The sequence below is a fragment of the Kitasatospora indigofera genome (assembly GCF_014655955.1).
Lineage (GTDB): Bacteria > Actinomycetota > Actinomycetes > Streptomycetales > Streptomycetaceae > Kitasatospora > Kitasatospora indigofera.
In genome coordinates this window covers 1-57671 of record NZ_BNBO01000053.1, presented here as the reverse complement: position 1 = coordinate 57671, position 57671 = coordinate 1, and the positions used below count along the sequence as shown (strand labels likewise).

At 71.0% G+C, this 57671-nt stretch carries 44 protein-coding genes and 4 pseudogenes (1 of these 48 running past the window's edge); 18 read left to right on the top strand and 30 right to left on the bottom strand.

Annotation, left to right across the window (positions count from 1 at the left end):
• A protein-coding gene (locus IE329_RS31665) for a hypothetical protein (RefSeq protein ID WP_190214461.1) crosses the window boundary here: on the top strand, positions 1–813 show its 3' portion. The gene continues 1017 nt to the left of window position 1, outside the view; 813 of the gene's 1830 nt are visible here — the last part of the coding sequence; its start codon lies beyond the left edge, outside the window; its stop codon occupies positions 811–813.
• 344 nt (positions 814–1157) lie between these two features.
• Positions 1158–1646 (top strand): GNAT family N-acetyltransferase, encoded by a 489-nt coding sequence (locus IE329_RS31660; RefSeq protein WP_229927926.1) that lies wholly within the window; start codon positions 1158–1160, stop codon positions 1644–1646.
• A gap of 179 nt (positions 1647–1825) precedes the next feature.
• Here the strand turns inward: IE329_RS31660 and IE329_RS31655 are convergent, their stop codons facing one another.
• Both IE329_RS31655 and IE329_RS31650 read right to left on the bottom strand, forming a co-directional pair.
• Positions 1826–4831: an AAA family ATPase gene (locus tag IE329_RS31655; protein WP_190214459.1), complete on the bottom strand. Its 3006-nt coding sequence runs from the start codon at positions 4829–4831 to the stop codon at positions 1826–1828.
• Positions 4831–5982, bottom strand: coding sequence for an exonuclease SbcCD subunit D (locus IE329_RS31650; RefSeq protein WP_190214458.1), 1152 nt, complete (start codon positions 5980–5982; stop codon positions 4831–4833). The genes IE329_RS31655 and IE329_RS31650 overlap by 1 nt, the downstream gene beginning before the upstream one ends.
• Before the next feature lie 264 nt (positions 5983–6246).
• On the opposite strand from IE329_RS31650, the gene IE329_RS31645 reads away from it, so the two are divergent.
• Complete coding sequence (locus IE329_RS31645; RefSeq protein ID WP_190214457.1) at positions 6247–8133, top strand: ATP-dependent nuclease; 1887 nt, start codon at positions 6247–6249, stop codon at positions 8131–8133.
• A 397-nt stretch (positions 8134–8530) separates the two neighbouring features.
• Here IE329_RS31645 and tpg read toward each other — a convergent pair whose 3' ends face one another.
• From tpg to IE329_RS41685, 5 genes and pseudogenes are all read right to left on the bottom strand, one after another.
• A complete protein-coding gene (tpg, locus tag IE329_RS31640) occupies positions 8531–9079 on the bottom strand; it encodes a telomere-protecting terminal protein Tpg (protein WP_229927925.1) in 549 nt (182 codons plus the stop codon).
• Positions 9080–9166: 87 nt separating this feature from the next.
• On the bottom strand, positions 9167–11638 hold the full coding sequence (gene tap / locus IE329_RS31635) for a telomere-associated protein Tap (RefSeq protein ID WP_190214456.1): 2472 nt from the start codon (positions 11636–11638) through the stop codon (positions 9167–9169).
• Positions 11639–11859: 221 nt separating this feature from the next.
• Entirely contained in the window at positions 11860–12939 is a 1080-nt protein-coding gene (locus tag IE329_RS41020) for a helicase associated domain-containing protein (RefSeq protein WP_268257357.1), read from the bottom strand.
• Positions 12888–14012: a DEAD/DEAH box helicase family protein gene (locus IE329_RS41690; RefSeq protein WP_268257356.1), complete on the bottom strand. Its 1125-nt coding sequence runs from the start codon at positions 14010–14012 to the stop codon at positions 12888–12890. The genes IE329_RS41020 and IE329_RS41690 overlap by 52 nt, the downstream gene beginning before the upstream one ends.
• A gap of 77 nt (positions 14013–14089) precedes the next feature.
• Positions 14090–14287, bottom strand: a pseudogene (locus tag IE329_RS41685) (hypothetical protein); the annotation flags it as partial.
• Positions 14288–14307: 20 nt separating this feature from the next.
• Between IE329_RS41685 and IE329_RS31625 the strand changes: the two are divergent.
• The 4 genes from IE329_RS31625 to IE329_RS31610 all read left to right on the top strand — a co-directional run bounded on the left by IE329_RS31625 (position 14308) and on the right by IE329_RS31610 (position 19733).
• Complete coding sequence (locus IE329_RS31625; protein ID WP_229927923.1) at positions 14308–15264, top strand: TniQ family protein; 957 nt, start codon at positions 14308–14310, stop codon at positions 15262–15264.
• 307 nt (positions 15265–15571) lie between these two features.
• Positions 15572–16270 carry a TnsA-like heteromeric transposase endonuclease subunit gene (locus tag IE329_RS31620; protein ID WP_190214454.1) on the top strand — a complete coding sequence of 233 codons (699 nt, stop codon included), beginning with the start codon at positions 15572–15574 and terminating at the stop codon, positions 16268–16270.
• 14 nt (positions 16271–16284) lie between these two features.
• Positions 16285–18588, top strand: a complete 2304-nt coding sequence (locus tag IE329_RS31615; RefSeq protein ID WP_190214453.1) for a DDE-type integrase/transposase/recombinase — start codon at positions 16285–16287, stop codon at positions 18586–18588.
• The gene (locus tag IE329_RS31610) at positions 18585–19733 is read left to right on the top strand and encodes an ATP-binding protein (RefSeq protein ID WP_190214452.1); all 1149 of its coding nucleotides are present in this window, start codon (positions 18585–18587) and stop codon (positions 19731–19733) included. Before IE329_RS31615 ends, IE329_RS31610 begins: the two co-directional genes overlap by 4 nt.
• An 18-nt stretch (positions 19734–19751) precedes the next feature.
• On the opposite strand, the gene IE329_RS31605 is transcribed toward IE329_RS31610, so the two are convergent.
• The 5 genes from IE329_RS31605 to IE329_RS31585 form a co-directional block, all read right to left on the bottom strand.
• The gene (locus IE329_RS31605) at positions 19752–20525 is read right to left on the bottom strand and encodes a TatD family hydrolase (protein ID WP_190214451.1); all 774 of its coding nucleotides are present in this window, start codon (positions 20523–20525) and stop codon (positions 19752–19754) included.
• Positions 20522–21808 carry a 7-cyano-7-deazaguanine synthase gene (locus IE329_RS31600; RefSeq protein ID WP_190214450.1) on the bottom strand — a complete coding sequence of 429 codons (1287 nt, stop codon included), beginning with the start codon at positions 21806–21808 and terminating at the stop codon, positions 20522–20524. Before IE329_RS31600 ends, IE329_RS31605 begins: the two co-directional genes overlap by 4 nt.
• Positions 21808–22584 carry a hypothetical protein gene (locus IE329_RS31595; protein WP_190214449.1) on the bottom strand — a complete coding sequence of 259 codons (777 nt, stop codon included), beginning with the start codon at positions 22582–22584 and terminating at the stop codon, positions 21808–21810. The genes IE329_RS31600 and IE329_RS31595 overlap by 1 nt, the downstream gene beginning before the upstream one ends.
• Entirely contained in the window at positions 22584–24431 is a 1848-nt protein-coding gene (locus tag IE329_RS31590; protein ID WP_229927922.1) for a KAP family P-loop NTPase fold protein, read from the bottom strand. Before IE329_RS31590 ends, IE329_RS31595 begins: the two co-directional genes overlap by 1 nt.
• A 922-nt stretch (positions 24432–25353) precedes the next feature.
• Complete coding sequence (locus IE329_RS31585; RefSeq protein ID WP_190214447.1) at positions 25354–26517, bottom strand: ATP-binding protein; 1164 nt, start codon at positions 26515–26517, stop codon at positions 25354–25356.
• A gap of 445 nt (positions 26518–26962) precedes the next feature.
• On the opposite strand from IE329_RS31585, the gene IE329_RS31580 reads away from it, so the two are divergent.
• The 3 genes from IE329_RS31580 to IE329_RS31570 all read left to right on the top strand — a co-directional run bounded on the left by IE329_RS31580 (position 26963) and on the right by IE329_RS31570 (position 29065).
• A complete protein-coding gene (locus IE329_RS31580; protein ID WP_190214446.1) occupies positions 26963–27847 on the top strand; it encodes a hypothetical protein in 885 nt (294 codons plus the stop codon).
• 176 nt (positions 27848–28023) lie between these two features.
• Positions 28024–28224, top strand: coding sequence for a hypothetical protein (locus tag IE329_RS31575; protein WP_190214445.1), 201 nt, complete (start codon positions 28024–28026; stop codon positions 28222–28224).
• Positions 28225–28420: 196 nt separating this feature from the next.
• Complete coding sequence (locus tag IE329_RS31570) at positions 28421–29065, top strand: restriction endonuclease (protein WP_229927927.1); 645 nt, start codon at positions 28421–28423, stop codon at positions 29063–29065.
• Between the two features lie 557 nt (positions 29066–29622).
• Here the strand turns inward: IE329_RS31570 and IE329_RS31565 are convergent.
• Together IE329_RS31565 and IE329_RS31560 are read right to left on the bottom strand one after the other, a co-directional pair.
• Positions 29623–30750 (bottom strand): nucleotide disphospho-sugar-binding domain-containing protein, encoded by a 1128-nt coding sequence (locus IE329_RS31565; protein ID WP_190214443.1) that lies wholly within the window; start codon positions 30748–30750, stop codon positions 29623–29625.
• A gap of 20 nt (positions 30751–30770) precedes the next feature.
• Positions 30771–31664: an NUDIX hydrolase gene (locus IE329_RS31560; protein WP_190214442.1), complete on the bottom strand. Its 894-nt coding sequence runs from the start codon at positions 31662–31664 to the stop codon at positions 30771–30773.
• Positions 31665–31862: 198 nt separating this feature from the next.
• On the opposite strand from IE329_RS31560, the gene IE329_RS31555 reads away from it, so the two are divergent.
• The 4 genes from IE329_RS31555 (at position 31863) to IE329_RS31540 (ending at position 37331) form a co-directional block, all read left to right on the top strand.
• The gene (locus tag IE329_RS31555; RefSeq protein WP_190214441.1) at positions 31863–32534 is read left to right on the top strand and encodes a hypothetical protein; all 672 of its coding nucleotides are present in this window, start codon (positions 31863–31865) and stop codon (positions 32532–32534) included.
• Between the two features lie 895 nt (positions 32535–33429).
• Positions 33430–34512 carry a tetratricopeptide repeat protein gene (locus IE329_RS31550; protein ID WP_190214440.1) on the top strand — a complete coding sequence of 361 codons (1083 nt, stop codon included), beginning with the start codon at positions 33430–33432 and terminating at the stop codon, positions 34510–34512.
• A gap of 17 nt (positions 34513–34529) precedes the next feature.
• Complete coding sequence (locus IE329_RS31545) at positions 34530–35852, top strand: acyl-CoA thioesterase/BAAT N-terminal domain-containing protein (RefSeq protein WP_373311354.1); 1323 nt, start codon at positions 34530–34532, stop codon at positions 35850–35852.
• Between the two features lie 825 nt (positions 35853–36677).
• On the top strand, positions 36678–37331 hold the full coding sequence (locus IE329_RS31540) for a hypothetical protein (protein WP_190214438.1): 654 nt from the start codon (positions 36678–36680) through the stop codon (positions 37329–37331).
• Positions 37332–37906: 575 nt separating this feature from the next.
• Here IE329_RS31540 and IE329_RS31535 read toward each other — a convergent pair.
• Positions 37907–38341 (bottom strand): hypothetical protein, encoded by a 435-nt coding sequence (locus tag IE329_RS31535; protein WP_190214437.1) that lies wholly within the window; start codon positions 38339–38341, stop codon positions 37907–37909.
• A 329-nt stretch (positions 38342–38670) separates the two neighbouring features.
• Between IE329_RS31535 and IE329_RS31530 the strand changes: the two genes are divergently transcribed.
• Positions 38671–39462: a maleylpyruvate isomerase family mycothiol-dependent enzyme gene (locus IE329_RS31530; protein ID WP_190214436.1), complete on the top strand. Its 792-nt coding sequence runs from the start codon at positions 38671–38673 to the stop codon at positions 39460–39462.
• Between the two features lie 19 nt (positions 39463–39481).
• On the opposite strand, the gene IE329_RS41680 is transcribed toward IE329_RS31530, so the two are convergent.
• Positions 39482–39613, bottom strand: coding sequence for a hypothetical protein (locus tag IE329_RS41680; RefSeq protein ID WP_268257355.1), 132 nt, complete (start codon positions 39611–39613; stop codon positions 39482–39484).
• 74 nt (positions 39614–39687) lie between these two features.
• On the opposite strand from IE329_RS41680, the gene IE329_RS31525 reads away from it, so the two are divergent.
• Both IE329_RS31525 and IE329_RS31520 read left to right on the top strand, forming a co-directional pair.
• Positions 39688–39858 carry a hypothetical protein gene (locus IE329_RS31525; protein WP_190214435.1) on the top strand — a complete coding sequence of 57 codons (171 nt, stop codon included), beginning with the start codon at positions 39688–39690 and terminating at the stop codon, positions 39856–39858.
• A 253-nt stretch (positions 39859–40111) separates the two neighbouring features.
• Positions 40112–40630 (top strand): cupin domain-containing protein, encoded by a 519-nt coding sequence (locus tag IE329_RS31520; protein WP_190214434.1) that lies wholly within the window; start codon positions 40112–40114, stop codon positions 40628–40630.
• Positions 40631–41013: 383 nt separating this feature from the next.
• Here IE329_RS31520 and IE329_RS31515 read toward each other — a convergent pair whose 3' ends face one another.
• The 13 genes and pseudogenes from IE329_RS31515 to IE329_RS31460 form a co-directional block, all read right to left on the bottom strand.
• On the bottom strand, positions 41014–41376 hold the full coding sequence (locus IE329_RS31515; protein ID WP_190214433.1) for a hypothetical protein: 363 nt from the start codon (positions 41374–41376) through the stop codon (positions 41014–41016).
• 1294 nt (positions 41377–42670) lie between these two features.
• Positions 42671–43726, bottom strand: a complete 1056-nt coding sequence (locus IE329_RS31510) for a hypothetical protein (protein ID WP_190214432.1) — start codon at positions 43724–43726, stop codon at positions 42671–42673.
• A 334-nt stretch (positions 43727–44060) separates the two neighbouring features.
• Positions 44061–44876, bottom strand: a complete 816-nt coding sequence (locus IE329_RS31505) for a hypothetical protein (RefSeq protein WP_190214431.1) — start codon at positions 44874–44876, stop codon at positions 44061–44063.
• 573 nt (positions 44877–45449) lie between these two features.
• Positions 45450–46655: an LCP family protein gene (locus tag IE329_RS31500; RefSeq protein ID WP_190214430.1), complete on the bottom strand. Its 1206-nt coding sequence runs from the start codon at positions 46653–46655 to the stop codon at positions 45450–45452.
• A gap of 17 nt (positions 46656–46672) precedes the next feature.
• Positions 46673–47212, bottom strand: a complete 540-nt coding sequence (locus IE329_RS31495; RefSeq protein ID WP_190214429.1) for a SigE family RNA polymerase sigma factor — start codon at positions 47210–47212, stop codon at positions 46673–46675.
• Positions 47213–47810: 598 nt separating this feature from the next.
• A complete protein-coding gene (locus IE329_RS31490) occupies positions 47811–48563 on the bottom strand; it encodes a LysM peptidoglycan-binding domain-containing protein (protein WP_190214428.1) in 753 nt (250 codons plus the stop codon).
• A 1319-nt stretch (positions 48564–49882) separates the two neighbouring features.
• Positions 49883–51322 carry a tetratricopeptide repeat protein gene (locus tag IE329_RS31485; protein WP_190214427.1) on the bottom strand — a complete coding sequence of 480 codons (1440 nt, stop codon included), beginning with the start codon at positions 51320–51322 and terminating at the stop codon, positions 49883–49885.
• 213 nt (positions 51323–51535) lie between these two features.
• On the bottom strand, positions 51536–52012 hold the full coding sequence (locus IE329_RS31480; RefSeq protein WP_190214426.1) for a hypothetical protein: 477 nt from the start codon (positions 52010–52012) through the stop codon (positions 51536–51538).
• A gap of 457 nt (positions 52013–52469) precedes the next feature.
• Positions 52470–53432, bottom strand: coding sequence for a WGR domain-containing protein (locus IE329_RS31475; RefSeq protein ID WP_190214425.1), 963 nt, complete (start codon positions 53430–53432; stop codon positions 52470–52472).
• An 89-nt stretch (positions 53433–53521) separates the two neighbouring features.
• Positions 53522–53805 (bottom strand): annotated as a pseudogene (locus IE329_RS31470) (IS630 family transposase); the annotation flags it as partial.
• 96 nt (positions 53806–53901) lie between these two features.
• Positions 53902–55221: pseudogene (gene rho, locus IE329_RS31465) on the bottom strand (transcription termination factor Rho); the annotation flags it as partial.
• 3 nt (positions 55222–55224) lie between these two features.
• Positions 55225–55368 (bottom strand): annotated as a pseudogene (locus IE329_RS42100) (hypothetical protein); the annotation flags it as partial.
• Between the two features lie 630 nt (positions 55369–55998).
• A complete protein-coding gene (locus IE329_RS31460) occupies positions 55999–56337 on the bottom strand; it encodes an RNA polymerase-binding protein RbpA (protein ID WP_190214423.1) in 339 nt (112 codons plus the stop codon).
• A 455-nt stretch (positions 56338–56792) separates the two neighbouring features.
• Here IE329_RS31460 and IE329_RS31455 point away from each other — a divergent pair, with 455 nt between their 5' ends.
• The gene (locus IE329_RS31455; protein WP_190214422.1) at positions 56793–57233 is read left to right on the top strand and encodes an NUDIX domain-containing protein; all 441 of its coding nucleotides are present in this window, start codon (positions 56793–56795) and stop codon (positions 57231–57233) included.
• Positions 57234–57379: 146 nt separating this feature from the next.
• Here IE329_RS31455 and IE329_RS31450 read toward each other — a convergent pair whose 3' ends face one another.
• Positions 57380–57610 carry a hypothetical protein gene (locus tag IE329_RS31450; protein ID WP_229927919.1) on the bottom strand — a complete coding sequence of 77 codons (231 nt, stop codon included), beginning with the start codon at positions 57608–57610 and terminating at the stop codon, positions 57380–57382.
• Positions 57611–57671 lie beyond the last annotated feature (61 nt).

Sequence of the window (57671 nt, the reverse complement as noted above, 5' to 3'; positions counted from 1 at the left end):
CTGCGCAATGCCCAGGCGCACGCGTCCGCGCGGTACGAGGACGACCGGTTGGTGATGGACCTACGGTCTACCTCCCGAGCCATTCCGTGGGACGAGGTCCTCGACGGCACTCTCCAGGCGCAGGAAGCTCTGCTGGCCTGGCAGGTCGCGCTGACGGCGATGCTGGCCGGGCACGGCATCAGCGGCTACGGGACCCTCGATCTGCACCAGCTCTGCGGCTTTGCCGGCCAGCGGCGCATGATCGCAATCCTGCTCGAAGGCATGGGCTGCCGCGACGTTCTGGTGACCCCCGGACCCTCTCACTGGCAGATCGACGCGGGAACGGCGGCCCGGAGCGGACCGATCTTCCTGGGTGGCCTCGTCACGGCCATGCTCCGGTTCCTGCCCGGCACCGCGGACACGCTGAGCCTCACCGTTCGGCTCCCCGACGGCCCCCATAGCCTGGGCGGGCCGCTCGAGCCGTGGCGCGACTTCACCAGCCACCCCAGCGACAGCAACGAGTACGTGACCGGCATGATCCGGGCCTCGCTGATGTGGACCCACAACGGCAAGCCGTACCTGCCCGGGGACGTCCTGCGCCGATGGGCCGCTCAACAGGCCTTGGAGGCCGCCGACCGGCCCCTGCCGGCCCGGGTCCGACGGATGCGCGAGCTGAAAGCCCTCGCCGCGGTAGCCGAGGACGCCCCGCTGCACGGCGCCCTCGCCGCAGCCATCCGTGCCGTCCGCCTCGGCCAGCCGGACAAGGCCGACCAGGTGTTTTTCGACAACTTGAAGACTTGGAGAAACACGCCGGTGCAGCTCGACCTGCGATGAGGCGGCCGCAGAGACGAAGCTGATGGTGGATCAGCTTTTGGTGCCCGGCGTTCTGGCCCGTCCTGCTCGCCGAACGCACGTTCTCCGACCCTGCTGCATCTTCCAGCCAAGAACGGACGGCTTCCAACTGGACCGGGGAAGCGCATTGCCCCAGTCTCGCTCCGGCCGCGACCTCACCGCGCCAACTTCCCCGCCGTCCCCCAGGCCCCTCACCCCCATGCCCGACGGCACCCGCCGGTCGCCGGCGAAACGTCGCCTTCAACGGCCGTCCAGAGGCATACAGCGGACCGCGGAGAGGCGGCGGTGAAGGTGCTCCAGCCGGGCTACGCTGCCGTGTGATCACTGTGCGCACCGCCACCCATCGCGATTACCCGGCGGCAGAGGACATCCTCGCCGAGGAGAAGCTCGGCGACGACGCCGGACTGCCGGTGTTCTGGCAGGCGGCCGTGGCCTGTTGCCCGAACACCGAAGAGGTCATCGGTGTCATCGAGTTCGATCTTGCGTACGACGTTGGTCACGAAGCCCAACGTCCGGACCATCCGGGCATGCATGTGTGGGTGTTCGCTCTGGCCGTCCGCGCGGACCGGCGGGACCAAGGGGTGGGAAGTCAGCTTCTGCGATTCGCGGCCGAAGAAGGCCGCAGGGCGGGACGCACCTTCCTGGCGCTATACGTCCAGGATGGAGGGACCGACGCGAAAAGCCAGGCACGGTCACGGTTCTTCGCCAGACGCGGACTGGTGAGCATCGCCGATAGCATCGGCGACAGCACCTTCGGGGCCGCCCTGGAAGACCTCACTTTCCCCACACCGGTGGGTGACCGTTCGTCACATTGAGCAACCCACATTAATGATCAAGAGGTGGTCGGACAGCATCTCTGCCGACCGTTCGCCTGATCGAGTGATCAAGACCCAGGGCCACAGACACCCCCTCCGCGCTGAAGCGATGACCGTCGTCCGCACTCACATGATCGGTCGGACAACCTCTGGATCCCGACGACCGACGGCATGATCCACTAGGCGTCGGCGAGCACAGGCTGCACGGTCGAGCCGTTGCGTTCCTTGCGGATGTGCAGTTGGGTGGGGATGCGGTCGCTGAGGTCTCCGACGTGGCTGACCACACCTACGGCGCGGTCTCCTGCGCGGAGTTGGTCGAGGACGTCCATGACGTCCGTGAGGCTCTGTTCGTCCAGGCTGCCGAAGCCCTCGTCGACGAACAGCACGCCCAGGGGGCGTCCGCCTGCTTCGCCGGTGACGATGTCGGCCAGGCCGAGTGCGAGGGCGAGGGAGGTGGTGAAGGTCTCTCCTCCGGAGAGGGTGGAGGTCTCGCGTTCCAGTCCGGTCCAGTTGTCGAGGATGCGCAGGCTCAGACCCGCCTTGGTGCGGCCCTTTCCAGGGTCCTTGTCCTGGCTGTAGACCAGCAGGAAGCGTTCGGAGGTCATGTTCAGCAGTCGGGTGTTGGCCGCGGCAGCGATCTCTTTGAGGCGGCTGGCGAGGACGTATGCCTCGAGTTCCATACTGAGGGTGTTGGCGGTGCTGCGGCCGTTGGCGACCTCAGCAAGGCGGTCGGCCAGGGCATGGTCGGTGCGCAGTCGCTCCAACGTCTCCACGGCGGGGGCTAGTTCGTCTGTCAGGCTGCGGAGTTCGGTGGCGCGGGTGTGAGCCTCATAGGTGCTGTTGGTGGCGGTCTTGACGGCTGTCTCCGCCGCTGTCACTGCCGCCTGTGCCGCGGCTGGGTCGGCAGGGGGCAGTTGGGAGGCATCGACGAGCTCCGGAGTGGCCAGGAGGTCGGCGACAGCGGCGTCGTCCTTGTCCCACTGGTCGAGTTCCGTCTGCCATTGCTGGATGATGGGAGCAGGTTGGAGGGCGTCGGTGGCCTCTTCGAGGGTGGGGAACCCGGCCTTGGCGGCGCTGTCGTGGGCTGTCGCGGTGGCGTCGGTGTAGCGGGTGGCCGCCGCCGTGGTGCGCCGGGCGTGCTCGATGACGTCGGCGACACGGTCCCTGTCTTCGGTCAGCGCGGTGATCCGGTGTTCCAGTGTGGGGGCGTCGGCACGGGCTCCGTCGAGTTCGCGAATGATCTGCTGCTGTTCCTGGCGCAGTGTCGCGGCCCGGCTCTGGGATTCGGTGACCTGCTGCTGGGCCCGGGTGCGCTGCTGGTCCTGCCGGTCGTGTTCGGCTTGCAGTTCTTCCAGGTTCTGCTGGGCCTGTACGAATTCGGCGGCCTCCTGCTGGACCGCGGTGTGCGTGGTGTGCGCGTGCTCCAACCGGGCGCGCAACCCGGTGACGGGTTCGGGACCGGCGGCGCCCGTCGCCTGGGCATGCCGGGTGGCGAGATCGGTGCGGGCCTGGTCGGCTGTTTCCTGGAGCTTCCGGGCCTTCTCGTAGGCCTGGGCGGACTTCTCCTCGTCGGTGCGGGTCGGCTGCTGGGCGGAGGGCTGCGCGGGGCGGGGGTGTTCTGGGGAGCCGCACACCGTACACGGCTGACCGTCCTGCAGGTCACCGGCCAGTTCGGCCGCCATGCCGTTCAGCCGTTGCTCACGCAGGTCGAGCCACGTCTTCTGGGCGGCCAGAGCCTGGCCGGAGCGCTTGTCCGCGGCCTTGGTCGCCTTTTCGAGTTCGGCGGCCAGCGCATCGCGGGTCTCTGCCGTCTCCAGCTGCTGCGCGAGTGCCTTCTCCTCTTTCGCCAGCTGGGGTACCCGTTCGGCGGCGCTGCGCAGCGCGGTGACGCGGTCGGTGGCGGTGGCGTGGGAGTGGGGCCAGCTGTCGAGCCACTGCTGGGCGTCGTCCAGTTCCTCCTGGGCGAGTTTCTCCTTCTCTTCCAGGGTTGCGAGTTGGTGGGCGAGTTCGGTGTGGCGCGCTTCGCGGGGACGCAGGGCTTCGAGGTGCCCGAGGGTGGCGTGCAGCTCCTGGTGGGCCTGTTCCAGCTCGGGGGTGGTCGCGTTCGTGCGGGCGTTGTCCAGGAGCCTGCGGCGTTCGCGTTCGGTGTCCTGGGCGGCGCTGAGCTGGTCGGCTCCGGTGCGTACGGCGGCCAGCAGCGGGCTGAGGTGTTCGGCGCCGCGGGCGTATTCCAGACGGGTCCGCAGTTGCTGGTTGTGTGCGCGGCTCTGGTCCAGGGTGGTGCGGCGGGTGGCGGCCTCGCTGTGGCGCTGCTGGCGGCCGGCGAGGCCGGCGGCCGCGGCGAGGGCTGCCTTGGCTGCCTTGTGGGCCTGGTCGGTCGTCGCCTCGGCGGCCCTGGCGGTGTCGTGGGCCGCCGAGGCGCGGATGAGGAGGTCGTGGGCCCAGGGGAGCAGGTCGGGGCCGTTGGGTTCGCGGGGTGGCGGTGCCGTCTCGGAGAGCTGGGGTCCTGCCGCCTGTTCGAGGCGGCCTCCGAGCCGGTCGATGGTTGTCTGTGCCTGTTGGAGGTCGTTCCTGAGGGTGTTCCTCCGGGTGGCCAGCCAGGTCTGCAGGTCCTGGAACCTGTGGGTGGTGAACAGGTGGCTCAGCAGTGCGCGTCGGTCGCCTGCGCTGGCGTGCAGGAACTTGGCGAAGTCACCCTGCGGGAGCAGGACTACCTGGCAGAACTGCTCTTTGGTCAGGCCGAGGAGTGTGGTGATCTGGGTGCTGGCTTCCTGGACGTGGGCGCTGACCGGCTCCCAGCCGGTACTGCCGTCCGGGCGGGTGATTCGTTCGTGCAGCTGTGCGGTGGCTTGGGCGGTGGCGGTGCCGTCCTTGGCGCGGGTGCTGCGGTAGGTCTGCACCGGGGTCCGGGCGATCTTGAAGCGGCGGCCAGAGACGCTGAACTGCATTTCCACGCGGGTTCGCAGGGTGTCAGGGGCGTGGTCGCTGCGCAGTCTGGTGGTGGGCCGGTGGCCGGGGACCGAGCCGTACAGGGCGAAGCACACCGCGTCGAGCACGCTGGTCTTGCCGGCGCCGGTGACGCCTTTGAGGAGGAAGACGCCTGCGCTGAACAGCTGGTTGAAGTCGACGTTTTCGGTGCGGGCGAACGGTCCGAATGCGGTGACGGTCATGGTGTGCAGGCGCATCAGAGTGTCTCCCCCTGGGCGGTGACGCGGACGTGTTCGATGCCGCGGCGCAGCAGGTCCCGTTCGGGTTCGGTGGCGTGGGTGTGGGTGACGTGATGCAGGAAGTCCAGGGCGATCTCGTGGTCGGTGAGGCTTTCCATGCGTTCGCGCGATGGCAGGTCGTCGGCGGAGGGGCCGGTGGCGGCATGGGTGAGCTTGAGGACGTGCGGGAAGCGCTGGCGCAGGCGCTCCATGGCCATGTGGGGGCGGCTGGTGTCGGTCAGGGTGACGTGGAGCCAGGCTTGTTCGAGGTCGGCGTGCTTGTCCTGCGTCAGGAGGTCTTCCAGATCGCCCTGGAGGCGGGCGAGGCGGTAGGGCTCGGGGCAGGGGATGGTGTGGGCGGTCACGGCGCCGTCGCCGTTCAGGTCGACGAGCCACATGCTCTTGGGATGCCCGGCCTCGGTGAACGAGTAGGGCAGCGGCGATCCGCTGTAGCGGATGCGGTCGCTGATCTGCTGGCTGCGGTGCAGGTGGCCGAGGGCCACGTAGTCCACTCCGTCGAACAGGGCTGCGGGGACGTTCGCGACGCCGCCGACGGTGATGTCGCGCTCGCTGGCGCTGGGCTCCGCGCCGGTGACGAAGGCGTGGGCCAGGACGACCGCGCGGGTACCCGGCCGGGTGGCGAGGTCTTCTCGGACCCGGTCCATCGCTGTGCCCAGGACTGCCTGGTGGCTGGTGGCGGGGGCGTCGAGGCTCTCTCGTACCAGGGCGGGCTCGAGGTAGGGCAGACCGTAGAAGGCGACGTGGCCGTACTCGTCCTGGAGCAGTACGGGGCGGGCCACGTCGTGGGGGTCGGTGCGCAGGTGGATGCCGGCGTGTTCGATCAGTCGGGAGTTCACGCCGAGTCGGCGGGGCGAGTCGTGGTTCCCGCTGATCATGACGAGGGGGATCTTCAGCTCGGCAAGTTGCGTGAGGACCCTCTGGAACAGGTCGATGGCCTCCAGCGGAGGGATCGCCCGGTCGTAGATGTCGCCTGCGACGGCTACGACGTCCACGCGTTCGTGTCGTACCACGTCGATCAGGTTCTCGATGAAGAGACGCTGGGCGGCGAGGAGGGGTTCGCGGTGGAAGGAGCGGCCCAGGTGCCAGTCCGAGGTGTGCAGGATCCTCATGGGCTGCGACCGTAGCGCCTACTCACCAGTCACACGAACTGACGTTCATGTCAGAGTAATTCGGTGCAGAAGTTCGATAAAAGGCGTCAACTTCTGTCATTTTCGGGCTGGTTTGGATCATGTGGCATCCGGGGCGGACAATGCGGGTGGGGCGGACGTTCTAGGATGTTGTGCTCTGACACCGCTACCCCTGTGGGCAGTTGGTGGTGTGATGGGTCGCGAGGACCCGCGGTCGGGCGAGCGAAGTGGAGCGGGACGAGCGCAGTGCACCTGGACAGCTTCAGTGTGAGCGGCTTTCGCTCGCTCACCGACGTGGCGGACATTCCCGTGAGCCGGCCGACCATCCTGGCGGGGCACAACGACGGCGGCAAGAGCGCTGTGCTCGACGCGCTCGCGTTCTTGGTGGGCGAGCGCGTTCTCACCGACGACGACCGCACCTACCAGAGCGTCGGCAGCGACGGTGAGCCGGCCTCGCCGCCTGGGCGTTGCGAGAGCACCAGTGTGACCGGCCGTTTCATCCTGGACGACTGGGAGCAGGAGCAGTTCGACCTTCCGGCCCGGGTCGAGGTGCGCAGGCACGCGTCGATCGACCAGTCGGCTCAGCTCGAGATTTGGGGTGCCCAGCCCGACGACGAGCGCCTCCACTCGCTGGAACGGCTCATGGTCCCCGCTCTGAAGACTCTGGTCGGGGAGTTCGGGCTCAGCCCCGCCAGCACGCTGAAGGCAGACCTTCTCACGGTGCTCCGTGCATACGGGCGCGCCCACGCCACGCGGCACGCCTGGCTCCCGGCGCCGGCCGGGCTGTCCAAGCGCATGCCCAGATACCTCCTGTTCGACGGCAAGGCCGCCCGCCCCGACGATGCCGTCAAGGCCGCATTGACGGAGCGCTTTCAGAGCCACGTGGCCGACTCCGACGTCAAGGAGAAGTTGAGCATCGTGGAGGAGGAGGTCAAGGACCGGCTGCGGGTCGACGCGGAATCGCTGTGCAAGCACATCCAGTCTCGCTGCCCCGACCTCTCCGAGGTGACCGTGGCGCCCGAGGTCTCCTTCCAGCACGGTTTCCGCGGGGCGCCGCTGCGCATCTCGCAGGCCGCCGGCGAGGCCGTGGGCCTGGAGCGCTCGGGTCTGGGACGCAACCGCCGCGTGTCGCTGGCCGTGTGGGAGTGGACCAGTAAACTGCTCGCCGATGAGGAGAACACCGCGCCGCAGTCCGCGGACTCCGACGAGCCGGCGCAGCCGGGCCCGGTGCAGACCATCGTCGTGTACGACGAGCCCGACACCCACCTCGACTACGGGCACCAGCGGAAGGTCATGGCCCTGATCCGGGAACAGAGCGCGCTCCCCCACGTCAGCGTCCTGGTCGCCACCCACTCCATGAACCTCATCGACGGCGTCGACATCAGCGACGTCGTCCACCTGAAGCTCGACAATCACCGCACCGTCGTGGAGCGGCTCGGAGCCGGGATAGTCGGTGACGCGATCGACGACTACCTCGGCAAGCTCGCAGCCGCTGTCGGCCTACGCAACTCCGTTCTGCTGCACGAGCGTTGCTTCCTCGCTGTCGAGGGTGACACCGAGCAGCGCGCCTTTCCCCTGCTGTTCCGGCTGTGCGAAGGGCTCACCTTGCAGGCTGCCGGTGTCGCCCTGTGGTCCTGCTCCAACAACGAAGGCGCTCTGCACCTCGCCCAGTACCTGATCACACGGAGCCGCACTGTGATGCTGGTGGTCGACGCCGACAGCCGGAACGTGTCCAAGAGCATCTTCAAGCCCGCCAAGTTGACCCAGTTCTTCGGAGGCAGCGCCTCGAAGCATGTGAAGTTCCTCGGGGAGCCCGCGGACGACGCCCCGGAGGCGGAGAAGTTCAATGAGCTGGAGGAGATCTTCAAGGACGAGGTGTGGGCGCGTGTGGCCAACCGGATCTGGCCCAGGTCGGACCCGGATCAGGCATGGGCGGACGGCGACTTCGCCGCGCTGCGCGGGCAGGGGAAGTTCAGTTCCGATGTGCAGCAGATGCTGCAGGCCGGCAGCCCCGACGGGCCGGGCGGAAAGCCGGAGATGATGTACGAACTGTCCATGGCCCTGACCGACCCCGCAGACGTTCCGGAGCAGCTGCGAACGATCTTCTCCGAGCTCAGGACGCTAGCGGATTAGCCGCGCGCGACGCGGCGCCACCCGACTGCCTGCGCGAGCGCCGCGCCCGCATCCGCTCCTTTCGTTGGTCAAGCGTGGGCGGCTGCCAGGTGTGCCAGCCCACTGGGGGCTTCCAGCGCTGCATATGCTCACGCTCGTCCACGCCGCACCAGCGACAGCCACTGGGCGAAGGTATGCGCAGGTCAGAACCCTTGTCGGGCATGTTCACTCCTCTCGCAACACCTCGTATTCTTCCCCCTGCCACTGACACCACGCGCGGCAGAACTGGCCCGTCGGCCCGCCCACGCCGGTCAGCAATGCGGCCCTCCACAGCTACGACATTCCTTTCCTGTCCTTCTCGTGGACCTGACTTTCGGGGGCGCGCCCATCGCCGCTCCATGTCGGGACGGGCGGCGGGCTAACCGTCGACCTCGAAGTCGGCCCAGTTCATGCCGTTGATCTCAGCGGTCAGGCCGGAGGCTCGGCGCCCGCCGTCCTTGAAGTAGTGCTCCTGGAGGGCCTGGGCGAGCAGGTGCTCCTGCTGGGTTTGGCTCGCACCGGCGTCGCGGGCGGCGTAGAGGCGGTGGGCCACCTCGCCGGGCAGCTTCTGGGTGATGGTCCGCAGGCGGGGATCGTCCGTGGATCCTGCCGCGGAGGTGTAGCCGAACTGGGCCTGGACGTGCAGGACGAAGCCGTTGCGTTCGGCGTTCTTGCGAACGCGGTCCTTGACGCGGGGCTGCCACTTCGAGCGGACGTGCTGCTCGACCTTCGCAGCGGCCTGGGGCTTGGGGGTGGAAGCGCCCTTGAGCCAGCGCTGGACGGTGCGCTGGGAGACGCCGAGTTCGGCGGCTAGGGCCTTGGTGGAGCCCTTGGCACCCTTGAGCAGGAACCTCATCCGGGCTCCCAACGACTGCGGGATGGGCCGGGTGCGCTCGGCGCGCTCCAGACCCTCGTCGATCTCCCCCACGGCGGTGTCCTTCCTGGCATCCCCTTAATGGGGTGCTCTCTGGGGTCTGAGCGGGCTGCCCGTCGAGGCGGGCAGCCCAGGGAACGGCTACTCGTCGACGGAGACGACTCCGCCGGCCTTGATGTGCCGGGCCGGGTTCGCGCCGTCGGCGATCAGCTCGACGATCTCGGCCATCGGCCTGGAGCCCTCGAACTTCACCATCCCCGGGCTGACACCCAGGCGCAGCGCGGTGGTGAGGGTGTGGTCGGGGCGGGTGAGGATGTCGAGGGCGCCGGGGCCGGGGGCGGCGAAGACGGCGCAGTCGGAGAGGACGGCGAAGCAGTGGAGGCCGGTCTGGGCGGCCATTTTGCGGAGTTTGCGGTGGAAGTTGACGGTGGCGGTGTCGATGACCAGGGCGCGCATCAGTGGATCCCAGGTGGGGCGCTCCAGAGCCGGCCAGCGTTGGCCGGGGCGGTAGCCGTGCCCGCGGGGGCGCTCGCGCATCTTGCCGATGGTGCCCTTGGCGGTCTGCTTGATGGCAGTCAGCACCGCGACCTCGGCCGGGTCACCGGTTTTGATGGCGGCCATGGCGTCCAGGAATGCGACCGGGTCGCTGTCGGCGAGGGTGAGCGGGACACCGAGCGCGGCCATCGTGTCGACGTAGGCCTGGCGCAGGTGCTTGTGCCAGGGGTCCAGGTAGGGGCCGCTCTCGTGCCGCAACCAGCCCTCGGTGGGCTGCACGGCGGCGCCGAGTTCGACGGCGTAGGCGACCTTGGCGGTGGTGTACCAGGCCGGGCCGGTCGGCGCCGTGCCGTCCGCGGTGAACGGTGACGGGAGCAGCGGGTCCGTCCGGGCGCCGGTGAGGTCGACGAGCCAGGAGCCGGGGATTTTCTTGTCGAAGGCGGGGTTGAGTTCGTGGACGGGCTCCGACAGTGGCAGGACCAGTCGTCCGGCGGCTGCGAGGAAGGCCATGTTGACATCGAGGCCGACCGCGAACGGAGCGTCCTTCTCCGCGTCGGTCAGCTCGCGGTGCCAGTCCCACGCCTCGGTGACCAGCTCGCCGCCCTCCTCGCGGTCCTGCGCGAGCGGATGGACGTCCGGGACCTCCGGCGGCGCCGGGTCGAAGGCGTCCTTGGGCCTACTGCCCTCCACCCGGCCAGACGTCCAGCCCGTTTCGGTGCGCACCGCCCGGGTCGGCGGGCGCAGCGCGGTGACCAGCTCCAAGCCGCTCACGGCGGTGGAGCCGCGCGGGATGAGGACCCGGGTGGCGTAGGTGCCGAGAAGACGGGCCAGGTCCGAGGCTGTGAGGTCGTCAGGGATGGTCCAGCCGCCGGAGGCCAACGCGCCCCAGGCCGGAATGCACAACTGCACGCACTGACGCTTGCCGCCCTCCGGGGTGCGGTAGATCCGCGCCCACGGGCCCAGGCCCCGCTGGGTCAGCAGCCAGCCGGCCCTCTCCACCGCCTTCACGGCCCTGTGGGTCTTCGGCAGCTGGCCCAGGCGCGGCACGAACTCGGTCTTCTCGTCTCGTCCAAGCGGGGGCAGGCCGAGCTCCGCGAGGGCGGCGTCGGTGAGGACGACCAGGGCATCACCGTCCTTTCCGTACCGGTGCAGCCGCGGCGAGCCGAACCTCTGCTCCAACGCCCACTCCACCACCGCCGCCAGCGTGCGGCCGGCCGGAGCGGTCGGCGCCACCGTGCCGTCAGCGAGGTAGGCCACGAGCGACTTGCCGTTAGGGGCGACGTCGAGCACCGCGAGCGGACCGGACGGGAACCGCGCCACCGCGGCTGCCTCCCAGTCCGACGGACCCTCAACCGCCGAGGCCGTCCTCGCCGGGGCCTTGCGCGTCCGCGAAGACGCCAGCGGACGAGACGACGCCGCACGACGCGCAGGCGCAGCGGCGGGGGCGGCCTGTCGGGGAGCGGCCACCGGGGCCTGCTCGGCGGGCTGCGCGGTGCCCGGGATGGCTGCGGTCGGCTCGGAGGCCGGGGCGGGGGTGCACCAGCCGCCCATGTGCACCGGACGGCCGGCGGAGCGGTAGGGCGTGGGCCGGCCGCACCGCACACATGGTGCGGGCTGCTCGGAGACCAGGTCCCCGGCCGCGGTGCGGTCCAGCTCCACCACCTGGTGCCGGTCCTGTTGCCTGGCCGACGCCTGCGGCACCACCGCGGCGGCCGGGGCGGCGGGCACCTGTGCGGGGCCGCCTGACGCGGGCGCGGGCGGCTGCGCGGGAGCCGGAGCGGATTCAGCGGGCGGCGGCGGGGTCTGAGCGATGGGGCGCACGAGGCCGGCGGCCTGGGCACGGCGCAGCCACTCGGTGGGCTCGACGGTGCCGTGCTGCAACGCCAGCGTCGCCAGGAAGGCGATGTAGACCTCGCGCTTGGGTGGGCGTGGGTCCGTCGTCCCGGCCTCCCAGCGAACGATCGTCTCCCGGCGGGTTCTCAGGGCCTTCGCCAGGTCTTCCTGGGTGTACTGGGCCGCCTTGCGCAGGCGCTCCCGCTCGGCGGGCACTGGCAGGTCGTCCGCCGGCCTGGGCCGCTCCAGCAGCGCGTCGATCGCCGAGAACAGGTCGTCGCTCATGGAACACCTCCCCTTTCATCACCCACCCTAGCGTGAAAGTCACTCTTGAATGTAACTTTTCCTAGCACATTCACTCGGGTGGGTGCGGCGGGGCACCTTCGCAACACCGGGGTGGAGTACGGATGTGCTGGTGGCGGAGGAAGGGAGATGGAAGACCTCCCAATTCGCCAGGGCCAGGACCGCCGCCTGGGTGTGGAAGTGCGAGTGCGCCGGAGCGTCCTTCAGCCGGCACAAGGGCGCCGGCGTGAGCTCCAGCGCATATCGAGGGCTTCGAGAGCGTCGAGCTGTTCACGTGACAGGGCGCCGGGGTCTCGGCGTCTCTCGGATATCCATCTGCCGAGCTGGAAGTCGGTGCCGTCCAAAGCACAGCGGTACCAGGAGGGCACGTCGAGGTGCTGGTGGTTACGCCTGAAGGTTCGGGCCGCTCTCAGGCCTCGTGCGAAAGCCCACTCGGCGGCGCCGCGAGGACGGCGCAGCAAGAGGGCGAGGGGGTGGGTGAAGGGGAGGGCGCCGAGAAGGTTGTGCCTGGTGTCACCAAGCTTGGTGAGGTTGTCGATCTGGTCGTCGAGCCAGCGGGTGAGCGGGTCGTGGTCGGTCTGGGGGCGCAGGGTCGGGAAGGCGAGATCGCCTTTGCGGGCAGCGGCGAGAGCCTGGGCGTAGGTCCGTTTCCAGGTGGGCGGCCATGGCTCGCTCCACCATGGGTAGATCTCGCCGAGGGCCCGCTGGTAGCAGCCGGGAAGGGTGCGGTCGCGTACTTCTCTGCGGCGGTCGGCGAGCCAGCGGCCGAGGTGGAGGCCGCCGTGGCGTTCGTGTTCTGCCGGCGCCAGATGTCCGTTGCGGCTCATGTAGTCACGGGCGACTTGGAGTTTGCGTTCGATGCTGCGGGGAGGGTGTTCCCACAGCATGCCGAGGGTGTCGAGGGTGCTGATCCGGTCCGGGAGCAGCATGGCGTTCAGCCGTAGTGAGCGTTGCTGGCCGATCCACCAGCCGAGGTAGAAGCGGTCGGGGCCGAGGTAGCGGCTGGGAACGTTGAGGTGTCCGTGTGCGCGGTGGAAGCGCTCGGCGCTGGCGAAGCCGTAGTCCCAGAGCTGGTTGGGTGCGGGGGTGTCACTGAGGTCGAGGAATTGGAGGATCTCGTCGGCGCGTTCGGGGGCGGCTGCCAGTTCGGGTAGTGCGGATTCGCCCCGGCGGTGTGCTTCCAGGTGTTCGACGCGGTGGAAGGTGTGCTCGTCGTAGAGGCTGAGGGCGATCAGGACCTCGTAGAGGAGGCGCCAGGGTGTTCTCCTGGTGGCTTCTCCCATGTCGTCGCCCGGGGCGAGGTAGATGGGGATGACGATGGTGGAGATCTTTCCGTCGCCCGGTGTCTGGCGCAGTGCTCGGCCGACGGCCTGGACGATGTCGACGGTGCTGGTCTTGGGGTGGGCGAAGAGCACGGAGTCGATGGCGGGAATGTCGACGCCTTCGCTGCAGCACCGGCAGTTGGTGAGGACGGCACGGTGTGGAGCCGCGGTGCTGGGCCCGGTGTTGAGGGGGTAGCGGCGAATGCGGTGTAGGCCTGGTGCTGTTCGAAGGGGGTCTGGTGGGAGTTGACGGTGCCGACGTGCAGCAGGGAGCAGTCGAAGCCCGGGCGGAGGGCGGCTGTGCCGGGGAGAGTGTCGGCGAAGGTCTTTGCGGCAGCGATGGAGGGGTGGAAGGTGAGGGTGCGGCGCAGGTCGTAGCGCTGCTGGGCGAGGGTGAGGGCGAGTTGGGCAGCTGCGGCACGTAGCGCTTCGGACGTCCAGGTGCTGGTGTCGCGGCGCAGGGTGTGGAGCAGGTCTTCGTTGCGGACGGTGATGACGACGATGCGGTAGTCGGCGAGCAGTCCCTGGTCGATCGATTTTGCGAGGGAGATGCTGTAGACGGTGGGCCCGTAGAGGCTGTGGTCGTCCATGGAGGCGACGACACGGTCGGGCGGTACGCCGCGCTCGGTCCCCTTCTGCCGGTCGAAGACGAGAGGGGTCGCGGTCATGTAGAGGCGGTGGCGGGCGGGGAGCACGTCGTTGTCGTGGACCTGTGCCCAGGCTTTGTCGAGATTGCCGGTGGTGTGGTGCGCCTCGTCGACGACGATCACGTCCCAGCCGGGCAGGTGGAGAGCGGCGTGTGCCTGGATGACCTTGTCCAGGGACTGGTAGGTGCAGAACACGTTGAGCGGCCCGTCGGACAGTGCAGACAGAGCCGCGAGGTCCTCCGGCTGGTCGATGGTGGTGAGGATCCCCGCCAGGGCCGGGTCGGCAGGCTTCTCCCGCGAGCAGACACCGATGTACCGTCCCGGACGTCCTTCGTGGTGCCACAGAGCCGCGGTCTGTTCGAGCAGGCGCAGGGACGGTACGACCACGAGAGCACGTCCGTGGGGGCCATCTCGTGGACCGTGTTGAGTGCGACGTGGGTCTTGCCGCTTCCGGTGGCCATGGTGACCGTGGCCCGGGATGCGCCTTCCTTGAAGACGGACACACACGAGTCGACGGCCAGGTCCTGGTGTCCACGCAGGGGGCTGCGCAGGCCCTCGTACGTCGGTGTGGCCAAGGTCCCCTCCCGGGTGGCTGCCTGCGGCCTCGCGTTCGAGCGTGGGGGAAGCGGCCGTTGGCAAGGGGAGGTCTGCGGGGCGTTCATCCGAAGGAGTGACCGCTTTCTTGACCGGGGAGCGGCACGCTGGTGAGGCTGCGATGTCGGGCAGTGTGGCCGGAGGGCATGTGATGGATGGACAGGGGCTGATGTTCGGTCCTCGGTGGCCGCTGCCCGGCCGGGCAGGCCTGCTCAGAGGTGAGTCGACGGGATCGTTCGTCGCGCGGCTCGCACACGGCAACGGCCTGGGACTGGCCGAGTTCCTGGGCCGCGTCGGTCAAGGGCAGGCTTCGGCCGATCCCGAGCGAGTCGAGAGGTATCCGCAGTCCACCGAGATGTACGTGAACGAGCCCGGGCTGCGGCACCTGGCAGTCCTGTCCGGCCTGCCGGCGCAGATGCTGCGGCGGGCGCTTCCGAGTTTGGCCGAGCAGTACGTGCTGCCCGGCGGCAGGGAGGCGCTGTGGCAGTGGCCGTGGGAGGCGGAGAACGGGTACCCGGTCCGCCGGTGTGCCCTGTGCGGGTACGCGCGCCAAATCGGCGAGCCCGTGTGGCTAATGTCGCCGCAGCCCTGGCAGGTGTGTCTGCGGCACCTGCGGTGGACGGACGACTCCCGCCAGGAAGAGCCCTCCTTCGTGGACATGCGGGCGCTGCCGGAGTGCGTGCGGGCGCATCAGGTGCGGCTGCGGCTGGTGCGGCGCTTCAAGGCGGCCGGGAGCCGGGCCTTCGCGGATGCCTCCCGGGTGGTGCGGCTGTGGTGGGCTGCCGCGCCGGAGGAGCCGTTGTGGGCGGAGCGGGCCTGGCGGGCGGGGCTGGGAGCCCGCACGGCCAGGGCCGTGCCGTTGGTGATCTATCCAGAGGCGGCGGCCCTGGCGTGCTCGATGCTGCGTTTCGAACGCGGTGGCCGGTTCGGCGGTCCCGACCGCAGCCGCTGGCTCAGGGAGGCCGAGGGCCTGATGGCAGGGGCGGGGCTGGACTGCGAGGTCGGCCGGGACGAGCTCCTGCGCTGGCTCGAGGGGCGCAGGTAGGCGAAGACCGGGTACGGGGCGTCCTGCGCGCCTTGAGGCCTGCAGCGGCCGGCGCCAGCGAGCGTGGCCTGTCGTACGGGAGGGCCGGGGTCGCGGCCGCAGAGCCGGGCGCGGCTGCTGTGCTGCTTGCCCGTCCGCAGCGCCAGCCGTGCGGCACGGCGCCGCGGCACCGAACGACGGCCACCGGGCGCGGGCCCGCGTCAAGGAAGCTCATCCGTTCGGGTGATACCGGCCTTGGCGCTCCCCCGCTCGGCCGGCGGTGTCTTCAAGCTGGTGGCGTCCGGGAGGGTGGGGAAGGGGGAGTCCGGTGCGCGACGTCGTCGGGTGGCACCTTGACGAGCACGGCGAGCTGACGTCGTCGCGGGCCGGCGACCTGGCCGGCGTGGCGCTCGAGGAGCGCCTGCCGCCGACGGACCCCGTCGCCTACCACGGCCGCCAGGGCGTCATCACCGCCTGGCCGTCGTCGTCCCGCTCGACGGTGGTGTGCGGGTCGCTGCGCCGGCTGCGGGTGGCGGTGGAGCTGGACTTCACCGCCGGGATCGGTCCCTTCAGCGGTGAACCCGTCGAACTGCACTGGCTGCAGGGCCGTGTGCGGCACCGGTGGCGGCCGGACTTCATCGCCCGCACCCGCCGGGGATCGCGCTGTGCGGTGGTCGTCCCGCCCGAGCGCCGTGCCGGTCCGCAGTGGCAGGAGCGGATGGCGGCGCTGCACGAGGTCGCGAAGGCGGCAGGCTGGACGGTGCGGCTGTGGCCGGTGCCGCGCGGTGTGCGGCTGGCGAACCTCATGTGGCTCGCGGACTACCGCTTCCCCGCCCCCGGCGAGCGGGACCGGGAGAACGCCGTACTGGCCGCCTTCCGGCAGCCAAGGCCGCTGGACGAGGGGGTGGCGGCGTGCGGGGTGCCGCGACTGGTGGCGCTGGATCTCGCCTACCGCCTGTTGTGGCAGCAGCGCCTGCGGTTCGACTGGACGCGGCCCCTGCTGGCGGACGCCCCGGTGTGGGCATGAGAGGGAGGGGTTCCGTGAGCGGAGAAGGATTGCCCGGGCGGTTCGAGAGCGGCCGGGTCCGGGTCGGCGACCATGTCCGGTGGCGGGGCAAGGAGTACCGGATGGACGCCCACGCCGGGCCGACCGTCACCCTGCAACCGGTGGCGCCCGGGGCGGGTACGCCCGTCGACGCTCTGTACAGGGCGGTGGCCGGCGCCGCGGACTTCGCCGTCCTCGACCCCGCCGGACGGCCCGTCGAACGCACCGGACTGCCGCCCCTGGGGACGCTGCTGCGGGGCGTCAGCAAGGAGGACCGCACGAACGCCCTGGACTGGCACCGGCACATCAAGGAGATCGACACCGGGATCCGGCCCGGCCGCCTGCACCCGCGGCCCGGCTACGACCCGGCCACCACTACCGTGGCGCAGCGCTGCCAGGCCAAGGCCGCCGAACTGGAGGACCTGGGCGATGTCCGCGTCAGCTGGCGGACGCTGGACGACAAGCGCCGCAAGTGGAAAGCGGCGGGCGAGAACCCGCTGGTGCTCATCGTGGACGGGCGCAAGGGCCGCCCGCCCCGGCCCGGCGGCCACACCGACCCCCGCCTGATCGAGGCCATGCACGAGGTGACCGACGCCTTGGCGAAGGAGTCCGGCGGGCGGATCAACCGGGCGCTGGACCTGGTCGAAGATCTCGTGCGGCGCCGGTACGCCAAGGAACTGCGGGATCCGGCGGAGGCGGAGCGCCTGCTGCTGCCGCAGTCCACGTTCTACAAACGGATGGCCGAGCTCGGACTGTCCGACGTCCTGCGCCAGACGACCCGCCAGCGCTCCGCCCGGGCCAGCAAACCCAAGGGCCCCCACGCCCCCTCGCACGCGCAGAAGCCCGGCCAGTTGACCCAGATCGACACCACGCCCTTGAAGATCAAGGCCCTGGGCGAGGACGGGGAGGTGGTCTCGGCCGAACTGACCTCCCTGGTCGACGTCGCCTCCCGCAGCGTGGCCGGGTTGATGATCGTCCCGGCAGTCACCGGCGACGGCCCGCCCGGCCAGCGGGTCGGCGGCCGCGCGACCCGCGCCTTCGATCTGGTCCTCACCCTCGCCCAGTGCTTCGCGCCGCTCCCCACCCAGCCCGGCTGGGATCCGCTGACCGCCGCCGCCACCTCCGCGCTGCCGTTCGGTGAACTGCGCGCCGCCGACCCGCGCTACACCGAGGCGACCGCGGCCCGGCCCGTCATCCACCCCGCCACGATCGTCCTCGACCAGGGAAGCCCGTACCTGAGCCGGCACTTCGAGGACGTGTGCGCCTTCCTCCGCATCGCCATCCGCTACGCCCGCAAGGACCAGCCCACCGACAAGCCGATCGGCGAACGGTTCTTCTCCACCCTCGCCGACGGCTTCAGCCAGCATGTGGCCGGCTGGACCGGCCGCAACCACCAGGCGCGCGGACGCGGCATCGACCGCGGCCCGCTGTGGACCATCAACAAGCTGCAGCAGATGGCCAACGAGTGGGTCGCCCTGGAGTACCAGCAGCTCCCGCACAAGGGGCTTACCCACCCCGCGCTGCCCGGGCAGCACCTGTCCCCCAACGAGATGTACGCGGCCCTGGTCTCCCGGTCCGGGTACCGGCCCCGGCCGCTGACGCCCGAGGACAGCCGCAAGCTGCTGGTGCCGGCGTGGGTGAAGGTCACCGACAAGGGCTTCGAGGTCGACAACCGCCCCTACCAGAGCCCGAGCGGCGAACTCAAGCCGCTGGAGGGCCTGGACTCCGGGCTGGAGGGCCCTGGCGCGGGCGGCCGGTGGGAGGTCCGCTACGACCCCTACCGGCCCGAGGTCGCCTGGCTGTACGACCACCGCAGCCCCGGACGGTGGATCAAGGTGGAGTTCGTCCACCGGCACCTGCTGACCGATCCGTGGACCGTCGACCACTGGGACGCGGCGACCGCCCTCGTCCTGGCGGACGGCGGCCGCAAGGACCACCACGCCGCGATCGCGCTGGCGGTGAAGGACCGGCGCCGCCGCACCCGCACCGCTCCCTCGCGCCGCAGCCGCACCAACGCCCTGCCGCCCTTCCAAGGGCCCGCGCTGGACGTCGAAGCGGTGGCCGAGGACCGGTACGCCGGAATCGGCGACCTCGACCTCGACGCGATCGTCCCCTCCCCCGTACGCGTCCTGCCCACCGCCGAACCTCTGCCGACGCAGCGCCCCGCTCCCGCCTCCGCCGCCCTCGCTGGCCTGTTCGGCGACGACGCCGATGACGAGGACGAGGATCCGGAGCAGGAGCAGCGGGCAGCGCTCCTCGGCGGGGACGCCTCCACCCTCCTCTTCGAAGGAGAGCTGTGAAAGCATCGGCCGCGCTCAGGGACAAGCGGCGCGAACGCGCGCTGCAGCGGGCGCTCAGCGCGCCGATGCGCCCCGAATGGCTCCACACCCTCCCCGGGTGGAACCACTACTCCCACGAGCACCTCGTCGTCCCCTCCCTCGCCGACCACCCCGCGCTCAAGGAGGAGAAGGAGCGCAGGAAAGACCCCCGCCTGGGGTTCCTCGGGCACCTGACGATGGTGGAGAGCGCCGCCGCCAGCGCGGGCATGGACGACGTGCTCGAGGCGGTCCTGGTCAACAGCCGCCGCCGCGAGGGCCTGAGCGACCGGGTCATCGATGGTCTCTCGGGCACCGGCAAGAGCATGCTGCTGCGCACGATCGGACGCGCCGTGCAACTCGAGATCGAGGAGCACCCCCACTTCACCGGATCCCAGATCCCCGTCGTGCACATCCTGGCGCCCGCCGACACCGACAACAAGATCAACTGGATCTGGGAGATCGCCTGCTTCCTCGGCCTCAACCCCGAGCCCACCACCGAGGACGACCTCATGCGCTGGCGCAGCTACCCGGACCTGTCCGTGCCGGTCAACTACGTCCTGGAGACCGCGCTGACCCGGCTGCTGCTCGTCGACGACATCCAACGCGTCACCCCGGCCCAACTCGCCCCCGTCCTGAACTACTTCGACTACCTGCGCAACCGGCTCGGCATCACCACCGTCTTCTGCGGCACCGGCGCCAGCAGCATCGTCCACGAAGCACGCGCCATCGCCGACCGCCACACCATCGTGGTGCGCCAGCGCGCCGAACGCCTCGCCCGGGCCCGGGAGCAGGACCCGGCCCACCCCGGCTACACCGCGGCCGACGAGAAGGACGAACTCGCCTACGGCCGGCTGCCCGTCACCTGGCTCGACCCGATCCCCTTCGACCGCCACGACAAGACCTCCTGGCCCACCGTCCTCGCCGGGTACGAGAAGCACCTGTGCCTGCACAACCTCGACGAGAAAGCCCTGACCAAGCACAGCCTGTACCTCCACCGGCGCACCGGCGGCTACTTCCGCGACCTGTCCCAGCTCATCAGCCAAGCCGCCACCCGCGCCGTCCTCACCGGCACCGAGAACATCACCCTCACCGAACTCGCCGCCGTCACCACCAGCCGAGACCACTGACCCTGCCCCGGCGGCCCGTCACCGGGGGAGGGCCACGATGTGGGACCGGATGCGCCGGCCGAGCAGCGCCGAGCAGCGGGTGTCGCGCACGAGCGCGGCCAGGTTCTGCCACGCGGTCAGGCGGATCTGCTCGGGCGTCGTGCGGTGGTGGCGGGCGAGGGACTGCTCCACCCGGGTCGTGTTGCCGGGGCGCGGCGTGGGGGAACTGCGGTCCCCGAAAGGGTGGTCGGTCTCGGTCAGGACCCGGTCGAGGGGGATGGAGTCCAGCAGTGGAGTTCTGCGGGCGGCGGCGGCGTTGAGGGAGAAGTAGCAGCCGAGGGCGACGGCTCGGGCCGTCAGCTCGGCGTCCCCGAGCCACCAGTGCAGGACCATGCCGGGTGCGGGGGATCGTTCCAGCTCGTCCAGGACCTGCTGGTGGGCGGCGTGGCTGTGGACGCTGGTGATGCGCGGGGTGCGGGTCAGGGCGTCGAGGATGCTGCGGAAGGTGGCCCGCTGGCGGTCCATCGGGATGCGGCTGCTGCCGTCGAGGCCGATCTCGCTGACGAGTGGGGTGCGCTCGATCAGGCCGGCGAAGCCGTCGGGGTCGAAGGCCGTGTGGCTGCGGGCGAGTGCGGGGTGGACACCCACTCCCCAGATGATCTGCGTGTCCGTGCGTTGGACGGCTGTGGCGGCCTCGGCCAGGGAGCGGGTGGCCGCGAAGACCACGGCGCCCAGTCCGGCGAGGTCGTCGGCCGGCACCCCGATGTCGATGTGCGCGTGCAGGTCCAGCGGCGGCAGTGCGGTTGTCCTCATGGGTACAGCAACTCCAGCTCTGCGACGCCTCGTCGGCACAGCTCGTAGGCCTGGCGGGCGGGGTAGTCGGCGGGAAGGCTCAGTGTGGTGACGTCGGCGGGGCGCAGGCCCCGCGCGAGGAAGGTGCGCAGTGACGGTTCGACCGACTTGTTGCGCAGGTAGGTCTGCAGGTTCTCGTCGTGGCGGGTGTGGAGGTAGTCGGTGGCGTCGTGGAGGTTCGCGGCGAGGAAGGAGGCGCGGCGCAGCAGGCAGCCGAAGCACACTCCGCAGTGGGTGCGCACGGGGATGCGGTGGCTGCGGTGCCCGGTGTGGGCGCAGGAGTGGGTGCGGCTGAGGAATTCGGCGGCCGGGGTGGGGCCGACGAGTTCGGCGGCCTGGCGGAACATTTCACCTTTGGTGCGGGTGGCGAAGGGGTTGTGGATGTCGGCGTGGGCGCCGGCGTCTTTCGCGATGGCGGCCAGGCTCTGCAGGAACAGGGGGTGGGTGGTACGGGTGGACAGGGCGCCGCGCTGGTCGGCGGTGAGGGGGATGTTGAGGGATGCGAAGCCGTTCTCCGGGATCCACAGCGGCACCCCCTCGACGGCCGCGGCGGCCAGGCCCAGGGCGAGAAACAGCAGGGAGCGGGTGCGGGTGGAGTACTCGTTGGGCAGTTTCGTGCCGTCGGGCCGGCGGGCCTTGCGGGAGAATCGCAGCCCTTGGTGGTGTTGCGGGGGGCCGTCGATGAGACGGGCGATGTCACCTGCGGTGTCCTTCTGCAGGGGCGCGAGGTTGGTGGCGCCGACGTGGGACAGGAGCAGGTGCCGCTCCGGTCCGAGGCCGTGGCGTGAGACGAGGGCGCCGACGGCGGAGTCGGCGCCGCCGCTGAGCAGGACCACGCGCCGTATGCCGGGATACGGGGTGGCCCGGACCGTCTCCTGCGGGGCGGGAGCGCGGTGGAAGCCGATCGACCAGCGGTCGCCGGACAGGAATCCCAGGAGCTCCTCGAGCCGGTCGCGGACGGCGTCCCAGCGGGCCGGCTCGTGGACGGGCACGCTCAGCTCGAAGGTGCGCCGGGTCCAGTTGGAGCGGGCCGCGCGCCGGGGTGTGCTGCGGTCTGCGGCGTAGACCAGGGCGGCGAGGCGGACCAGTTCGATGTTGGGTTCGGGCACCGGCCCCAGCGCTCCCAGGGACGGCCCGAGGGTGGAGACGAAAGAGACGGCCGGGCCGGGGGGCCACCAGAACGTGGTGCCGGCGGCGCCGGGGTGTGAGGTGTCGGCGTCCAGCTTCAGGGTGTAGGCGGGCATCAGGGCTCCATCCAGATGGACCGCATCGCCCCGATGCCCTCTTCGACGGCCCGGGTGATCTCGGAGGCGCTGGGTCCGGTGATCGTGAGAGAGGCCCGGTCGGCTAGGGCGCGTGCGGTCTCACGCAGTTGGCGTTCACCGTCCGCGGTGGCCCAGGCGGGACGGGATCCGTCGTTCATCTTCGCCGCGGTCTCGCTGACGACCGCCTCGAAGATGATCATTGCCAGGGTTTCCCGGACGACCTCCTCCGCACTGGGGGGCGTGTCGGCGGTGCCGGCCTCCAAGACCCACTGGGCGACCTCGCTGGCGACGAAGCGGCGCTCCTTGTCCTCGATCGTGCCGTCGGCCAGCGGCCCGCAGGCAGCGTCCACGATCCGGCTGGTCCAGTCGATCGGGTCACTGGCCGCTGCCCGCAACTGGGTGTAGTCGAGGCCCAGTTCGCGCAGCGCCCCGGCGTCGCCGGTACGGTACGCGTACGCCGCGGCTGCGGCGCGCCCGGCCGTGCGGGAGGACTGGGCGATGGTGCGCTGCGCCCCTCCCCCGGCCGAGCCCCCTGTGCCGGTCCCACCTCCTCCCGCCCCCGCTCCGGGACCGTCCGCATGTCCGCCGGACGACCTGAACAGCCCTAGGGAGGGCAGGAGTTGGCCCGGGTCGAGCTGCTGCGGGGGTGCGTCGGGACCGGCGGCGGCCAGGGCGTCGAGCCACTGCGTGACGTTGCTCTGGAGTTCCTTGCTGGCCGGTGTGCCATTGCCCGTGTAGGAGCCCTTGGTTCCCATCAGCGACGGGTTCCGGTGTTCAGGGCGATCTCCAGCGTCGCTCTGATCCGGGCCGGGCTGGCGGGGGCGTGGCCCTTCCAGTGCTCCAGCACGCGACGGAAGTCGGGCTTGTCGGCGGGTAGGGCGAGGATGGTGGCCGGCTCAAGCTCGGCGGTGGGGATGGATTGCAGCAGCCGGGCGCTCTGGTCGGTGATGGCCGGGTAGGCGGTGGCGATGCGCACCAGGCCGCGCACGGCCGGGTTCTGTTCGGTCGGGCGGTCCCGGGCCGCCCGGCCGAGGTATTCCACCAGTCTCAGGGCGTCGTCCTCGCCGAGCGCGGTGATGTCGGCGTCGGTCACCCGGTGCTGGTCGAAGCGGACCGTCGACAGCAGGCCGGCCGCGATGTCCCGCAGTCGGCCGGGCAGCCCGGCGTCGAGAAGCTGCTTGCCGGAGAACGCCGCCGCCAGATAGAGGTAGGGGGCCAGATCGACGCCGTCCAGCCCCGGGGGGAGCTTCGCCCACCGGAGCAGATCGTCCTCGAAGGCGAGCGGCTCCCCCTCGGCAGGCTCCGGAGCGGGGTCCGGTCCGCCCTCCGTGGAGGGTGCTTCCTCGGACACCGGGGCCTGCGTCGTGGGTCGGCCGGCGGCAGCTTCGAGCTTGGTCATGCGTGCGCGTAGTTCGCCTCGCGCCAGCCACTCCAGGATGGTGGCGAAGGAGTGGTCCAGGAGCTTCTCCAGCACCATGAGCTTGGCCACGATGTCCGCCTCGAGCGCGATGCCGCGGTGAGCGGCGACGGACTGACGTACCCGCAGGTCGTTGAGGAAGCGTTTGATGCGGCGGGGACTTCCCTGCAGCTTCTCGTAGAGGATGGGTGTCATCCGTGAGGCGAAGGCCAGCTCCGTGGAGATGTCACCACCGACCACCGCGTCGGCGAGGTCGTCCAACACACCCGTCGTCCGCCGCAGTTGCACGCACTGCGCGATGTAGGGAGCGAGTTCGTCGGCGGGCAGCCGCTGGGAAAGCTGCAGAAGGACGAGGAACGCCTCGGTGTCGAAGCGGCTCAGGGTGGGCAGCGGCACCGTCGTCTGCACGATCTTGTGCAGGTAGAGACTGGCGGGCTCCTCGGCGTCCGCCTCACCTGTGCCCAGGCCGCCGCCCGGGGTGGGGAAGCGCACCCGCAGGGCGTCGGCCACCCGGCGCTCGTCGGCAGCGACGACGAACGCCATCTTCGGCACCGCCAGGAACAGCCGGATGGTCTCCAGCGTGTCGACGACCGTCTCGGGCAGACACCTGTCCAAGTCGTCGACGAGCACGACCACGCGCCGCAGGTGGGTCAGCTCGGGCGACTCCATCAGCGTGCGAAACTCGCCGCGGAACTCCTCGAGGCCGCGCGACAGCGGCTCCGCCGCGTCGGCCTCCTGGCCGCCCGAGTCGGTGTTGATCAGACTGGTGAGGTCGTCGACCGAAGGAAGTTGCAACGTCAGCGACGTCTTCGCCGCCACCTGCAACGCCTTCGCCCAGTCGACCCGCTTACGCAGCGTGGCCAGCACCGCCCGCGCGCGGCTGCGTACCTGGCCCGGCTTCTCCGCCTTGGCGAGTTCCGCGGCGACAGCGCTGAGAACCTCCCCGATCAAAGTCTCCTTGACGCCGACCCCGGGGTCGTAACGCCACGGGTCCGTGCTGATCACCAGCACGTTGGTGTCACCCCCAGGCGCCTGCGGGGCGAGCCTGTCCTCGACCAGGCGCAGCACCGTGGTCTTGCCGCTGCCCCACGCGCCCGAGACGCCGACGGTCACCGGGTCGAGCGCGTCGTCCAGCACGGCCCACACCACGGTCTCGGCGACCGCGTCGAAGGAAAGCAGATCCAACCGCGTCGGCTCATCCGACCACAGTCCCGAAGACATCCCGGCCACGCCGTCCTCCAGCCCGCGACATCGTCGTCGCAGTCGGTGCTCTTGCCGTCCACCACACGTCCAGCGCGTCACGCGCATGTGGTGGAGGCACACCATAGCCCTCACACCTCCCCCACAACAGGAGGAAAACCGAACTGCTGCCCGCGCCCTGGCAGACCACCAGGACCGCCGACGCTCCCCCACCGACGCCGACACAACCACACTCGGACTGCCCCGAAACCCGTCCCGCTCCGGAACAGCCGTGCTACTCCCCTATCAAACCCAGCCCCCAAGGCCGAACGCATCTACGAGAAACGGCACCGGCCCTAAAAGAAACTGACCCACCGCCAGCAACACGGCACCACCCCACGACACATCTCCCGAACATCAAGCAAGGCACTGACCTGCGCAAATACAGCGAAACACACAGGCATTCCAGCAACATCCACGTGATTCCACTCAAATATCCGAACCCTCAGGTCAGATCACCCCTGAGCGCGACCCACGATCACCATCAGCACATCACCGCAGCTCAGCGGCCATCCACCGCGAGCTTAGAAATTCCAGCCAAACCTACGGAATCCACGTCATCAGAACGCCACTGGACTCCGATCAGAACAGGTAACTCACAGTGGTTGCCTGGGCTCGAGTGTGACTGAGCGCTTCAGTTGGCCAGTTGAACCTGGAGTCGGCTATCCGCTCTGGGCTCATGGTGAACAACCGTTGTGACTCGGCACGCTAACTGTCGGGTCAGCACCGGATCTGTCGTCCACCTAACAGCCCCACCGAAGCGCGACGTCTCCCTTGGACGGTTTCGAGCCCAGGGTCGACCGCCGTGTGCTGCAGGCCGCCCTGCCGACCCCGATTCCCGGGGACCGGCAGGGCGGCCTGTCCCTGGTCAGTCCCGGCGGGCGCCCTGGATGATCCGGTCAATGACGGCTGCGGCCTGTTCCGAGTGTCCTCCCAGCCACTTGCCGAAGTGTTCCTGGACGGCCTGTTCGACGCAGGCCCGCACTGCGGCGTTACCCAGCCAGCCGCGCGTGGAGCCCTCGAACTCGGGATGGTCCAGCTTCACCGACACGACCGCCGTCAGACCTTCGCCGATCCGATCAGCGTCAAGGTCGGGATCCGTCGCAGTCAGCAGCCGCCGCTCCCGTGCATATGCGGTGACTGCGGCCGCCACCCCGTCGCGGAAGCCGCGCTCGTGTGTGCCACCGTCAGTGGGCCGGCTGTTGGCGAAGCTCCGGACCCGCTCGTCGTGGGAGGCACGCCAACGCAGGGCCACCTCCACCGTCCCCGCCATCCGCGGTTCCTCCCGCTCGAAGCCGATGATGTGCGGATGAACGGGTTCCTCCTTCTGCTCGTCAAGGATCGCCACGAAGTCCCGCGCGCCGTCGGGGTACCGGAACCGCGCCGACCGGCCCTCGCCCGGTCGGCGCTGATCGGTCAGAGAGATCTCCAAGCCCCGGTTAAGCAAAGCCAGTTCCCGGAAACGCTCGGCCAGCCCGTCGAACGAGAACTCCGCGGCCCCGAAGATGTCGGCATCGGGCCAGAAGGTGATGGTGGTCCCGCTACCAGTCGACGTGCCCGCCTCGGTGAGCGGGGTGACGGCCACCCCGCGCGTGTACTCCTGAACCCAGCGGGCTCCCCCGCGCCGCACTTCGGCCGTCATCCGGCTCGACAGGGCGTTGACGACGAAGGGTCCCACCCCGCAGAAGCCGAGCGTCACGTCGTGGCGGCCTCCGGTTGCCGGCCCGGTCTGAAACCGGGTCAGCAGGGCTTCGAGGCCGGAAATGCCGCTGGCTCCCGATTCGTCGATACGGACACCCCGCCCGTCGTCGGCGACACGCACGGCGCCATCGGGTGCGAGGGTGACGGCGACGCAGCTGGCGTGGCCGGCGAGGACCTCGTTCACGGCCCGGTCGGCGACCTCGAAGACCATGTGAAGCAGGCCGCCTTCACCGGTCGAGCCGATGTACATCCCAGGCCGCTTCCGGATGGCTTCCCACCCCTCCAGCACCTGGATCTGGCTGGCGTCGTACTTGCTGGCTTCCTCGCTCATGATGTCCCCTCCGATGCTGTCCAGCAGAGCTCCTCAGCCTAGGCGAATCTCTGGAAAACACCAGGTCAGGACATGTTTGCCGAGTGCGTGGACGGGCGGGTGAGAGCCTGTCTGGAGGCGGCCGATCCCGGGGTCGCAGACTGGCGCCGCATCGCTGCCACGGGCCCGGCGAAGCCGCGTACGACACCCTTTTGGACGGCCCCAAGGTCCCCAATCTCATCAATCTGAGCGTCAGCCGTCGGCGAGCGACTTCTTCGGAGTTGGCGACAACTTGCCTGCCGATCGATCACCAGCCGACAGACACCTCGCCGAATGGGCGACGGTCGTCGTGCTGACTCACCCGAAGAAGCGCACGTCGAGTAGTACGGTTAGCGACAAGAAGCGTGCTGAGTCACAACTGCCAGGGCCTGGAAACCAGCCGATCCGCGCCTGGTTGAATCAGCGGATGAGTGAGACCTCTGTCGACCTGGGAGTCGTCACAACACCATCGGGCGCGCTGGTCCTGGGGATGGCCGGCTGGATCGACCAGTGGCCCAAGCACGGCGACCCGCTGTCTGTGCGGGCAACGGCTGCCGCGGAGCAGGGCGGCGGCCACCTTCACGAGCCTGCGGACAGCGCGAGCCAAGAGTGGTTCTGCGAGGCGGTCGCGGTGCCGGCCGCGTCCGACCGACCGTTGAAGGTCCGCGCACAGACGTGGGATTCGTACGACGGGCCAGTCATCACAGTCCTGGAAGTCGACCTCGGCCTGCCCTGGCCCGGCGATCCCGGCGGAGAGCCCATTCGGCTCGGTGACCTGCCGGTCGACCGGTGCGGCATGGTCCTCGGGGACGCCCGCGCCCTCGATTCGTTCGTCGGACTGTCAGGAGAGTCGATCGACGGGCTCGCCGACGTCGCCTACTGGGGGAAGTACGAGGACGACGCTCACGCCCAATTCGGCGGCACACCGACGTCCCAGGCCGACGGGCGCGGCGGCCCCTACAGGCGGCTCGACCTCCCCCTCCACGAGGCTCACCAGCTCGCCGACCAGCTCCGGGACTGGCTGTCGAAAGGGCCCCGCATCGGCCTGGTGGTCTCCGTGGACGCGCACACCCACTTCCACCTGCTCGACCGGGCCGCAGAGACCCACCCTCTGCTTGCCGGACGAATCGAACTCGACGGATCCCAGGTACTGCAGCTGGGCTGGGACCCGGGCGACCACTCCATGCGCCACCACGGAGAACGCGCCTGGGACCAAGTCTACGCCGTCACCCTGGAACAGGCCGGCACCACCACCCTCCTGCGCTGGACCATCCCCACAGAAGCAGAAGAACCCGAGCAGACCCAAAACTGACGACGCGCGCCCGACCGCACGGTGCAACGGCCGGCTTGCCAACGTCTGGGCAACGGCGGCACCCTTGCGGGCCGGGGATCCTCCGCATCGGATCGAGTTTCGGCATCTCGCCCCCCGCGGCCGCCGCTCTCTGGCATGCTCACCGAGAGTCATCAGGCTGCGACCAGGGGTGGGGCATGCAGTACACCGTCAGCGCGAGCGTCTTCCTTGCGATCATCATCTTCGTCCGCCTGAGGCGGCGCACCGAGTCCCGCTCCCGCGTCGACGAGACGCTGACCGTCCTCAGCGCCGCAACCTTCGGCATCCTGATCGCCACCACCCCCCTGGGGCAGGCGGTCCTCCACCTCGTGGGAGTGGCGGCCGACGCCACTCACTGACCTGGGCCGGACGGCATCTGGGCAGGTGAGCACCCGGGGCCGGGCCGACGGCAATGCTTCCGTGCGCCGCTGACGTGCCCCGGCGGGGCGTGCTGTCATGGCGCCGCAGATGTGTCGGTTCGACAAGCGGGGTGGGGCACGGGTGGGTTCACGAAGGCCGGCACGGCGCAGGGGCGGGCGAAGGCCGGCGGTGAGGATGGAGGGCGGCTCGACGGTCCTCGCGGCCGTCGCCTTGATCCTGGGGGTGAGCCTGCTGCCGGCGGTGCTGCGGTGGCTGGCCGCGCACTGGTGGGTGCCGCTGCTGGTGCTTCTCGCAGCGGCGGGCATCGGCGCCGCCGTGTTCTACGCGCGGGCGGCGCAGGAGCGGCTCGCCCAGGAGGGCCGGCGGGCGCTGCGGCTGGCGTTGACCGGTCCAGGCGGCATCGACCAGCTGGGCCACGAGGCGTTCGAGTACGCGGTGCGGGACCTGCTGATCCGCGACGGCTGCCGGGCCCGGAAGGTCGGACAGTCCAACGACCAGAGCGTGGACGTGCTGGCGGACGACCCGCTGGGCCGACGCTGGGCCCTGCAGTGCAAGCACAAGCAGGACCCGGTCGGCGGCAAGGCCGTCGGCGTCGGCGTGCTGTACTCGCTGGCCGGCACCTACCAGCGCGTGCACCGCGCCCAGGTACCGGTGGTGGTGACCAACGGCCGGTTCTCCCGGGACGCGGTGAAGTGGGGAGCCGAGCAGAACGTGCTCCTGGTCGACCGCGAGCTGCTCGGCCGCTGGGCCTCCAGCGGCCGCCCACTGTGGGAGCTCATGCCCCGCATCCCCGCACCGCGCAACGGCCACCGCACCTGACCCACCGCCGCGTACAGCCGTAGACACCATCCCCATGACCAACACCCCAACAGCCCGCTGGTGAGGACCGGGGCGCAGCCGGGTGCGGGTGAGGAGGAGAGCCGGTTGTGCCCGGCCCGACGGATCCCCGCGCCCGGGCGGTAACCGTTGCGGGGGATCGTCCGCGGCCGGGCGGCCCTCGTCGTGCAGGTGCGCGATCGCGTCGACCTCCACCCGGCCGGGGACGCCCGGGCGCTCCGGGCCGCCGCGCGCCATGAAACTCCGGTGTCCAATGCGCCGACCCGTCCGGCAGCGGCCCGCACAGGACATCCCGACGCTCCCGTCAGCCGCCCGCGCCGAGGCCGTGAGCAGGCCGGGAGCAACGGACGTGGGCCGGCCGCTCCCGGTGTTCGCCCTGGCGGGCAGCGCGGCGGGCGGCCGGCTCACGGCCCGCCGAAGCGGCCCCGGCCGGCGGGCGGACCTGGCGGGCGGGCGGCGGACCGGCAGGCGACCGCGAGTGCCGACCGGCCAGCAGTGGGCCGGGGCGGGCGGACCGGCGGCGGTTCCCGCCGGGCGGCTCAGCGCCGGCCGCCTGCCAGGGCCTCGATCGCGGGCACGCTCGCGGCGGGCGTCGGCAGCGCCTCGTTCTCGGCCCGCAGACGGACGGCCGCCTCGCGCAGCTCCGGGTCGGTGACCAGCCGGGCCAGCAGCGTGGTATCGACGTCATCGGAAGTCGATCGCAGGCCCGCACCGGTGGAGACCAGCGTGTCCGCGACGATGAAGTTGTCGGCGCCCTGGGGCAGCACGAGCTGCGGGATCCCGGCCTGGAGGCCGGTGAGGGAACTGCCGGACCCGCCGTGGTGGACCACCGCGTCGCACACCCGCAGCAGTTCCGCGAGCGGCACCCAGGGCAGTGCCCTGACGTTGGCCGGGAGGGTGCCGAGGTGGGTTAGGTCGGCGCCCCCGACGGCGAGCAGGAAGTCCGCGTCGACCTCGGCAGCGGCCGCGACCAGCCGGGCGATGGCGTCCACGCCGTCCACCTCGGCAACCACGGTGCCCAGGGTGACGGCGACCCTCGGCCGCGTGCTTCGGCCCAGCAGGTCGGCGGGGACCACGCCGCCGCCGTTGTACGGCAGGTAGCGCATCCGCAGGCCGCCGGGGTCGCCGCCGAGCGAGGCCGGAACGATGTTCAGCGGGGTGGTATCGGCCGGGCCGGCCACGCCGTGCGTCTCGTAGAGGTCGGTGAAGTGGCCGGCGAGGCGGCCCGCCATGTCCAGCCCGGAGCTGAAGCCGAAGTTGTGCAGGGCGGCCGGGATCTTGAGCTTGGCGGCGACCAGTTGGGCGGACGCCAGGCAGGAGTCGTGGACCAGCAGGTCGGCGTCCCAGGCGTCAGCGGCGGCGAGCAGGCCGTCCACGGTGGAGCGGGAGGCGTGGGCGAAGGCGGCCGCCGCCAGGTCGAGGATCTGGTCCTGGGTCAGGTCGGGCCTGGCGTATCGGGTCTCCGCACCGGAGACGGAATCGAAGGAGTCGCGCAGCGGGCGGCCGTCGCCGATCTCGACGACCGGGAACCCGGCCTGGCGGAGCTGGTCCACGGGCGTGGGGCCGGCGAACAGGACCTCGTGCCCGGCGGCGCGCAGGGCCTGCGCGGTCGGCACCATCGGGAACACATGGGTGGGCGCCGCCGGCCCGGTGAAGAGTATGCGCACGGTCGTCTCCTGGTGATTCGTCAGCTGGTGTGGTCGCCATGGGAATCGAGCGGCAGCCGCACGGCCGCCTCCGGACCGCTAACTGACGAATCCTCAGACATCTTCCCGGTACGATCGATAATCGGACGTTCTGCCAAGGCTCTTGCCGTACGGGGCGCGTTCTGCTCCTCGGGCCCCGCCGCCGCGGCGGTCCGCAGGACGCCCGGCCCCCAACGGACCGGGGTGCGCGCGTCACCGCCCGGGTCGTGGCCCGCCCGGGCCCCGACCCGGGAGCCGGATGCGGCCGTGCGGTCGGAGCTCGGCCGAATCTCGCCCGTCGCAAGGCCCCGCCACCCCGATCCGGAGAGGATCAGACCCCGCACGGCCCCGGACACGGGATGTGCGTATGCCATCGAGCAGCACATCGAGTCCCCGGCGCAGGCGTCGGTGAGTACGGCACGGCCGCCGCCCCCGCCCCGCTCGACTCGCCAGCGCCGGTCGCCGTGCGCTACGGGGCGGGGCTGGTCTGACTGCGTCGGGCCGCCGGAGAAGGGCAGGTACACCGCGGTGCCGGTCCGGCGGGCCGAGTCGACCTGCTGGAGGTGGGTGTACTCCTGTGGGTTCATCAGGTCCGCCCACCGGGCGACCGACCGCACCTGCCACTCGGTGTGTTCCTCGAGGTCGAGGACGATGCCATCGAGCTGGTCGTCGGTCAGCTCTCCTCCGTCGCAGACGAACCCGGTCTTGACCATCGGCCAGCATGTGCCGGGGCTGCTGAACATCACGACCAGCAGCCGGGGCTGGTTCAAGAGGCCGGGGTTCGTGACCCGCAGGTCGATGCCGGTGCCCCCTGTCTTGATCGTTCTTCGCCGGACCAGAGCCGCCCGCCGCGGCGTCCAGGGCGGCCATGACCCAATCTCTGCATCCATGCTCATCTGTCGGCCTTCCGGCTCCTCGGTGGCGCTCCCGGTGGCAGCCGGAAGCGGAACCCTGCCCGGGCGCACCGAGGGGCTGCCCGGCCAGGTGGACAGAACAACTCGGGGACAGCCCTGGCAGGGCGTCAGTCATTGGCAGGGCCACGACCAGCCCGGCTACGCGGATCAGTGTCGGTGGCGTGCGCTTGGATGGTCCGCATGACCGTTCATGATGTTGCCGAGGCGCTTCCTGATATCCCGACGTTGCGGGACCGGTGTCGGTCGATGGCCATGCTGGAGAGCGTGCTGAACCCGGACGGTGAGCGCTACTACTCATTCAGTTCGGCCTGGTCAGCGACGGAGGAGAACGCCTCCATGCGCAACGGCTCGGGGGACGAGTTCGACGTCGTCTTCTCTCCGGCGGGCGCGTTTGTCCGAGGCTTCGACCATGAGTCAGCGATGAGCCCGTATGTCGACGACGAGCCCTGGCCAGGCGTGGTGGACTCGGTCCCCGAGGTGTTCCGTAGTTACGTCGAAGAGCCGGCCTTCACAGACGACGGAATGCCCAGGGTGACGGCCTGCCTCTGGCGTGAGGCGGGGAGCGACCACTGGCAGGCGGGAGAGATCGACTTCCCTGAGGACACCTCCGACCCCGACGGCTCGGGCTGGCTGTTCCACCTGCTGGTCAACCCGTCGCCGGAGGCATTCCAGAGGTTCGCTGAGGACTACTACGAGACCCCGGTCAACATCGATGCCGTGCGACACGTGTATGCCCTCCGCCCGCTGACCCAGAACGTGGTCACGGCTTTGAACAGCAAGGTGTCCCTGGCGGATGTTGCTGATGCAGCGGCAGCGATGGACTATGCCATCGCGGCTGACTCGGCTCCCTGACGGTGGTCGGGCAGCCGAATCACACGGCTGCTGGGGGCAACCCCGGGTCTGGAGTTCGCCGTGCCAAATATTTGGACACCGCCTGCGTGGAGTCGGCCACCCACACCATCAAGGTCCTGGACTGTGGTCGGTACATCGTCTGCGGGGGCCACACCCAAACCGCCCGGATCCCCATCGTTGGCGGCCGGATCCCGCCCGGCATCTCATACCTGCGGTGCCGACCTCCCGCCGGCCTGCCATTCGCTGAGATGCCGGACAGCGTAGCCAGCAGCTGCGCCTGGTCCAGACGGGCGCCGAAGCCGATCCGCTCCCGGTCCGGCTCCTCCAAATGCCCCGCGGAGGAGGCGGTAGGAGCAGCCTCCACGGCAACAGTCGCCGCCCGCCGCCGTGGGGCGGGCGAACACCGGCCGGGGTCGACGGCCCTACCTGGGCTTGGGCGCCGGCTCGGCGGGGCGCCACAGAGGCGATCAGGGGTGTTGTGGCGAACGCCCCGGTACGAGCACAGGGGCGGCCTCAATGGCGCCACCTCACCATTTGTAGGCCTCGGCGGGACTCTGGGCAGCCCCCAGGGCTCCAGTGCCCCGCTGATCAGGAGCCGTGGGCTTGAAGCCGGCTCAGCTGGCGCAGGACCTGGAGGTCTTGGACGAGTGGCTGGTTGTGCTGGACGACGGTAAGCGGGCGATTCGGGCGGTCCTGGAACGCTCCTACCGGCGGCTGCTGGTCCCCACGCCGAGCTGTTCCGGCTGCTCGCCGTGAACCCCGGGGGCCGGACCTGTCCACCGAGACCGCTGTCGCCTTCACCGGCATCGGCAAGCCGCGCGACGTCCGTCTGCGCCTGACCGCGCTCGAAGCGGCGAGCCTCATCCGTCAGGACCCCGAAACGCAGCGTTGGCGCATGCACCATCTCGTGCGCGCCTACGCCGCCACCGAACAGGCCCGCCTGAGCCCCCAGTACAGCACCAGGGCCCAGCTGCGCCTCTTCGAGTACTACGCCCGCACCGCGCGGGCCGCCGCCCATCTCAACCCCACGGCGGGCGGCGACAAGAAGCGCTTCCCCGACCGAGGCGCCGCCATGGCCTGGTTCGACGCGGAGCGCGCCAATCTCGTCGCCGCCGTCCACACCGCACACGCCACCGGCCACCCCGACACCACCATCACCCTGGCGTCCCTCTTGGCGAACTACCTGAATTCACGTCGGCATCTGCAGGACGCCCTGGCCGTCGCCACCCTCGCCCATGACGCCGCCACCTCCCTCGGCGACCGCCACCGCGAAGCAACGGCCTGGAACAACCTCGGCACCGCCCTCGGGGAGTTGCGCCGCTTCGACGACGCCCGCGACACCCACCAACACGCCCTCGACATCTACCAGGACCTCGGCGACCGCCACCGCGAAGCCATGGCCTGGAACAGCCTCGGCACCGCGTGGCGGGGTGCTGAGGCGTACGGGCGGGCGGTAGAAGCCGGTGGGCGGTCCGCCGAGGTGTTCCGGGAATCGGAGGACGCGTACCGCGAGGGTGAGGCGCTCGGTGAGCTCGCCGCCACCCTGCCGGCAGCCGGCCGGACGCCCGGCGAGATCCGGAGCCGACCGATACCGGCAGCGGCACCAGGCGTAGCACCGAGGCGGCGCGGCACCCGCCGGACGCCACCACACATGGGTGCAAGCCGGCGAGGCCGGGCAGGTGGCGGAGTACCTGCTGGACCTGCTCGCCGAGGTCTGCCCCGTGGAGCGGGCCCGGTAGGCGGCAGGGGCGGCCGGGGCGGGCCTGGGCCTGTCAGCGGGCACGGTGAGCAGCGCGGCGGGTCTGCCGGGGATGCCAGCACGGTCGACCCGGCCAAGGGCGGCTCCAAGGAAGGGCAAGGGCTTCAGCATCCGCGGCCAACGCTATGTCGTGACCTCGCGCAGCGGCACCGCCGAAGGGCATCCGTCCTCTCCGCTGATGGTCCAGGCGTGCCCCTTGTGCGCCCCAAACGACCTTGACCATTGGTCTGGACCATATGAGAATGTCACCGTCATCGGGGGAGGATAGCGACGTGGCCAGGAGTCGTTCGGTCAGGACGTGGGCGGCGGCAGTCGTGCTGGCGCTGACCGGTGTCACGGTGAGCGGCTGCACCGGTGGGCATGACAGAGCCATTTCGGGTTCCGGCGCGGTCGCGATCGAGGTCGACCAACCGGAGGCGCTTGCGGATCAGGCGGTCCGGGTGCGGATCACCGGGCTCGCGCCGGGAGCGGAGGTGACCGTCACCACGCAGGCCTCGGACTACCGGGCGAGCAGCTGGCAGGCGCACGCCGCCTTCGTGGCCGACCCGCAGGGCGCCGTCGACCTCGCCACGACTGCCCCGCGCTCCGGCTCCTATCAGGGCGTCGATGGCATGGGCCTGTTCTGGTCGATGGAACCCCCCGCGGACGCCGCCGCAACAGCCTTCGTACCCAAGTTCCCCCAGCTCCAGGGTTACTACCAGGTCCGCCTGGCAGTCGAAACCGGCGGACGACAGCAGGCCGTCCGGGTGCTGGAACGCCACTGGCTGGCCGACGGCGTCACCGCCCGCGAGTTGACCCCCGCGAAGGACGGCATCGCGGGCGAGCTCTTCCTCCCACCGTCCGGGACGGCCCGCCGTCCCGCGGTCCTGGCCTTCGGCGGCTCCGAGGGCGGCACCGGCCAGAACTTCACAGCGGCGCTGCTCGCCTCCCACGGATATCCGACCCTGGCCCTGGGGTACTTCGGGCTGCCCGGGCTGCCGTCCACCCTGCAGGACGTCCCGCTGGAGTACTTCGCCGACGCCGCGCGCCTGTTGGCCGCCCAACCGGAGGTCGACCCCGCACAGCTCCTCGCCCTGGGCTACTCGCGCGGCAGCGAAGCCGCTCTCCTGCTGGCCGAGGACTACCCGACGCTGGTCCACGGTGCCGTGGTCTACGCACCCTCGGCCCAGGTCAACCCCGGATTCCCGAGCGGGCCGACCGCCTGGACCCTTCACGGCAGCCCGGTGCCGACCGGCACGATCCCGCTCGACAAGCTCGACGGTCCGCTGCTGGCGATCGCCGGCGCCGACGACAGGATCTGGCCTTCCGCGAACTGGGCGGGCCAACTGGTGAAGGCACTCGATCTCGCGCAGAACCCCCATCCGCACCAGGCGATCGTCTACCCCGACGCGGGCCACCTCGTCGGCACCTTCCCCTACCTCGCCGCGGACACCACCCTGGGCAGCGCAGCTTCCAAGCGCACCACGAACTTCGGCGGCACCCGTGCCGGGAACGCCGCCGCACAGGCGGCGGGGTGGGCGCAGGTGCTCACGCTCCTCTCAGGACTGCGCAGCAGCTGACGGCACGAAGGCGGCCATGACAGCAGCAGGGTCGGCGGCCAGAAACAGCCCGGACAGGCGGCTCCTGGCGGCCCGCCCCCCTCCGACCTGCGGCGCGACAAGATGCAAGAGGTGTCACGCACTCGGGGGCCGAGATGCAAGAGCTGTCAGGAACTCACCCCCGACCCCCAAGGACAGCACAGGAAACAGCACCACACCCCCGGCGGAAGCGAACCCGGACCGGGGCGCAGCCCGACCCCCCCACCCTGCCCCCCAACGGCCACCACCCTCAGCGCGGGCGGCCTGCGGCCGCGGTGGGGGCGCCGGCGAGCGGCCGGGGGCCGGGGCCTGACGGCCCCGCGGCATGGTGGGCGGCCAGTGGCAGGGCCTGGTGGTACCGCGGCGCGCGGGTGGGCGGGGCCGGGCCTTGTCGCACCGGCGAGGGTGGCAGGTGAGCCCAGGCGGGGGCCTACAGCCCCCTGACGGGGCACAGCGGGCGTGGCCGGTGCCCGGCGGTGCCGGGGTGGTGGGCCGGGAGGGCAGCCTACGGGCCCAGGGACGGCAGCACACCCCCGCGGGCGACACCCCCTCGGTGCCTCCCCGCCCGGGGCGCGCCCGGCACCACCTGCCGGAGCCCGCCCCCGGGGAGAGCGACGGCAGGCAGCACGTCCGCCCCCGGCGGCGGGCCGGCGAGGCGGCGGTGCGCAGGCCAGGGCAGCCGGCCGGCGGGGAGCATCCGGCCAGGCGCAGCGCAGGGCAGGCAGCGGGGCAGGGCAGGCAGCGGGGCAGGCGGACGTGCAGCCCTGCTGCCTGACCCGCAGATCTGACGGGGCATCATGCTCTGTCATGGACCTCACAGGCATAGCGGCCCTGGTGGCTCTCGCGGGCATCCCCGTGAGCGTCCTCGTCGCCCACTGGCAAAAACGCACCGCCCTGCAGCAGACCCACGCCCTCAACCAGGCCGCCCGCGAGAGTGCCGCAGCCGCCCACCAGGCGGCCCTCGCCCAGGCCGAGGCAGGCCACCGCGCCGCCCTCGAACTCCAAGCCGCCCAGACAGCGGCCAGCCACCGCAGCGCGATCGCCCTGGCAGCCGCCAGCCACCAGTCCGCACTCGAAGTCGCAAGAGCCCAAGCCCGAGCAGAACGCGACCGCTGGCTCCTGGACGCCCGCCGAGCCTCCTACGACCGCTTCCGTGAATGCCTCGGCCGGTTCCGCATCGCCCTCTTCCGAGGGATGGACAAAGAAGCACTGGACGGCATCACCTACGACATGCACAGCATCGCTCACGAGGTCAGAGGGATCGGGCCATCCGAAGCCGGAGCGCTGGCCCGCGATATCAACATCCGATGCACGAGCGTCACACGACTCGTAGGCGGCCCGGGTACAACGAGAGAAGAACGCGAAGAAGCCTGGAGTACCTGGATAACCCCTCTTCGGGAACAATTCAGCGAATCCGTTCACAACGTCATGACACGAGAGCCAGTCCTTTTCGATGAATAGCAGTGCGGCAGAACCTCCGCTTCACAGCACAGAAGTACACGTCTGGAAGACGGACGATGCGGCCGGATAACGGCTCAGTACTGGCCTGAGGGCGGGCCGAATGACATCACCGCACGGGAAAACGCCAGCGGCAGACAGCGCCCGCCGCGATTTTGGAGACAGCCGGAACGGCGTTAATTCGGCACAACACAGCCCCGTCAAGCATCGGCCATCCCGGGGACGGCCGGCAGGCCGGCCAGGAATGGCCTGGTGGCGCCCAGGCGCAGCAAGGACCGGCCCCGAGAGCGGCCTCGCGGGGCCGGGGCGCAGCCGGGCACCACCACCCGATCCTCCAGCCCCTCCTGGTCCTCCTGATCCTCCAGCGCGCCCACCAACAGGCGGCCTGCGGCCGTGAAGGGGGTGCCGGCCTGGCGGCCGGACCGGGAGTGGCCGGGGCGGAGGCCTGACGGCCCCGCGGGGAGCTGGCGGCGGGCCCGGATGCCTGCGGCACCGGGGTGGTGACGGCAGGGCCGTGGCGAGGCGACGGTGGCCGTCCCGGTACAGCGACTGTTGGCCCGTCAGGCGTTTGGCGAGTCTCAGGGAAGTTTGACCGGCTGGTACGGCTGCTGGTCATGGCTGAGGTGCAGGAACCGGTTGACGTACCGCCAGGCGATGCTGTGCCTGCTCAGCGCCCATGCCTCGGAGCCGTTCCGGGCTTTCTCCACCCAGTTCCGCAGCTCGGGGAGCGCCTGCTCGCGCAGGATCTGGCGGGCAGCGGCCCGCTCGCTGCCCGGTATGGGAGCGACGGTAATCCAGACACTCGACCACCGGTCGGAAGGAAGGCCGGCGCCGTAGTTCGAGCTGGTCGGTGGCACCCACCTGGCCTTGAGGAGAGTGCCGTCCGTCCAGTGGTGGTCGAAGAAGCTGAGCTGGAGGGCGTGGGAAGGCGTCTCACCGAGCGCGGAGCAGATGTCCGTCGAGGTGAGCGGCCACGACAGGTGCTGCGGCAGGCGGCGGTTACGAGCTGGCACGCGCCCGAGGATGGCAGAAGCCCAGCTGGGCGCGCCTGGGCATTTCCGATCAGCCCACCGGTCAAACTTAGGTGCGACGGGTCAGCGGTGTCCTCTGGCAGGCGACCTTGACCGATTGAGAGGCGAGTTCGACCGCCGGTTCAGGCTCCGGGGCCGAAGGAACGGAGCGCCTGGTCGGTGAACTCCCGTGGTCGGGCGCGTTGGCGTTCTTCTTCGGCGATCCGGGCGGCGAGGACGGTGCTGTCGATGTGCGGTTCGACGGCGGCGTCGGCAGGCGGCGGCCGGGAAATTCGCTTTCGGCCTCCGAAGTGCGGTGATAGACAGCCGTAGTGCAGAAGAATCTTGAACTTCCCGACCTGCTGCGACTGATCGACGAGCGGGCGACGGCCTTCCGGGCCGCGATCGCCGCCGCGCCCAGCCTGGACGTGCAGGTGCCGACCTGTCCCGAGTGGACGCTGTTCGACCTGGCGCGGCACCTGGGCTCGGGCCGCCCGTTCTGGGCCGCCGTCGTCGAGGCCGGTCCGGCCGACGCCCCGCCGGCCGAGGCCGTGGCGGCGCGCGCCGAGGCGCAGGCGCCCCGGGAGCGCGAGGCGTTGGTGGCCTGGCTGGCCGCGTCGACGCAGGAGCTGCTGGACACCCTGCGGGAGGTCGGCCCGGACGCCGAGTGCTGGACGTGGTGGGGCGCCTCGCAGTCGCCGCGGACCAGCGGTGCCGTCGCCCGGCACCAGCTCCAGGAGATCGCGATGCACACCTATGACGCCCAGCTCACCGTGGGCGCCGCGCAGCCGCTGCCGGCGGAGGTGGCGCTGGACGGCGTCGAGGACTTCCTGTTCACCTGCTGCGCGTGGTCGGGCGTCTGGCCGCACGAGCCGGCCGTCGTCGACTACCACGCCGCCGAAGGCCGCTCCTGGCGCTTCACGGTCGAGGCGGACGGCGCCCGCGCCGTCCGCCTCCCGGCTGTCGGCGAGGGCGAGGCCCATGCCCCGGCCGACGCCTCCGCCCGGGGCACGGCCGCCGAGCTGGTCCTGTGGTTCTACGGACGCACACCGCTGGAGTCGGTGAAGATCGACGGCGACCGGGTCATCTTCGAGCGGCTCTTCGCCTGGGACCCGAACGCGTAAGGCGTGGCCGACGGCGCGGTCACCCGTTCGCTGAGACGGTCTCAAACCGTAGGGCGAAGGCCTGGCGCAGGGTGCAGCCGCCGACGGCGTCGTAGCCGGTGACGATCACGGCGGCCCGTTCCACGATGCCCGCCCACCGGAGTCTGCTCACACCGGTACTGCGGCACGCAGGTGGCTCGTCCGGTTCCGATGACCGCCGGCCGGTCCGTGGCTACGCTGCTGGTCATGATGTGGTTCGCGCTGGGCACCTTCATGGCGGGGGGCGTCGGGATGATGGTCGGCAGCAAGTGTGAGCGGGGCTGGGCGAACTGGGTGCGGTGGCAGCGGATCACGGTCTCGGTCTCCGCCGTGGTCGCGCTCGCCGGGCTCGCCCTGATGGACGCGACCAAGGTCTGACGCCCGCGCAGGCGGATGGCGGTGGGCCGGGCGGAGACTGGCGTCCCGCACCGGGTTGGGCCGGCCCGGGATCTCCAGGCCGGGGTGGACGACGACCAGGTGCCCGTCGGCCCACCCGGTGCGGGGCGCGGCGTCGGCGAGGTGGGATTCGAGGATCATGTTGTGGACCTGGCGGGCGGGGATGTGGCCGCCGCCGCGGCAGGCCGTGGCGGCGAGGACGCTGCCCGGCCGCTCATGACTCTCAGGAGACCCCGTGATCACCGCACGCCATTGGATCGACGCCCTCGGTCTCGAAGCCCACGTGGAGGGCGGGTACTTCCGCCGGACCTACCAGGCCGACCACCGGCCCCGGACTCGCACGCCAGGAGGCGACCGGTACGCCGTCACCTCCATCCACTACCTGCTCACCCACTGGTCGCCGGTGGGGCACTGGCACCTGAACCGGTCCGACATCCTGCACTTCCACCATCACGGCGAACCGATCACCTACCACCTGCTCCACCCGGACGGCCGCCACAGCACCGCAGTCCTCGGCCAGGACCCCGACGCAGGGCAGCTCCTCACCGTCGCCGTGCCGGGAGGCACCTGGAAGGCGTCCCACCTCACCGCGGGAGACCACGCCCTGATCAGTGAAGCCGTCGTCCCCGGGTTCGACTACGCCGACCTGACCCTCGGCCGGCCCCACGAACTCGTGGCACGCTTCCCCGAGCATGCCGCACTCATTCACCGCTACTGCCGCCCGGACCGACCGGACCAGCCCCTCCCCAGGTGACAAGCCGGGCCGCCGGGCGGCTTCCACCGCCACGCGTGTAGGGGGTTGCAGCGCCATGCCGACGGCCGGGCCGCTGCGGGGCGCATTGCCGGCACGGGTCTTCGCGTCCGATGCACCGGCCGGAGACCTCGGCCGGTTCGCGGGCCTCCCCCGGCCCGGACGGCGCACGGCCCGCTGAGGGCGGCACAAAACCCCCGAAATCCCGATCGCCTCCACACACCAGGCCATCGAGATCTACCTGGACACCACCTACCGGGAGTCCCACCGGGAGCACCGCCCTGTCGGCGGAGGCCGCCCTCATAGACACCTTGACGGCCCCTCAGCGTCGAGCGGGCCCCGGCGTCACGGGCCGACGCGATCCTGATGAAAGGCCATGGGGCTGGTCAGCGCGCGTCGGAGACGAGTGCTGCCACCCGCTCCTGCTGGGACAGTTGCCCCTTCCTGGTCCACGGGAGGCGTGCGGGCGCCAGATCGCGGAGTGCGGAGGTCAGCCAGGCGTCATCGCCGAGCAGATCGGCGCGGCCCAGCCGGACGGTCTCCTCCAGCAGCTGGCGCACGATCAGGATCTCCACCGCCGGGTACCGCTGGCGGTGGTGGAAGAAGCGGGGCTTCCACATGTCGTACGGGTTCCTGACCATGGCGTTCAGGCAGGAGCCGTGAACGGTGATGTCGTCGTACTTGGACAGCAGGCCGCCCGCCGGCGTGCTCAGGAAGCGGCCGCTGCTGACCCCGATTCCCAGGCTCATCAAACGCGGCCATGGCACCAGGACGGGATCCCGACCGGCTACTCGGTGCTCCAACCCCTCGGGGAGGAGCGCGATATGGGCCGTGCGCTCGTGGTCGCCGATGAGCCACTGGCCGCCGATCCGCACCAGTGGGCCGAGGCCGGCAGTCGGCAGGGCGGAGGGGTCGGGGGTCGGGTGCTCGCTGGTGGTCACAGCTCTCCTCGGGACAGGCGGCAGCTATTCGCCGACCAGTCTTCCCGGCACACCTGATGTGAGCGTACCCGCCGCCGGGGCCACCGTGCGGCAGAATGTTCGAATCGGCCGCGCCGGGCCGTTTCCTGTGGGGACGTCGGCCACTGCGGCCGTGCCCTGCAGGCCGAGGCCCGGACGGGCGGGGGCGCGCGTGGCGGCGGATGTCCCGCGGCTGGCCCTGGTCCACCCGCGGGCCGTGCACGGGGAGCGCCGGCCCCGGAGCGACGTGCACCGCGTCACCCGACGTCGCGGGACCGGACGAGCCGGACGAGCGTACAAGGAGGCAGACCGGCCGCGGGGGGCGAGCCGCAGGACGGGACGGCCGCCCGGGCGGGCCGACGGGCCGGTGAGCGCGGCCTGGCGAAGTACGCGAGCCGGCACACACGCCGGCCGGCTCTCCGTGAGAACTCGTCACCGCCTCACGATGACGGTCCCGGGATGCCGGCGGCCGGGCGAGGAAGAAGCTGAGGACCGGGGATCGACGGAACGACGGACGGCGAGCCCGGGCGCCCGTACCCTGGACCGCAGGCCGGCAGCCGCCGACGGAGGGCCGGGCCGGCGATCCTCAAGCACGACCGCCCTTGGCCGAGCGCTACCCGGGGACGAACTCCGAGGCACCGAAGCAGACCGTCCGGGCTTCATCGGCCGGACGAGCGCCTGCCCCGGCCTTCGGCCGGTATGCCCGGCCCCCACCGATTTCGCCCCGTCCGACGGCACCCGGCATCCAGCGGCGCCCATCCGGGCGCACGAAGACGGCCCTCGGAGACTCGGCCGTCGCACGCACGGCATCCGGTACTTCCATGGCTGCTACTCGGTCGGCGATCTGTGGGGCGTCGACCGCCGCATGACGGGCGCCATGAGCACGCGGCGGTCCGTTCTCAGGCCGATCCGCGCGGCCCGCCCGCACGGTGCCCCGATCTCCGTCATCCTGGACAACCTGTCCGCGCACAAGGGCGAGGCCATCCGACGCTGGGCGGGGAAGAACCGGTCGAGCTGTCCTTCACCCCGACCTACGCGTCACGGGCCGACCCGATCGAAGGCCGCTTCGGGCCGCCGCGACAGTTCACGATCGCGAACTCGAACCACCGCAACCACGCTGCCCGGACCCGGGCCCTGTATGCCTACCTGCCGTGGCGCCGGCGCAGACGGGGCGGGTGCGGGCCGCGTAGGAGCAGGCGGCCACAACGAGACCGCTGCCCAGACCGGCGAATGCCAGACCGCCGAACTCGACCATCCAAGTGATCCCCGAGCCGGCGGTGAACGGCGGGGACGGCTCGATCGTGGGCAGCACGCCGACAGCCATGAGTGGGGCCATGACGATGAGGACGGCCCCGTACATCGTCAGAGGGATGCCCGTCAGCCAGGCCGGGATCAAGGGCAGCAGGCGCGGGACCCGTCGTCCGGAGAGGAACAGCGTCCAGCGGGGGAACACCTGCCCCCACGGGTACAGCAACCCCAGCAGCAGGAAGACCCCGACCATCGCCGCCAGGACGGTCACGTCGATCCCCGCCGCCGCGGCCGCCCTCGACGGCCCCGACGCGCCGACGCTCGTCGCCCTCTGCCAGTCGTCGCCCGCGACGCCGAGCGCGTCTCCGCCCAGCGTCCAGACGGTCTTGGCTCCCGCCCACGGCAGAAGTCCGCCCATGAGCAGGTACACCGCGACGCGGGTCCGCCTCGGGGCTCGGGAGGCGGCCGGGTGGGCCAGCGGTCCGTCGGCTGCGCCGCTGTGCGGCCGCCCGCATCGCGGGCAGTCTCCGCGCAGCCGCCGGCGGTACGACAAACCGGCGAGGAGCAGGAGGGCGGCACCGGCCGTGTTCAGCAGCACCTGGGCCAGCCCGGTGGCGCTCTCGACCCCCGAGAGCGCCACCATTGTCACGAAATAGATCGGCAGCCCGTTCATTCCCACGACGAACACCGGGAGCGCCACGATCAGCGCCGTTGCCACCGCAACCCGGCCGGGCCCGGCAAGAGTCCGGGTGCCTGCCAGGCAGGCGCCGCCGGCCAGGAGTGCGAGGGCCGCCAGGAAGAGCTGGACCTCCGGCGCGTAGGCGGAGTGCTCCTTCCATTGCACGGTGGTGCCCGTCACCGCCCAGGTGACCTCGACCGCGGCGTACAACACGCCCCACACTGCAGCGACCACGGGCGCCCACACAGGCCAGCGCCGCCTCCACAACACCCGCCCCGGGCTTGCGATCGGCGGCTCAGGGACGCCACCTGCCTCCGAGTTCGCAGGAACAACCACCGTGACCCCCGTATATCCGGATTGCCGACGCTCCACGATTCCGCGCCACCGACCCTGATCACATCCATCCCACGGGCCATCCGGCTTCCCCCGCGCGGGGGAGGCCGAATCGTGAGTGCCAGCCGGCCGGAGGATGTCGAGCGGGTACGGGCTCCCCGACAGCCCGAGCAGAGCGGGGCTCCTGGCGAAAATACTGCCGGTATCCGGAACTTCAGGTCGAAGGAATCCCCGTCGATGCGCCACAACGGATCGGCCGGCTTCCCCTCCATTTCCGATTTCCCGATGTTATGGACTCAGGATGCGCGAACTCATTCATGACGCCGTCCAACCGGACACCACCACCTCGGTCCTCAGCAGGGGCAGGGCTGCCGGAACGTCGGCCATGGCGACGTCCCGGCAGCGCGGGAGGCCCGGGCGCAGCCACAGTCGAGGAGCCGGGACGCGGGGGCCGGGGCCGGCCGCTGACAGGCGGGGCGCAGCCCGGCCGCCCGAGGGGGCACCGCGGACCCCAGGTCTCGTAGTAGTCGCCGATCCGGTCCGCCCAGCGGGAGTCGACGAGCATCGCCCTCGTGAGGAGCACGTCATCGGCCCTCTGGGTGCTGCTGAACAGCCCGAGTTCCTCCGAGGCGAGGTCCCCCAGGTGGTTGTGCTCCAGGTAGACGTCGCGGGTGTCGGCGTACGCGGTGAGGTCGGCCACCAGCTCGGACGGCACGCGGCCCACCAGCGGCAGGTCGTCCAGAAGGACCTGGGGGCCGCGCCGCGCGTCGAACGCCGCGCCCACCAGGCGCCCGGTGCCGAAGTACGCGGTGACGGCCGCCAAGGTCGGCACGTGCGGGAGATTGAACTCGCGGCTCACCACGGACCCGTTGTGCGGTCGGACCCTCCCCCACGGGTCGGGTACGAGCTCGCCGTCGAGCGCCTGCTCCGCCTCCTCGGCCGTCATCCCGAACCACAGCGGGCCCACCCGGTGGAGCGGCTCCAACGTCCACCGAATCCGCTCGTCCGCCGCGACAACATCCCAGCTCATATGTCCGGCACCCCTTCTCGCTGCCGGCCCGGGGCCCAAACCGGCCGGCCCTTCCAGCCTGGGGACCGTACGGCAGAGCAGTGACAGCCCGTACCAGCAGACGCTCAACCGCGCTGGTCAAGATCTCTTGCCGATTAGTCAAGGTCGCGTGCCAGGGGACAGCGGCCCTGTCCCGTCTCACCGAACTTTGACGAGTCTCACCGCAGTCTGACCGACTTGGCGTCTTCCGCTCAGGCCCCCGCTTGGCGTTCCGGTTCCTCGCCCGGCGGGATGAAGGTGTCGGCGCTTTCCGCGTCCGCCCCCAGGACTGGGCACGGCCCGCCTGCCGCTTGCTCCAGCTGTCCGGCCGCGGCCGCCGGACGACCGGCCCGGTGGGGGCAGATGCAGCGCGACCTGACGGGTGCGCTCCAGCCGGCCCGCAAACCTGGCGCAGGTGGTCGTCGGCATCGTGGCGGCCGTCACCACATGGTGGCGGCCGCCAGCGGTTTCCGAAGATGCGGTCAGCCCGCCGGTCCTCGGATCCGCCGGGGACGCCGTCGCGGCGACGAACGGGAAATCAGCTCGCGTGCCCGCTCAGTCGACGCAAGGCACCTCGTTCACAGCCGGTGCTGCACTCGTCCCCTCACCGGCCAGAATCTCCTTCGCCTTGCCCGGCTCCGCCGTCAGCACCGCCCCCTCGGACTGCACGGGCAGCTCCGAGGTCGCCGCTCGCCCCTGTGCGAAGGCGGGCACCTGGCGGACGAAGTCGACCGGGTTCCACCCCTTGTCAACCACCAGGTCCTCCTTCAGCGCGTCGTACAGCGCCCTCAGCTTGCCGGCGTCCGCCATCACCCCGCCGGCACGCAACTTCTGCAACACGCCGGCGAGGAACGCCTGCGCCCGGCGCGTGCGCTGCAGGTCCGACCCGTCACCCACTCCGTGCCGCTGCCGTACGAACGCCAGCGCCTGCGCGGGGCCGAGCTCGGACCGGCCGGCGGGCAGGCTCGCTCCGCTGAGCTCGTCGTCCACCGCGTGGTTCAGACAGACCGGCACTGTGCCAACGGCTTGCGCGGCCCGGTAGAACCCGGTCATCGTGACCTCTGCGAAGTGGTCCACCGGCACACCTGCCAGCTCTTGAACGGACCGGATCAGCGCGGCTCGGCCGGCCTCCCGGCCGCGCCATCGCAGTTCGGCGCCGGAAACCCCCTGCCCCTGAGAGCGTGTCGTCTCCGCAGCCTCGGCCTGCGCATACACCTGCCTGATGGCCACCTTGGCACCGCCGCCGGGCGCGTCGACCAGCACATCCCGGGGAATCGACAGCTGACGCGCCGTCCCGCCTCCGGCCGGGATGTGCACCAGCACCAGGGTGTCCGCGACGTCCACGTCCGCCGCCCCGGCGTGCAGCTCCCCGCGCCGCAGTTCCGCAGGCGCCGGCCGGTTCTGGGCGTCGGTGGTGGCCTCCAGACCGATCAGCAGGATGGTCACCCCACGCTCGAGCGGCGCGGGCGCGCCCGAGGACGCCGCCTCCAGCGCGCCGGAGGCCCGCCCCGGCAGCCCCGACGGAAGGGTCAGCGCGCTCGCCCCCACCGCAACGGCCAAGGTCAACGCGCCGACCAGCATGACCGTCCGCCGCCGGCGCCGGCGCCGCCGTCCGGCCTCCAAACCGCCGTCGACCAGCCGGGCGGCCGCGGCCACCCCGAGACCCTCGGCGGCCCGTCCGAAGGTCGTGCTCAACCGGACCTCGAACTCTTCGTCCCCGCCGCTCACTTCGCCACTCCCGTCACCGAAGACCCCGTCCACCGACCCGTCCCGCCCGCTCACCGTGCCACCAGCTCCGCCAGGTCGGCCCCCAGGAGGGACCGCAGCCGGGCCAGCGCCCGGCTGCACCTGGTCCGCACCGCCGCCGAGCTGTCCTTGACGATCGCCGCCGTCTCCTCCACGCTCCGGTCCTCCCAGTAACGGAGCACCACCACCGCCCGGTCGCGCGGCGGAAGCTGGGCCAGGGCGCCGACCAACGCCAGCCGCAGCGCCGCGTCCTGCTCGGGTGCCGGCACCTCCGGCAGCACCTGGCTGGGCCGCTCGGCACTGCTGCGCCTGCGGTGGTGCGACAGGTAGGCCCGGACCAGCACGGTCCGGGCGTAGCCGGCCGGGTTGTCGATCCGCCCGGCCCAGCTCGGCCGCTGCAGCCGGTGCCACTGCGTGTACATCTGGCCCAGTGTGTCCTGCACCAGGTCCTCGGCCAGGTGCGCGTCGCCCCCGGTGAGGAAGTACGCCGACCGGTAGAGCTGCCCGCTGCGGGCCGTCGCGAACGCGACGAACTCCTCCTCCGAGGCCGCCCGCTGTCGAGCTGTGCCCACTGTGTTCTCCTGTCCCCTCGCGGTATCCGCCCTATGACGACACGAGGGCACCCGAATGTTTCACAGCAAATCTCGACGGGCCGTGACCTTCGGCTGTCCGGTGGTGGGCAGGCGGCCGCCGCCGGTCCTCGGAGCGACGGCGATTCGGCGCCGGTGGGTGACGGCGGTGCCGAACAGGCCTGTGCCGGTCGTGGGCGTCGGTACCTGGACGCCCACGACCGAGCGCGTCGGCTGCGGTCCCACCGGCGGACGCAGGGCCCCGTCGGCCGGGCCGCGCACCAGCACGGACGTCCTTCCTGCGTGCCCGGCCCCAACCGGTCCGGGGGCAGCGGACAGCCCGGGCCGGTTCGGCGAGGTCCTCACGTCCAGGAAGCTGGGCTGTGAACGCAGGAGGGGGGTCCCGAGGTGGTGGCTCTCGTTCAGGGCGAGAAGGTCGTCGTGCCGGCCGGCCCGATACAGCGACCGGATCCCGTCCGGTCGCGTGCCGAGGGCCGCGTACGGTGCGCGCACGGGTCCACGTACGGGGCCGGACACCGCGGTCCACGCGCCGGAGCCGGCCGTCCCTTGGAGGGGCGGCCGGCCCTGGTCCGACCGGAGGTCAGAGGTCCAGCACCTGGTCCGGGAAGATCAGGTCCGGGTCCCCGCCTATGGTCCGGATGTTCTTCGCGTACAGGCTCCGCACGTCCGTGCCGAACTTGACCGCGATCTCGCTCAGGGTGTCGCCGCTCCTGACGGTGTAGGTACCGATGGGGACGCTGTTCCTCGGGGAGTTGACCGGGGCTGACGGGGCCGGCGTCCGCCCCGATCGCGTGGTGTCGGTGGAGCTCCGGTCGGTTGTCGGGACAGGGGCGGGCTTGGGGGGCGCCGCCTTCGGCTGCGTTTTCGGGGCCTGGGCCTTGGGCGCGGCCGGCTGGGCCTGGGGGGCGGTGTCGGCCTGGGCCGGCGTGCCGCCCCTGGCCAGACCGGCCTTCCTGGAGCAGACCGGCCAGGCGCCGGGGCCCTGTGAGGCGAGCACCTTCTCGGCGACAGCGATCTGCTGTGCCCTGCCGGCCTGGTTCGCCTGCGGCGCGTATGCGGTGCCGCCGTACGCCCGCCAGGTGCCTGCGGTGAACTGCAGACCGCCGTAGAAGCCGTTGCCGGTGTTGATCGACCAGTTGCCGCCGCTCTCGCACTGGGCGACGGCGTCCCAGGTCGAGGCGGAGGCGGCCGAGGCCGGTGGGGCCGCGACAAGTCCGGCCACCGGCAGCGCGGCGACGGCAGCGCCGGCCACAACGGCTACGCGGACCCGGTTGCGCTTGGTGGTGGCCTTGGTGGAGGTGGTGGCAGCGGTGGTCTCGTGACCGACGGTCATGAACATCCTCTCGACAAGCCCCAGGCAGGCATGCGGAACCAGGCCCCGGTGGGGCCCAGGTTTCGCTCACCTCACTCGATGGGCGGCCGGGCACGTGTCCGACGTGCCGTGCCGCCCCGGTCTCCCCGCTTGCCGCCGGCCCGTCCTTCGAGCTTGGCCGGTCGACGGGCACGGCCCTCGCTCCGGGGATCGGCCGGCGGGCCGTGCATCGGGGTGAATCCGGGTGGTGCTCGTTGCACCGCCCATGAAGCTACGGGCGGTTGCGGTCGGTAATCAAGTAATTCCCTGACGGTGCAGGTCAGTTGGCATTTACCAGGGGTAAGGATCAAGAAATCGGGCCGGAAATGCCAGCTTTTGATGGGGTTTGCGTGATCGAAAGGACCGCCAATGCGCCCCCGATCACGCCAATGCCCCGGCAAAGCCGCCCGCAGGCTCCGCCCGGAGCGATCAGCATGTGACGGTCCGTCACCATGTCCTGCGGGGTTCCCGCCTCCGCCGACCGTCTTGGTGGCACCAGCCACAGCCGTTGCCCAATACACCCGGAGCAGTTGCACAGCGTAGTATCCCGCCGGCCCGTACCCGGCGCAGCAGGTCGGTCGCCGCGCCTACGGCGAGAGGCGCACGCCCATCAAACACCCCTACGAACGCCGGGAACTGCTGCCACATCAGCGAGGCCATTGCACACCCTGGCCACGAACGCCACCCCGTCGCCGCACCACCCGGGCCGCCCCTTCCCGTCCCCGGCGTGGCGAAGTGCAGTGCCGTCGTCGGGTCGACCACCGTCAGGCCCGTGAACCGCAGGAACGTCCCGCGGCGTCTCGTCCCGAGCCCTCACGGGACCCCGTCCCGATCCTCCGTCAGCCGCATTGCCGGCCGTGCCGGGTACGGCCGTCGGTACCTCCGAGGGAGTCGGCAGCCGCAGCCCCAGCAGTCCGCGCACTGCGACCAGCGCAGGCAAGGGGGCCGAGACCGCCCGCGTTCACGACCCTCACCCGGCGGGCGTCTCCGACGGTCGCGCCCCCGGCACCGTTCTCCTGCGCCGCGTGCAGGATGTCGACGAAGGCGACCGCGCACGCCGCGCTCACCGCCGCGCGCCACCCCCAACGCCCTTCTCCCCCGACGCCCTCCCCCACCGCCAGGACCCCGACCGCGCCTCGCCCAGCAGCGCGGCCACTCCCCGGCCCGCATCACCACCCGCCACAGCTGCCCCACCAGGGCCCCCGCCTCGAACGTCATGCCGGCCACCGTGCCCCGCAAAGGACGACACCACCAAGCTCACCAACCCCGGCGCCCGCCAATACGAACCGCGGCGCCCCTGGCTAGAACGGGGGCTCCACGGTGAACTCGCCTGTCACCGCCCAGGGGTCGTCCTGCTCCCGCTGCTCCGCCGTCTCCCGCTCCCGCCGTTCGGCGGCCGCGCGCGTCTCGGCGATCGTGGGGATGGAGTCGAGGGCCTCGGCCGGGCGGCCGTGCCTGATCAGCATGTCGGGCAACTCGTGGCGGACCAGGTAGTGAGTGGAGGAGCGGAGCAGTGCGAGGGCTTCTTCCGTCCGGCCGTCCCGCTCCAGCAGCCCGGCCAGCGCGGTGTCCCACTCCCCCGGCTCCCGGTCGTTGAGGGCGGTGGCCTCCGCGATGCCCTCCTTGCAGCGGCCCGCCACGCCCAACAGCCAGAGCCGCAGGTGGCGGACCTGGTCCTCGTGCTCCTCGACGTATTCGTCGGTGAGCCCTTCCAGGAGTGCGAGTGCCCGGTCGGGCCGGCCGTCGTCGACGAGCAGGTCCAGCGCCCAGTGGAGGAAGTTCCAGCAGTCGTAGTACTCGTAGGTGGGCCGGCCGGTCTCGACGGCCTCGTCGACCCTCCCCTGGCGGACGAGGAGGCGCATCAGCGCCGCCCGGTCCTTCGGATGGTCATGGGCCTCGATCCCCTCGCGCAGCACGGTCTCCGCCTCGGCCGCCCGCCCCGCGTCCTCCAGCGCCTTCGCGTACACGTCGAGGGCGGAGCGGTGGTCTTCGGCGGCGAGGGCCCCCAACTCCTCGATCAGGCCCTGCCTGGCAAGGAGCTCCGCGTAGTACTCCGGGAGGTTGACGGGATGACGCCGGCCCGTGGCCCTCTCGGCGCGCAGGACCTCGACAGCCTCGTCCGTACGCCCGGCCCGCTCCAGCACCCGGGAGATCAGGAGCAGTACGCTCCAGCGGTCCGTGCGGCCCGTCCAGCAGGATTCACCACACCGCTCGCACGCCGCGCTCTCCACAGGCTCCATGCGCTCCGCTTCCCGCGTGAGCACCTCCAGGACCAGGTCGTCGTGCCCCTGCCCCTCGGTCACCTCGACCAGGCGGGAGCGCAGCCAGTACTCCCCGAGATGGGGCGTGAGCAGGCCGACGGCCTCCCCGGCCCGTCCGGCCTTCGACAACAGCTCGGCGTAGCGGGCGCACACGTGGCCGTCGCCCAGCTCGGCCGCGTCCGGGCGCACCGTCGCGAGCGCCTCGTCACCCTCGCCCCGGTGGATCATGATCTCGGCGGTGACCCACTCGGCGGCCCGCCAGCCGATCTCCGCGAACGGTCCCACCAGCGCGAGCGCCCGGTCGAACTCGCCGGCCGCGCACAACTCCCGGGCCGCCGCCTCCGCGCAGTTCCAGTCCCCGCGCTCCCGCGCCGCCCGGATCAGCAGTTCCAACTGCCCCAGGTCGAGGAGGGTCCGCACCATCCGCGGGTAGACGCCACCATGGTGGCGCGCCTGCCAAGAAAGATCATCGATGTTCACACGCGCACCCTACGAACTGCCACCGACAGTCTCCGCCCGACCGAAGCCGGGATGCCCACAACGCCAACCGCCACCGGTCAGAGTCCACTGAGACCGGTCGAACTTCGATGAGGCGGGTCAGCGGCTGTCCTCTGACAGACAGCCTTGACCGATTGACAAGAGATCTTGACCACCGAGGCAATCTCGTCCCCGCCAACCGCCGGGCGGTGCGCGTCAGGCCCTGTTCGGCAGCACACGCACGTTGTCGAGGTAAAGACTCAACGCGCCGTCAACCGGGCATCGCAGGCCGACCGAGAGGCGGCAGACCTGGCCGTCCGCGGCAAGGGCGTAGGCGACCGCCACCTGGAACACGTCGTGCCCGGCGGGGCATGCGGGGTCAGCCGGCTTGCGGAAGACCCTGCGCAGCCATGGGAGTGGAAGGGCGGAGGCCGCGAGTTCCCAGGTGAAGCCGCCCTCATAGACATCTCCGTCCGCTATACCGAGCGGTAGGCAGCACCCCTCACAGAAGCACTCGTCCGCGGCCACTTCGAACCGGTCCCAGTCGCAGAACCGGCAGACGAGGGGCGTGATCACGATTCGCCCGTGCGGCTCCCGTACAGCAGCCCATCGCAGCAGCGGTTCCAGATGGCCGCCGCCCTCCGCCCCCGCGTCGACCTCCGGTCCGGCACTCCACGCACCTCTGGCTTCCACAGCAGGGATCCTTGCACGCCCCGGGAGGGAACAACCCCGCGGACCCTGCCTCCTCACCACTGGTCAAGATCGGATGGCAGACCGTCCTAGCGAAACGGACATACCCGGCGCGCTGAGAGATCAGTGGGACAGGCCTGGGACCGGTCTGTCCCAACCCGGCAAGGAGCCGGCCGCCCACCCGGCGCAGCGGCCCCGCCAGTTGAAGCATCAGCGATCGCGGTGACCGAGGAGGTGAAGAAGAAGTCGATCTCCGCTCCCTCGACAAAGGGGCTCACATTGGTCGTCACGTGCGCGTACGCGTCCCCGATGTCATAACCCCAGGCGATGTTGAGGACCACCAGCCTCACCCCGCCCTCCAGGACGACCTCGGTCAACAGGCCAACGAGGAGTTCACCGGCTGCGGTCCGGTGACCTCCGGAAGCCCGGGGATGTGGCAAACGGCCGCCAGGCCGTTTCGTCAGTTGGTCAGAGAGGACAACAGGTCAGCGAAGGACAGGGGCGTGTCGGGTTGGAGGCGCGTGGTTTCGCCTCGGAAGGACCGCACCTCCAGCCAGCTCTGCGGCGATGCCGTCGGCAGTACTTCCATGAGCTTCTGGAGGTCGGCCGACCGGTAGACCTTGAATTTCGGTGACGGTCGGTAGTGCGTCAACTGGATGTCGAAGCGCATGTCCACGGCGGGATACGGCGATCGTCCCCAGTCGCTGTAGGGCAGCGCGGCGTGACCGTGGATGCGACCGTCGACCAGCACCTCCGGGTCCTCGTCCCCGATCTCGCAGTTGAACACGGGGAAGGCTGTCGCGACCCTCGCTGCCACTCCCGGATACGCGGCGCAGGCCCGGCCCAGTGACGGCGAGCAGAACAGCGCGTGGTCGAAGGACCCGACCGGGCTCGGCAACGTCACCTTGTGGTGGGACTGGCCGGCGAAGGCGAGGTCACGCCTGGTGCAGAGGAACTCCAGGAACCCAGCGACCACCGTGTCCTGGTGGCTGCCGGCTCGCACTGTGAAACGAACCGCGCTGCGGCCCTGCTCGCGCAGCACGTAGTACTCGAAGAAGCCCATCGGGTGATCGGGCGTGTGTGCGCGGCGATAGACCTGGTCGAAGCCGTCGACCAGCAGGTACTGGGGTGCCGGCGCGTGAGGACCGACCGCCCTGGTGATGACGTCGAGCACCGGTGTTCCGGCCTCGGTTTCTGCCGGGTCGCTGGGCGGGTCCACCTCGGTGAAGCCCTTGCGGAGACGTTCGTTGATCTTGCGTGCTGTGTGGCGTCGCGCCTGTTCCTCGTCGTCGAGGATTGTCGTGCTCCCCTTGCCCGAGGTGCGATCGGAGCCCCAGCGAAGGAAGCAGCGGATCCCCTCCTGGCGGATCTCCCAGAATTCGAGCGTGGCCTCTTGGCGTTCGAACCGCCGCCATGTGGTCATCGGGCCTCCCAAGCCGCCTGCGACAGGCCTGCGCCTGGACCGCACGCGGGTGACCCTACCGCTCGCCTGCGAGCTTGCTTCTCCGGTGGTCAGGACGCCGTGATACGCATCCGTCCGCCCCAGCGGATGCCCTTGTCCCTGCGGATGCGGGCGCGTTCGCGTCGTTGGGCGGCGAGGACATCGAGATGGCGGGCGTCTTGGTTGCGCCAGCACAGGTAGGCGTGCAGGGCGCGGGTCTGGAACGTGTGCGGGTCTGGACCGTGTGGTTGCGGTGGTTCGAGTTGACGATCGTGAACTGCCGCGGCGGCCCGAAGTGGGCCTCGATCGGGTTCGCCCAGGACGCGTACGTGGGCGTGAAGCACAGCTCTACCCCGGTGAGCCGGGTATGCCGTCTTCCTCGCCGTCGTCCTGACGTGCTCGTCGGCGGATCCGGCGGCGCTGACGCTGTTGGTGGAGCGACTTGAAGCGGTCAGCCGGTGTTGGGCCGGGTCGCGGTGACCTGGCGGAGGAACTCGGTGTTGCTCATGGTCTTCTTCAGCCGGTCCTGGAGCAGTTCCATCGCCTGCTGGGTGTCCAGGCCGCTGAGCACGCGGCGCAGTGTCCAGGTTGCGGAGGTGCGGGCGGGGCCGAGGAGGAGTTCCTCGCGGCGGGTGCCGGAGGCCTGGACGTCGACGGCGGGGAAGATGCGCTTGTCCGCGAGCCTGCGGTCCAGGCGCAGCTCCATGTTGCCGGTGCTCTTGAACTCTTCGAAGATCAGGTCGTCCATGCGGGAGCCGGTGTCGACCAGGGCGGTGGCCACGATGGTGAGGGAGCCGCCGTTCTCGATGTTGCGGGCGGCGCCGAAGAACTTCTTCGGCCGGTAGATCGCCGCGGAGTCGAGGCCGCCGGTGAGGGTGCGGCCGGAGGCGGGGGCTGCGGTGTTGTAGGCGCGGGCGAGCCGCGTGATCGAGTCGAGCAGCACGACCACGTCGTGGCCGAGTTCCACCAGGCGTTTGGCGCGCTCGATGGCGAGCTCGGCGATGGTGATGTGGTCGCGGGCGGGCCGGTCGAAGGTCGAGGCGATGACCTCGCCCTTGACCGAGCGTTGCATGTCGGTGACCTCCTCCGGGCGCTCGTCGACGAGGACGACCATCAGGTGGGCCTCGGGGTGGTTGCGGGTGATCGCGTCCGCAACGGCCTGCATGATCATTGTCTTGCCGGTCTTCGGCGGGGCGACGATCAGAGCGCGTTGGCCCTTGCCGATCGGGGCGATCAGGTCGATGACGCGGCCGTTCAGCTGCCCCGGGTCGGTTTCCAGGCTCAGCCGCTGCTGCGGGTGGAGCGGCGTCAGCTTGGTGAACTCGGCCCGGTCGCGGGCCTGGTCGGCGGCTCGGCTGTTGACGGTGTCGACGTGGGCCAGGGCGGGGCGGCGGTCGCCGTGGCCCGGGGCGCGGGTTGCTCCGGTCAGTACGTCGCCGGGACGCAGGCCGAAGGTGCGCACCTGGGCCAAGGACACGTACAGGTCGTCCGGCCCGGCCTGGTAGCCGGAGGTGCGCAGGAAGGCGTGGTCGTTGCGGATGTCCAGGATGCCGGCGGCCGGAACGAGGTCGCTCTTCGCGGTGGATGCGGCCTGGTGCGGGCGGCGGCCGGCTGGCGGCCGCTGTGACGGTACGTCCGGTGAGGTGCGGGGGCCGGCGGCGCCGGCGGGTCGGGGGTTCGTGGCCGGAGGGGCGGTGGCGCCGGCGGGTCGGGGGTTCGTGGCCGGACGGGCGGCGCGTTTGGCGGTGATCGCATCGACGAGCTCGCCCTTGCGAAGCCGCGCGGTGCCTGGGACGCCGAGGGTGGAGGCGAGTTGGTGGAGCTCGGCGCGCAGCAGGCCGTCCAGCGCGGGGTGGCCGGCGGCCGGTTCACGCAGGAGGGTTCGGGATGTGGTTGATGGTTCGGTTGAAGTGCTCATGAGAGGGTCCTCCCCCTGGAGGTGGTGTCGAAGGGCGGCAGCACCAGGTGGGCCGTGCAGCGCGAGGTGCGCCGGAACGCGGTGGTGTCCCGGCAGGGCCGGCTGCGGCATGGTCGGCGCGGTTGCGGCACGCGACCTGGGCCTGCGCATGGTGCGACGCCGAAAGCTGGTGCCGCCGTGATCTGCGGTGCGGTCTCCGCTGGCAGGAAGTGCGTCTGCCGTTTTCTCGACCGCGATCAGTTCGCGGGAGGGAGTGGAGTGCTCCGTTGCCGACCATGGTAGCAGGGCCCGTCGATCGCGCCCATGGGATTCGGCGGGAGCGGGCCGCGGAGACGACGAGCGCGGCGCTCGACGGGGCCGGTGCGAGCGCCGCGCCGCGCCGCGCCGTACAGGGAGGCGGGGCCGATGCTCGCTGCCCCGAACCGGGCGCGGGCCTGGTCGGCGACGGCTTCGATGCGGCGCGGCCGGTCATCGAGCGGGTTGGGGCTGATCTGGTGGGACGCCTGGGGCGCGCTGCGGATGCCGTCCGCTTCGGGGGTGAGTGCAGCGAGTTCGCCAACGCCCTGAGTCGTCGGCCCCCCGGTGGGCCGTGCGCAACCCGCCTTCCGCCGCGGCGCCGTCCCGGGGCGGTCAGATGGTCCCGCGCAGCTTGGCCAGTGCTTCGTTGAGCAGGATCTCGCCGTCCTCCTGGCTCCGGCGTTGCCGGACGTAGCCCAGGTGCGTCCTGTAGGGGGCGTTGCCCGCGGCGACGGGGGCCTGGTCGGGGTCGGGGCCGGCGGGCAGGCCGCACTTGGGACAGTCCCAGGTCTCCGGTACCACGGCCTCGACCGCGAAGCTGGGCTGGGTGTGGTGGCCGTTGCCGCACCAGAACGACACCGCTCTGCGAGGGGCGAAGTCGCCACGCTCGGACTCCCCCATCGGCCCTGCACCGATGCGGGAACCCCTGATACCACTACGTCCCTGCGCCACGATCGCTCTCCTCGGCCATGATGTCCACGCCTCGGATGTGCATGGGGAGGCCCAGCGTACGGCCACGCGTACGAGGTGTTGCCCTCGGGACGAGCCCGGGCCCGTGCGACCGCTTCGTCGGCCCCTGCGCCGGCGGCGATGAGCGGCAGCCGCAGCCGGCGCGGGTCCTATTCCTCCTGGCCGCCGCGGGCGGTGGCCGGGGCGTCGAGGTGGGCCAGGTCGTCCTGGGGGCGGCCTTGAAGGACTCGGCGTCCGGTCAGCGCCACGGGTAGGAGATGCTGGTCATCGCCGGAAGGACCCGTCAGTGCGTCCCCGCCGGGGCAAGGCCGAGGACGCCGCCGCCATCGCCTTCCTCACCAGTCCCGCCGGATCCTTCATCGGCGCCCAGTCGTTGCACATCAACGGCGGCAGGATGCCCCACTGACCGCGACCGACCACCACCAGGGAGAGCACCCATGAAGGAACGCGTCCGCGCCGTCCTGTTCACCGACGCAGGCACCATGCTGGTGATCACCCGCATCCGGCCCGGCATCCCCCCGTACCAGGTCCTCGTCGGCGGCGGGGTCGAGGACGACGACGCCGACCTGGAGGCCGCCCTGCTGCGCGAGATCCGCGAGGAGATCGCCGGCGAGGCCACCGACCTGCGCCCGTTCCGGCAGCTGACGACCGACAAGGGCGAGGTCGAGCACTTCTACACCGCCCGGATCGCCACCTGGAACTTCGACAACCGCACCGGCCCCGAGTTCCAGCGTGACGACCAGGGCGAGTACCTGCTCGAGGAAGTCCCGCTCACCACCGAGGCCGTCGACGCGCTGAACCTGATGCCGCCCCAGATCAAAGACGCGCTGCTCGACGCGATCGACAGCGGCGACCTCATCCCCGTCGTACAGCCCTGAAGCTCTTGCTCCGGAAGTTCAGATGATCTGGTTCTGCGTGTAGGGCCGTGACCTGCGCGACCACATCACCTGAGGCGCCCCGGCGCGGCCGAGAAGCAATCTGGTCGACGCAGGTCACGGTGGGTCCGACCGCTCCTGCGTGATCGTCACGGCCGCAGTTGCCGCGCCTGCGGGTCGAAGCAGTTGAGGCCCGTCGACGAAGCGACTTCCGCCGCGTAGGCGGATGCCTCCACCGCCATGCCCCAGCGCATGGGGAAGTAGATCAGCGGCCCACGGGCCTCACGGATCAGCGGACCGGTCGACCAAGGCGAGGTGTCGTACTCGTCCTCGGGCCACCGTTCCAGGAGGGCGGAGACGAAGGCCGCTATTCGCTCCACCGGAGGAACCGCAGGCTCCGCACGCGTCGCCGGGCCGGGCCCCGATTCCGGGGCCCGGCCC

Coding starts and splice junctions, on each gene's coding strand:
- IE329_RS31650 (WP_190214458.1), bottom strand. CDS start 5,982: ATGAGGATCCTGCACACCTCGGACTGGCACCTGGGCCGCTCCTTCCAC.
- IE329_RS31525 (WP_190214435.1), top strand. CDS start 39,688: ATGATGTGGTTCGCGCTGGGCACCTTCATGGCGGGGGGCGTCGGGATG.
- tap (WP_190214456.1), bottom strand. CDS start 11,638: ATGAGCGACGACCTGTTCTCGGCGATCGACGCGCTGCTGGAGCGGCCC.
- IE329_RS31570 (WP_229927927.1), top strand. CDS start 28,421: ATGGAGGGCGGCTCGACGGTCCTCGCGGCCGTCGCCTTGATCCTGGGG.
- IE329_RS31600 (WP_190214450.1), bottom strand. CDS start 21,808: ATGCCCGCCTACACCCTGAAGCTGGACGCCGACACCTCACACCCCGGC.
- IE329_RS31455 (WP_190214422.1), top strand. CDS start 56,793: ATGAAGGAACGCGTCCGCGCCGTCCTGTTCACCGACGCAGGCACCATG.
- IE329_RS31505 (WP_190214431.1), bottom strand. CDS start 44,876: ATGAGCTGGGATGTTGTCGCGGCGGACGAGCGGATTCGGTGGACGTTG.
- IE329_RS31490 (WP_190214428.1), bottom strand. CDS start 48,563: ATGACCGTCGGTCACGAGACCACCGCTGCCACCACCTCCACCAAGGCC.
- IE329_RS31580 (WP_190214446.1), top strand. CDS start 26,963: ATGAGTGAGACCTCTGTCGACCTGGGAGTCGTCACAACACCATCGGGC.
- IE329_RS31605 (WP_190214451.1), bottom strand. CDS start 20,525: ATGAGGACAACCGCACTGCCGCCGCTGGACCTGCACGCGCACATCGAC.
- IE329_RS31555 (WP_190214441.1), top strand. CDS start 31,863: ATGACCGTTCATGATGTTGCCGAGGCGCTTCCTGATATCCCGACGTTG.
- IE329_RS31585 (WP_190214447.1), bottom strand. CDS start 26,517: ATGAGCGAGGAAGCCAGCAAGTACGACGCCAGCCAGATCCAGGTGCTG.
- IE329_RS31595 (WP_190214449.1), bottom strand. CDS start 22,584: ATGGGAACCAAGGGCTCCTACACGGGCAATGGCACACCGGCCAGCAAG.
- IE329_RS31475 (WP_190214425.1), bottom strand. CDS start 53,432: ATGACCACATGGCGGCGGTTCGAACGCCAAGAGGCCACGCTCGAATTC.
- IE329_RS31575 (WP_190214445.1), top strand. CDS start 28,024: ATGCAGTACACCGTCAGCGCGAGCGTCTTCCTTGCGATCATCATCTTC.
- IE329_RS31550 (WP_190214440.1), top strand. CDS start 33,430: ATGCACCATCTCGTGCGCGCCTACGCCGCCACCGAACAGGCCCGCCTG.
- IE329_RS31560 (WP_190214442.1), bottom strand. CDS start 31,664: ATGAGCATGGATGCAGAGATTGGGTCATGGCCGCCCTGGACGCCGCGG.
- IE329_RS31515 (WP_190214433.1), bottom strand. CDS start 41,376: ATGAGCCTGGGAATCGGGGTCAGCAGCGGCCGCTTCCTGAGCACGCCG.
- IE329_RS31540 (WP_190214438.1), top strand. CDS start 36,678: ATGGACCTCACAGGCATAGCGGCCCTGGTGGCTCTCGCGGGCATCCCC.
- IE329_RS41020 (WP_268257357.1), bottom strand. CDS start 12,939: ATGGGAGAAGCCACCAGGAGAACACCCTGGCGCCTCCTCTACGAGGTC.
- IE329_RS31655 (WP_190214459.1), bottom strand. CDS start 4,831: ATGCGCCTGCACACCATGACCGTCACCGCATTCGGACCGTTCGCCCGC.
- IE329_RS31545 (WP_373311354.1), top strand. CDS start 34,530: ATGAGAATGTCACCGTCATCGGGGGAGGATAGCGACGTGGCCAGGAGT.